This is a genomic window from Bordetella tumulicola, assembly GCF_054779135.1.
Genome location: NZ_BAAGYU010000007.1, coordinates 690019 through 745685, shown reverse-complemented (window position 1 = coordinate 745685; position 55667 = coordinate 690019). Strand labels below are relative to the sequence as shown.

Here is a 55667-nt window from a genome sequence, read left to right as displayed (position 1 = left end):
TCAAACAGCACCTGGCCGGCGCTAGGCTCGGCTAAGCGCGTCAAACAACGGATAAGCGTGGACTTACCTGAACCACTCAAGCCCATGATGACCAGAATCTCGCCTTCATAGACATCAAAACTGACATCGCGTACCGCCGCGATCAACCCCGCGGATGCTAAATCGGCATTGCTGGGGTTGTGCTGATGTTTGTCGAGAAAACCGTGGGCACCTTTACCAAACAGTTGCCATAGATTTTTGCAAGATATTTTTATCGAATCGCTCATAGCGTGATCTGCCGAGTAAATGCGCAAGAAGCGCAGTCACCTTCCGACAGCATCAGCGGCGTCAGCAAATCAGAGCTGATTCAGAACAAAGAACTACGCAGTGTCGGAAGGTTCGAAATTGAGCCAGGACGGCGCGCCGCACGGTGCGCCGTCAACCACAAATGGCGCGTGGCCACGTAACCATGACCACGCGCCGTCGGGTGCTATTTAGCGCAAGCGGGCATCCAGGCGGCTATCTGGTCCGGGTGCTTTTCAATCCACGCGGTGGCCGCGGCGTCATGCGACAAACCGTCAACGTCCGCCAATGCAGCGGCCTGATCGATCATCGGTCCGGTGAAGTTGATATTCTTGATCAACTGGCCGGCGCAAGCCCATTTTTCCTCAAAGCCTGACCAAGCGGCCTTTTTCAGATAGCCACCCTTGGGCGACCCGCAATCGTAGGTCTTGTCGGGATTGCTGCCCCACTTCGGATCTTCGGTGCAGGCTTTTTCGTGTTCGGGAAATTCGACGAACTTCCCGGGAAATGCAGCCCCCACCCAGTTGGGCGACCAGTTGAACAGCACAATCGGCTCTTTACGCGAGGCGGCTGATTTCAATTCGCCAAACAACGCGGCGGTAGAGCCCGCATTGACCACGGTGAAGTTCAGATCCAAGGCTTCGATTTTTTCTTTGTCGTGCTTGATCCAATCAACCGGGCCTGCCAGGTAACGTCCTTTAGGGGCCGTCTCGGGTGTCGCGAATTTGGCGGCGCACGCATTCAGTGCCTTCCAATCCGGCAAACCGGGACAGATTTCTTCCATGTAGTCGGGGTACCACCAGTCTTCCCGCGTCGTGGCGGTGTGACTGCCCAAGTCGACCATGCGACCCGCCTTCACCTCTTTCATGAAGCTGTCGTTCATCGTGCCTTCCCAGACTTCCATCTGTAAATCCAGATCGCCCAGGCCCATGGCCGCAAACTGTCCCTGGCTGTCGGAGGGCACAATTTTGGTTTCGTAGCCGACTTTTTCAAGCAATTGTTGCGCGACGCGAGCGAGCACCTTTTGGCTCGACCAATTGTTGTCCACGATCTTGATCGGGTCGCTGGATTCGGGCGTGAACGCATAGGCGGGCACACTGATCGCAACGCCGGTCAGCAGCATTCCGAGGCCAAATTGGTTGAGTTTTTTCAAGGGAACTTCCTCCACGTTTGAGAGAGCAACGGATCACTCGTCTCAGATTTCGATTAATAGGCCAACCTCGCAATGCGCGATCGGCCCACTCGTCAGAAACGCAACTGCTTTTGCTGTCGTGCGAAAGCAAAAGCAAGAAACCAAGCCATGGCTCGGTTAACGCGCACAATAGAGCACGCGCTGGCAAGCGTGTTGCCAACGCAGTAAAACCAAACAGTTCAAAATGCCAGATTTACTTCAGACAAATCGAATGGGAATTACTATTTCCAGCGCTACCCACCGCATGACTGCGTTATCGCCTTACGCGAATTCGGCCGTCGTGCATGACATCCGGGTATGTGGATGATTTGAAAACAACAAAGGTGCCGCGTACGCGACATTTGGTCGGTCAACAAAGACCGTTTGGCCGGTCACAACCTAGTTGACCACAATGTGGTTGACCGAAATTACGACCGTGTTATTGCATGAACCTATGCATGATACTAGAAATAAGCACTTTATGCATATTAGTCCCGGGATTGGCTGCTAGTTCGAGCCTCGAACGACTGGATTTTGAGGTTATGCCTGGGTGCGACGATACCTATCTGGTTCCAAATAAAAACGCGACAAATACAGCCACTTATGGGGCATTCGCGATAATTTCTATATAATTGCCAAATTATAACAATTATAGTCAATTTATTGCAATATTAAATTACCACGATCTGAGATCGTATTGAAACAGGATGAAAACATGAGCACCCATAAGCCGACACGCATCGCCCTTCACCATCGGGCCAGCGGACCTCGTAGACCAACGGTACGCACGCCCACCGCGCGAGGTGGCCTGTGGTGCATGCAACCCATTCCTCGATCGGCGCTTGATGATCCCCGATTGCCGATGCCCGATATCCGCGGACCGAACCCCGCGGACCCGCGACCAATCATGCCGGATATGTTGCCACCGATGCCTGATTTCTGGCCGCGAATTCCCGTTAACCAGCCGCCGCGATAAGCCAACGCGACAAACCTTTACCTACGCCAGATATTGCTGGAACCACGCCATGGTCCGTTCCCAGGCAAGCTTGGCCGCCGCCTCGTCGTAACGTGGCGTTGAGTCATTGTGAAAGCCATGGTTGGTGCCGGGGTAGGTATGGGCCTCGTAGGTCGTACCCGCGGCCTTCAGGGCCGCCTCATAGGCGGGCCAGGTGCCGTTGACGTTGGGATCGGTTTCGGCAAAATGAAACTGCAATGGCGCCTTGATGCGCGAGACGTCCTCGGGCTTGGCCTGCCGCCCATAGAACGGTACGGCGGCGGCCAGCTCGGGATAGGCCACCGAGGCCGCATTCGCCACCCCACCCCCGTAGCAAAAGCCGGTGATCCCGACTTTTTCAGTCGTCAGGTCACTGGCGCGCACATACTCGATCGCCGCAAAGAAATCGTTCATCAATTTCTGGGGATCAATGTTTGCCTGCAGTTCGCGGCCTTTGTCGTCGTTGCCGGGATAGCCACCTACCGAGCTCAGTCCGTCCGGCGCCAGTGCCACGTATCCGCCCTTGGCGACACGTCGCGCGACGTCTTCGATATAGGGATTCAGGCCGCGGTTTTCATGCACCACCACGATGCCGGGCACTTTGCCACTGGCGGCCTTGGGGCGCACGAGATAGCCGCGCACTTCGCCATGGCCATTCGGTGACGGATACTCGATGTATTCGGCAATGATCTCGGGATCGGTGAACGGCACCTGTTGTGCCAGGGCGTAGTCCGGGCTCAACGATGACAATATCGTTGCGGCCGTCAGGCCCCCGACCGTATACATGGCGGCGCGGTCGAGAAAATCGCGCCGGCTGATCCGGCCATGGACATAACCGTCGTAAAGCTCAAGCAATTCAGGGGAAAAATCGCGGGCGGTAAGGCGGGTCATTGGGATCTCCGAGGTCGTGGTGTTGTACCGAGACATCTTGTACCGGGCCACCGTACGCGAGCCGTACGGCATCCTGATGACTAGCTGCGATTAATCATACCCTCGATGCCGTTACCGCGACCAAAAATCCACGTCAACCGAGGAACTACCTGGACCGAAAATCCACGGTCTGTGGACGGCCCTCAAGCATCAACGACGCCGTCGCCGGCGGCGTGCTCGCCACGCGTTTCCCGCCGCGCCACACATGCAGGCGTGTCGCGCGCAGGCGTATGGCTTCCACGGGGCTGCCGGCCTGCAACAGCACCATATCCGCGCGTTTGCCGACATCGATGCCCGTCTCATCCAGGCCCAGGATTTTGGCGGGTGCCGTCGTCACGGCCTCGAAACAGGCGTTCATGGCGTCCTGCCCCGTCATCTGCGCCACGTGCAGCCCCATGTGGGCGACTTCGAGCATATCGCCGGACCCCAAGCTATACCAGGGGTCCATCACGCAGTCCTGGCCAAAGGCGACGGTCACGCCGGCTTCGAGCAGTTCGGGCACACGCGTCATGCCGCGACGCTTGGGATAGGTGTCGTGACGGCCCTGGATCGTGATGTTGATCAGCGGGTTGGAGATCGCCGACACGCCGGCCTCGCGGATGAGCGGGATCAGCTTGGATACGTAGTAGTTGTCCATCGAATGCATTGATGTCAGGTGTGAACCATTCACCCTGCCCTGCAGCCCCAGGCGCTGCGTTTGGTAGGCCAGTGTCTCGATGTGGCGCGACATGGGATCGTCGGTTTCATCGCAATGCATGTCCACGCGCAGACCGCGCTCGGCAGCGATCTCGCACAGCAGCCGCACGGATTCGGCGCCATCGGCCATGGTCCGTTCAAAGTGCGGAATACCGCCCACGACATCCAGCCCCATATCCAGCGCCCGTGTCAGATTGTCCATGGCTCCCGGCGAACGCAACAGGCCGTCTTGCGGGAAGGCCACCAGTTGCAGGTCCAGATACGGTTTCACCCGCTCGCGCACATGCAACAACGCCTCGGTCGCCAACAGGCGCGAATCACAGACATCTACATGCGAGCGGATTGCCAGCAAACCATTGGCCACCGCCCAATCGCAATACGCCAAGGCCCGTTCCACCAACGCCTCTTGCGTGAGCAAGGGCTTTAGTTCGCCCCACAGCGCAATGCCCTCTAACAAGGTGCCGGATTGATTCACGCGCGGCAGCCCGTAGGACAAGGTCGAATCCATATGGAAGTGCGGGTCAATAAAGGGCGCACTGAGCAACTGCCCTTGCGCATCAACGACCTCGCCGGCCGATGCCTGCAGCGCAGGCTGGATCGCCACAATACGGCCGTCCTGCACGCCGACATCGACGCCGGTTTGGCCATTGGCCAGGTTGCAGTTCTTGATAATCAGATCGAGCATGTCAAAACCTTTTTAAATCGTCTTGGTGGCGGGACACCGGCTGGGTGCTCAACGCTCGCCCTTGCGGTAGGGTTTCATCAGCGCCTGGGGATATGCGGCGCGGCGCGCCATCAGAACCAGCGCCAAAATCGATAAGAGATACGGCAGCATCAAATAGACTTGATAGGGTAATTCCGGCAGACCAGGCAGATGGGTGCCGCCCTGCTGCAGGCGCAACTGCAACGCATCAAAGAACGCAAAAATCAAGGCACCCAATAGGGCCTTGCCCGGCCGCCACGAGGCGAACACTACCAACGCCACGCATACCCAACCGCGACCGTTCACCATATTAAAAAAGAATGCGTTAAAGGCCGCCAGCGTCAAAAAACTGCCGGCTACGCCCATCAGCGCCGAGCCCGCGACAATCGCACCCATGCGCAGTTTGGTCACAGACAGACCCTGCCCTTCGGCCGCGGCAGGGTTCTCTCCCACCATGCGTATCGCCAGGCCCAGCGGCGTCCGGTTCAGTACCCAGGCGATCACGGGCACCGCGATCAGTGCGATCAAGGTCATCACAGTCTGACCCGCCAGAATGGGTCCAATCACCGGAATCCCCGAGAAAAACGTCATCTCGGGAAACGGCGTGATGGTCGGCGGCGTGGTCACGCTCGGGAACGTGACCCGATACGCGAAATAGCTCACGCTGGTGGCCAGCAGGGTCACCCCCAGGCCGGACACGTGCTGAGACAAACCAAGCGGTACGGTCAACACGGCATGCAATAGCCCGAAAACCATGCCCGCCAGTGCGGCGGCCAACACGCCGACATACAACGGCGCGCCCAGATACACCACCAGCCATCCAGTGAAAGCCCCAGCCGCCATGATGCCTTCGATGCCCAGGTTCAACACCCCGGCCCGCTCACACAGCAAGACGCCCAAGGTCCCCAGGATCAGCGGCGTCGCCAAACGCAGTACCGCGACCCAGAAGGCGCTCGAGCTCAGTAAATCCATCCATTCCATGCTCGTCTCCTTCAGGCCTGCTTGCGGCGCAGCCGATATTGCGCAAACAAGGTGGCCACCAGCATGGACAACAACGACGCGGCCACGATGACGTCGGCAATATAGTTCGGTACGGCAATCGCCCGACTCATGCTGTCGGCGCCCACCAGCATGCCCGCCACAAAGATGCTCGCGACGACCACGCCCAGGGGATGCAAGCCCGCCAGCATGGCGACCACCACGCCGGTATAGCCATAGCCCGGCGACATATCCAGCGTCACATAGCTGGTGCGCCCCGCGACCTCAATCGCGCCGGCCAGGCCGGCCAATGCGCCTGACAGCATCGCCGTACCCAGCATGACGCGCGTCACCGGCAGTCCCAAAAAGCGCGAGGCGTGCGCATTCGCTCCCACCGCTCGCATCTGCAGGCCAAACACGGTATAGCGATTGATCAGCCACAGGGCCACAGCCAGGCCCAGTGCCCAGAGCAGGCCCGTATGCGTCCGGGTCTTGGCGATCAGTTTGGAAAACTCCAGATCGGGATTGAGGGCCACGGATTGCGGCCAGCCCATTGCCATCGGGTCCTTCATCGCGCCATCCAGCATCATGGACACAAACAGCAGCACAATAAAGTTGCCCAGCAGCGTGGTCACTACCTCGTCCACCCCAAGACGGGTTTTGAGTATTGCGGGAATCAACAGCAGCAGTGCGCCTGCCAACGCGGCGGCGATCATCATGCAGGCAAATAGCACGGGTACTGGCAAATCAAAGCCGCTGCCACCATGCATGCCGCCTACGGCGACGGCGGCCAGCGCGCCGAAATACAACTGTCCTTCGGCGCCGATATTGTAAAAACGCGCCCGAAAAGCCACTGCACACGCCAGCCCGGTCAGCATCAGGGGAGTGGCGCGCATCAAGGTTTCCGAGAAGGCAAAGCGCGAGCCGAATGCACCTTCGAACAGCAAGGCATAGGTGCGCCCCACCGGCGCACCGGCCCACGCGACCAGCAGCGCACAGATCAACAGCGTGAACGCAATCGCGGCCAATGGTGCCACCAGCAGGGCCGTGCGGCTGGGCTCTGTACGTCGTTCCAGATAAAAATTCATAGGTCAGTAACTCGCCGTCAGACAGGCACAGTGCCGGTCATGGCCAAGCCTACGGAGGCAGGCGTCCACGCCCCCACGGGCTTGACCGCGATGATTTTTCCGCCGCACATGACTGCGATGCGATCGGCCAGCGCAAAAATTTCTTCGAGATCTTCGGACACCAGCAAGATGCCCGCCCCTCGCTCACGGGCCGCTAGCAATTGCTCGCGCACATAAGCGACAGCCCCAATGTCCAGGCCCCAGGTCGGCTGATCCGCCACGATCAAGCGCGGCTGACGCGCCAGCGTGCGACCGAGGATCAACTTTTGCATATTGCCGCCCGACAAGCTCCGCGTGCGCACCTCGAGCGAGGCTGCCCGCACATCGAAGCGCTCGCTCAACTCGCGGGCATAAGCACGGCCCGCTTGGGCACGTACGACGCCCAACCGCGTAAAACGCTTGTCGTCCAGATCTTCAATAATCGCGTTTTCCCATAGGGGACTATCCCCGATCACCCCTTCGTGGTGCCGATCTTCAGGGATCCGCCCGACGCCGGCCGTCGTCCAACCCGCGGGCGTACGCGGCGCCATCGCGTGCGCCGGCCCCAGGCGGATCGTGCCGTCATCGGGCTGGCGCAAGCCATTGAGCACCGAGACCAATGCCTGCTGGCCATTACCGGCTACGCCGGCCACCGCCACGATCTCATGGGTATGCACGGTCAGATCAGCACTGTCGAGCAACGGCGCGCCGCCCGCGCTATTGCGCACCGTGACCTGCGACAGTGTGACTACCGGCGCCGCCTGCGTACGCGGCTCGGCGTTGTGTGCGCGCGGCATGACGACCTTGCGCCCGACCATCAGCTCGGCCAGTTCCGACGCGTTGGTCGACGCCGTATCGCGCTCGGCGACCAACTGGCCTTGCCGCAACACCGCGACGCGCTGCGACACGGCCATGACCTCGTCCAGTTTGTGCGAAATGAAAATGACGGCGAGCCCCTCGGCCACAAAACCGCGCAACGTCGCAAACAAGCCCTCGACCTCTTGCGGGGTCAACACGGCAGTGGGCTCGTCAAGGATGAGAATGCGCGCGCCGCGATACAGTGCTTTGAGAATCTCGACACGCTGCTTTTCGCCGACGGACAGCGTACCCACCGGCGCATCGGGGTCGACGCCCAGGCCAAACCGCTGGCCCAGCTCGACCAGACGCTGCCGCGCCCGCGCACGGCCCGAGGCCAGCGTCCATAACGATTGCGTGCCGACCATGACGTTATCGAGCACGCTCATGTTGTCCGCCAGCGTGAAATGCTGATGGACCATGCCCACACCCGCGGCCAGCGCGGCATCCGGCCGACCTGGCGGTAATACCTGGCCATAGACCGTAATGCGGCCAGCATCAGCGATGTAATGCCCAAACAGAATGGACACCAGCGTCGACTTGCCCGCGCCGTTTTCCCCCAGCAGGGCGAGAACCTCACCCTGTTTCAAGCTCAGCGAAACCGCATCGTTCGCGGTCAAGCTGCCAAAGCGCTTCGTAATGCCCTCAAGTCGCAGGGCCAGGGTATCCGTCATTTCGCGCTGGACTTGGGTTCGCTGTTGTCCACCTTGACGACAAAGCTACCCTCGAGAATAGCCTTTTGCTTAGCCTCGACCTTGCTCATCAGATCGGCGGGTACTTTCTTCTCAAATGTACCCAGCGGCGCCAGCGCCGAACCCTTGAACTTCATCAATGAATATTGACCGTAGTCCTCGCCCTCGAACTTGCCTGCCTTGACTTGGGCCAGCGCGTGGTCGATGGTGGGCTCCATATTCCACAGGGCCGACGCCACGACCGTCTCCGGATACTGCGGTTGCGTATCCACGACGTTGCCGATGGCCAGCTTGCCGCGTTCCTTGGCGGCGTCCGACACGCCGAAGCGCTCCGCATACAGTACGTCCGCACCATTGTCGATCATGGCGAAGGCGGCTTCCTTGGCCTTTGGGGGATCAAACCAGGAGCCGATGAACGACACCGTGAAGCTCACCTGAGGATTGATCTCCTTGGCCCCGTCCATGAAAGCATGCATCAAGCGGTTGACTTCGGGGATCGGATAACCGCCGACCAGGCCGATCTTGCCCGATTGACTGACACCAGCGGCAATCATGCCGGTCAGGTAGGCAGGCTCTTGGATGTAGTTGTCGAACACCGAGAAATTTGGTTTTTGGGGTTTGCCCGAGGAACCCATCAGGAAGGCTGTCTCGGGATAATCTTTGGCCACCTTGCGGGCAGCGGACTCGACGGCAAAGGCCTCGCCCAAGATCAGCTTGTTGCCCTGCTCCGCGTACTGGCGCACCACGCGTTCATAGTCGGCATTACTGACGTTTTCCGAAAACACGTATTCGATTTCGCCCCTTTCCTTGGCGGCGTTCAAAGCCTTGTGAATGCGCGACACCCACTGCTGCTCTACCGGGACCGTGTACACCGCTGCGACCTTGATCTTGGCCGCCGTGTCCTGAGCCTGTACCAGACCGGACATCAGGAACACGCCAGCGGTGGCCAAGCCCAGCTTCAGCACACCGCGACGGGCAAATGCAGGCACGGACGGAAGGGTTTCAAGCATCATGATTCAGGCTCCCAAGCGGAATGAAAAGTAAACGTCGACGTTCGCCTCAGAGTCCCCCAGACGCGAACTCGCGCCATGTGCACAAGATAGGAAGGGGCTGATCTAGTGAAACATCTGACGTAATGGACCCAATGGTTGGGTTTACGGTCGCCTGGAAAGAAGCAAAATATGTGCCGGCGGCAGAAAATGCATGCCGCTTAGCTCGCCCGTCGCGATGAGTCATAAAACCAAACCGGACGAGATTGTAGACATTTTCTTGAGCGTAGACCGCCTTAGCCTGGGGCATGAACCCAAAAACACGGTCGATAAATGCATTATTTCAGTGCATAAGCACAATAATGGTGCGCAAAATAACAACCTGAGAACTTGTGCCGCCATACCCAGGCGGTCAAGCAACGAACCGTCGACGGGTCGCTATTTCAGTCGCGCCTGCGCCATCATCAATCGATCCAGGGCATTGCCAAACGTACGCCGATCCGCCTGACTAAATGCCGCTGGCCCGCCCGTATCAATGCCGGCACTGCGGAGTTCTTCCATCATGTCTCGCACCGACAACCGCTCTCGGATGGTGTCCTCGGTATACCGCTCACCGCGAGGGTTGAGCACCAGGGCGCCTTTTTCGAGCGCCTGGGCGGCCAAAGGAATATCCCCCGTAATCACCAGATCACCCTTTGACGCGTGCTGGACGATATAGTCGTCCGCGACGTCAAAGCCCCGCGGCACCTGCACGGCACGTATCAAAGGTGACGGTGGCGTATGCAGCATCTGATTCGCCACCAGCGTCAACGAACGCTGCCACCGTTGTGCTGCGCGATACAGGATTTCCTTGATCACGACAGGACAAGCGTCGGCGTCCACCCAAATATGCATAACGTCAGGCTTTCAGGGCGTCGGTCAACAGCGTATTGATGAGATCGTTGACGCTGACCTCATCGAATTCGGCCTTGGCGCGCAAGGCGTCGATCACGGGCTGACGCAGTTTGACCGGAAATGACACCAGACCGGCGGCCTGATCCAGACGACGTTGCTCGCGACGATCCAGCGCCGGCGCTGCCCCCGCGGCATAACGGCCGGACGGAATAGAGGCATTCAATTTCCCCATCAACTTCAGGGCTTTATTTTTTTCGAGATCGGTCTTTTTCATAAAAATCCAGAGATATACGCCCACGTATGCCACAAAGGTGGCGCCCCCTTATGGGGCTTCCTTGCCGCGGGGCAATCCTCCGGCAAAAAACGCGATTTACCCATCGGCAAATTCGACAGGTCGCATCTTAGAGCATACGGCGAGCACGTGCCCTCGGATTCGCATCAGCTCGGTATCTACGAATAGACCAGGTATAGGGCAATCGCCACACTATTGCCATCGATCAGCAATCGCTCCTCATAATTGCTCACCTTGAAAGAACGTAGCCACAAGGCTACACTAAGTGTATCCGGCTGAATACTGGTAGGTGAGCATTCTTCGCTTGCCTATGAAACAAGTACACAGCACCAAAAGATACGATGAGTTCGAGGAAAACCTTAAGGATCTCGTTGCTCGTGCACGAATACAGGCTCGGATTAAACGGCTCTCACTTGGCAATCCCGGATCTCATCGCAACCTGCAAAAAGGCGTATCCGAACTGAAGATCGATGTTGGGCCGGGATATCGGGTTTATTACACTGAAATGCAGCATGGAACGATCGTGCTACTGCTGGCAGGAGGCGATAAATCAACACAGAAGGCAGACATAAAGGCGGCTTATCAAATGAATGATCAATTGCCATGAGCCTCAACACGCTTCAAGAACTCGGGCAGGAAAGTGCTATATCGGTCTCGCCACGCAACGCTCCCAAAGGAGCTTCTATGAAAAAATTGACAACACGAGAATATGACATCGCCGAGCGACTTCGTACGCCCGAGGAGATGGTGCTGTATCTCAATGCCTGCATTGCCGAAAGTGATGGGGATGCGGCCTTTATCGCCAAAGCCCTCGGTGACATTGCACGAGCACAAGGAATGACCAAAGTCGCAAAGCAGGCAGGCCTATCTAGAGAAAGCTTGTACAAATCACTGTCAGGTGTACGCGAACCCGAGTTCTCAACGATTTTGAAAGTGACACGTGCTCTCGGATTACGGCTGCACGCCTCCATCTGACAGCCACAGAGTGGTAGGCGGCGAGCGCAGTAATTACTTCAACTGACTGACATGCGCAGCCACCACCCGCCATCCCTGCGGCGTACGCACCCACGTCTGGCTTTGACGCCCGGTCCCGGCCACACCCTCTCGTCGAAATTCCCGATTGCAGGTCGCAAAATCCCGACCATAGGTGGTGATCACGGTTTTCAGCACCTCTCGATCCAAGCCCTGCGAGGGCCGAGCGGTACGAAAGGCCTGGATCTCTTCATAACCATATAGGTTCTCTCCTGCGCCATAGCGCAGGGTATGGGGGCTGTCCCAGAACAGTTCATCGAGGACCGCGACATCGTTACTCGTCAGGGCCTTTTCGTAGCGATCGAACTGCTCGCGGACCTCGGCCACCACATCGGGCAAGTTGATCTCAATCACCGCCGCACCTCACGTTGGAATATTTCTAGGCTGCGCTTCTTAGTTTCGATGAAACTCGGTTGCGACAGTGTCTAGGATACGCGGCCGCGCATACGCATTCGGAATTGATTGCTCTACCGCACTGAAGGGTGCATGAACAATCTGCCCCTTGTTCAGTAATCAAATGCAATATCTCTCGCCATTGGCGTCAGGGTTTCTCCTAGGGCCAGGATGTAAAGAATGTAAACTACGGAATAAGACTTATTCTTGGTCAATGGATGACCCGATCACTATTACGCCGTTGTCGCGAAGGAACCCGATGCATTTCTCCGATCCCCGCCCCGTCCGTCGCCTGCCACGCTTTGCCGCAGCCTTGCTGGCGGGTCTGACGATCAGCCCCGTCACGTGGGCGGCCGAACGCACAATGCAAACGGCATTCGGCGAGGTCAAGATCGAAGGCGTACCCACCCGTGTCGTCACGCTGGGCGAAAACGCCTTGGATGCTACGGCGACATTGGGTATCAAGCCGGTAGGCGCCCTGGCGAGCCGTGGTGGCACCGATATACCGACCTATTTAAAAGCCAAGACGGGCCCACTGGCGCTGGTGGGGACGGTGCGTGAACCCAGTCTCGAAGCCATCCTGGCGCAACAGCCCGACATCATTTTGGCGGCCCCCGGCTTGACCAAGGAGATGTACGCGAAACTCAGCCTGATCGCTCCCACCGTCGTGCCCGCAGGTAGCTCGTTTGATCCCTGGGAAGACACCCTGCGCGAGTACGCCAAGGCGTTAGACAAATCCGACGACGCCGAAAAACGCATTAGCGAAGTCGACACGCGCGTTGAGGAACTAAGCAAGCGGATGCCCGCCAACACCACCGTGTCCGTGCTGCGCTGGAATCCGCAAGGTCCCCAGATGATGTCGAGCCATTTGTTCGTGGGCAGCCTGCTGCAGGATCTGGGCCTGCGACCCAACCCGCTGGCGGCCAGCATCAAAGATCGCCCACATAGCGACATCCTCAGCCTGGAGAACCTGAACAAGGCCGACGCCGACTGGATATTCCTGGCCACGCTCAATCCGGATGGCAAGAAAGCGCTCGATGAGGCCCGCACTCAACCCGCGTTCACGCGCTTGAAAGCCGCGCAGGACGACCAAGTGGTCAGCGTGGACGGCCAAATCTGGAGCAGCAGCTCGGGCTATCTGGCCGCGATGCAGATCCTCGACGACGTGGAGAAGTCGTTAGCGAAGTAACGGCGCGAGAATGGCCTTCCGACAATCCTTTATGCCCGTCAAGGCACTGGGTCTTTCCGCCCTGTGTCTTCTGTTTTTGTGCCTGCTCAGTTTGCTGATCGGCGCGGGTGATGTTAGCCCCGCAGAAAGCTTGCGGGCACTACTGGGCGGCGGTAATGACAACGCGCGTTTCACCCTATTTGAACTCCGCTGGGCCCGCACCGAATTGGCGTTGCTGGTCGGCGTGGCATTAGGGGTCGCCGGACTGCTCATGCAAGCCGTCGCCCGCAATCCGCTGGCGGAACCAGGCCTGCTGGGCGTCAGCGCCGGATCATCGTTTGCGGTCGTGGTGGCGATACTGCTGGGCGCCTCGACCGCAAGTCTCTATCTGTCGGCGGCGTTCATCGGCGCGATCCTTGGCTGCGCGCTGGTCATGCTGGTATTGCGCATGCGTGGTGTAGGAGACGACCCGGTACGCCTTGTCCTGGCGGGTGCGGCGTTCACCGGTCTGCTGCAAGCAGGCAGCAGCATGATCCTGCTTTCCGATCAGCGCACGGCCGACGAAATTCGTTTCTGGGTGGTGGGCAGTCTGGCGGGACGCCCCCCGGAAACGTTTTTCTGGACGCTGCCGGGCCTCATCCTGGGCGGATTGATTGCGCTGCCCCTGGTGCGTCCCCTCGCCGCCCTGGCGCTGGGAGAACAGGTGGCCAAAGGGTTGGGCCACCATCCCCATGGCGTGCGCCTGGCTACATTATTGTCAGTCGCCTTGTTGGTGGGTGCGGCCAATGCTGCCGCCGGGCCCATTGCCTTTCTGGGCCTGATCGTGCCGTATATTGCGCGCCGTTTTGTGGGCACGGATATCCGCAAGCTGCTGGGTCTATGTGTGCTGTTGGGCCCCTGTGTCTTGTTGCTGGCCGATATTGTGTCGCGCCTGGTCGTGCGCCCCTACGAATTACCGGTTGGGGTGGTGACCGCCTTTATCGGCGCGCCTATTCTTATCGCGGTAGTGCGTACCCATCGCCTGCCCAGTTTGTGATTGCCGATGTCCAACGCCGCCACTCTGCACCGTCCCCATGGCTACTTCGTATTGCGCACAGGCGGACTGTCGCTACTGTTGCATCGGCGTGCGACCTGGGTCTTTATCGCGTTGTTGGCCGCGCTGGTCGCGATCTGCGTATTTTGTCTTAGCGCAGGCGGGCCCAAGCCCTTGCCGTTTGCGGACACCTTGGCGACCGTGCTCGGCGGCGGCACGCCGATGCAACGCCTGCTGGTCATGGAGTTGCGCTTGCCGCGCATTCTGGCCGGCCTCTTTAGCGGCGCAGCGCTGGGGGCCGCCGGTTGCCTGATGCAAACACTGGCCCGCAATCGCCTGGCCACTCCCGGCATCATCGGTATCGACAATGGCGCGACGGCATTTGCCGTCGCGTCTATCGTCGGCGTCGCCACCAGCATGGCGCCTTCGACATTGGCCTTGTCGGGCGCCGCGACGGCCGCCGCCATGACGTTTATTCTGGCAGCGGGTGCCGGCGCGCGAGGTTATCGCTTTATCGTGGTCGGCATCGCCGTCGGTGCCCTGTTTGGCGCACTCACGAATTTGATGCTCGCTCGCGCGGCGATCGATGCCGCGAATGCCGCGTATCCCTGGACGGTGGGCAGCCTTAACGCTCGACCCAAAGCCACCGTCCTGCTGTTGGGTTATTCCCTGCCCCTTTTGTTGTTTGTCGGTCTGCTATTAACGCGTGGCCTGGCCACCATGCGCTTTACCGACAGTGTCGCGATCGGCCTGGGCGTACGCTTGCAAGCCATGAGGATCGGCACGCTTATTGTGACCGTATGCCTCACCGCCCTGGCCGTCGCCGTCTGCGGTCCAGTCGGCCTGGTCGCACTGATCGCTCCCGAAGTCGCTCGCTACCTGGGCGGGCAGCACGGTGTCCCCATGCTGAGCGCCGCCCTGGTTGGCGCCATCTTGACCGTCTTTGCCGATTGGGTTGGCCGTACCGTTCTGGCGCCCACCGAGATTCCCGTGGGGATTGTGATGGCCATCATTGGTGGCCCGTACCTGCTGTGGATCATCCTGCGCCCATCGGCTCAAAAAGGCCCCTGACCTTATTGTCCACCTCGCTTATGTCCACCCCGATTTCTTCCCTGCTGTACCAGTCCGCCGGCACCGCGGCCACCCTCGAAACCCAAGCCTTGCGCATGGGCTACGGCCAGCGACTCATCATTGAATCACTGGATCTGATGATCCCCACAGGCCGTGTCACCGCCATCGTCGGACCCAATGGCTGCGGCAAATCGACCTTGTTGGCTGGGCTGGCGCGCCTGCAAAAAAGCCAGGGAGGCAGCGTATTGCTCAACGGTAAGGCGATCAACACGATGCCCAGCCGCGAGGTCGCGCGCCTGTTGGCGCTATTACCCCAAGATGCGAGCGCTCCCGACGGGCTGACGGTCGCTGAGCTCATCCGCTTTGGACGCCAGCCTCACCAAGGCTTGCTGCGCCAATGGAGCGACCGCGATCAGGCCGTGATCCAGGCCGCGCTCGACGTCGCCGACCTGAACAGCTTGGCAGACCGCCCCTTGGAATCCATGTCAGGCGGTCAACGCCAACGCGCTTGGATCGCGATGGCGATTGCGCAAGACACTCCACTGCTGCTGCTGGATGAACCGACCTCCGCCTTGGATCTGGGTCACCAGATCGAGGTCTTCGAACTGATTCGCCAACTGGCCCGCGTCGGTAAGACCGTCGTCATGGTGGTGCATGACCTGTCCAGCGCGTGCCGTTACGCCGACCACGTCGTCGCCATGAAGCATGGCAAGATCGTCGAGCAAGGGTCTCCTGCGCAAATTGTGACGCCGGAGCTAGTGGCAACCCTTTACGGTGTACGCTGTACGTTGATGCAAGACCCGCATACAGGAACCCCCGTGATCGCAGGAGTCAGTTTGCTCGAAAAGACCTGACTCTTGCACGGCGGGGCACTGGTTCGTTTTGATAAGGAATCACGCTATGAACGCCACTGTTCAACCCGCCCCTACCGTCACACTATTGAATGGCGTCGCAATGCCGCAGTTGGGCTTGGGGACATGGCCCATGGATGACACGCAAGCCGCGCGAGCAGTGGCCAGCGCCCTGGACCTGGGTTACCGCCTGATCGATACTGCGGAAAACTATCGCAACGAAGCCGGCGTAGGCGCCGGCATCCGCCAGTCGGGCGTGAGCCGCGATCAGATCTTCGTCACCACGAAATTCAACCGCGAATGGCATAGCGTCGATGGCGTCAAGCAGGCATGCGAAGCGAGCCTGTCGCGACTTGGAGTGGACTACATTGATCTGCTGTTGATCCATTGGCCCAACCCCGCCCAGGATCGTTACGTCGACGCTTTTCATGGATTGACGCGTTTGCTGGAATCGGGCGTGGTCCGGGCGATCGGTACGTCCAACTTCAAGGTCACCCACTTGCAACGCCTGCTCGATCAAGGGCTGGTGCCTCATGTGAACCAGATTCAACTGGACCCCTACCATTTGCGCGATGATGTGGTCGCCTTGCATAACGCGCACGGCATCGTCACGGAAACCTGGAGCCCACTGGGGCGCGGCGGCGAGATGCTGGCCGATCCGGCGATCACGGCCGTGGCCGAGCGTCACGGCCGCACGCCAGCGCAGGTCGTGCTGCGTTGGCAGACGCAGTCAGGCTATGTGCCCGCACCGAAGTCATCCGACCCCACCCGCCAGGCGCAAAACCTGAACGTGTTTGATTTTGAACTATCGGCCGATGAAATGGCGGCGCTTAACGCGCTGAACCGCCCCGACCCGAAGATGATGGACGCCGACGTGTTTGGGCATTGAAACGGGAGCGAACAGAGGGAATTGCAGTTTCACGAGTTTTAGGGCAATAATTGAGACTAATTCTTATTACAAATTAGTTTTCCCTATAGATAGCCCTGACTGCTCGCATGTCTTCCTCTGAATCGTCACCATCTCTGATGGTTGCCCAGTTGTACGACGCGCATCATGGCTGGCTTTCGAGCTGGCTGCGCAAACGTTTAGGTAACAATGCCGATGCCGCCGATTTGGCGCAGGATGCGTTCGCCGGTATTTTGCTCGCTAGCCGTCGGCAGTCACTGCCCAATCTGCGCGAACCTCGTGCCTATCTGACCACGATCGCCAAACGGCTGGTAGTGGACTTCTACCGGCGCCATGCCCTGGAGCGCGCCTATCTAGAGGCGCTGGCGCTTGTTCCCGCCGAGCATGCACCATCGGAAGAGCAGCGCCTGATTATTTTGCAGAGCTTGCAGGAGATCGACGCGCTACTGGACGCCCTGCCCGCCAAGGTGCGTCAGGCATTTTTGCTCTCACAGCTGGATGGTCTGACGTATGCGCAGATCGCGGCGGAGATGTCTATCGGCGTGCGCTCAGTCAAACGTTATATGGCAGAGGCTTTTCGTCATTGCATCCTGGCCGCCCCATGAGCCTGCAGACGTCGCCCTCCATCGATCCGCAAATCGCCGCCGAAGCAGCCGACTGGCTGGTACTCATGCATTCGGGCAATTGCTCCGTTGCGCAGCAGCACGCCTGTGACCGTTGGCGCCAATCCAGTGCCGAAAATGAGCGCGCATGGCGTCGCGCTCAAGAGGTTTTGTCCAAGCTTGGCGCCTTGCCGCCCGAGTTGAGCCGGGCCGCGTTAAACCGGCCGCAGCGTCATGATCGCCGGGCCGCGATGCGCACCCTGGCGGGGCTGGCCCTCGCGGTACCTTCTGGTTGGCTGGCTTGGCATGTCGCGCCGTGGCAAACCTGGACCGCGGACCAATCCACGGGCGTGGGTGAACAGCGCCGCCTGGATCTGCCGGACGGCAGCCTGTTGACACTGAATACGGCCAGTGCAGTAGATATTGCTTTTACGCCCTCCTCCCGAGAAATCGCACTGCGTACGGGGGAAATTCTGGTCGAAATGACTCACTCCGCCCGATACGACGCGCGACCATTACGGGTACGAACAGACAACGGCATCATCCAGAGCACTCACTCGCGGTTTACGGTACGACAGTTTGCCGATCACTGTGCTGTCGCGGTCATCGAGGGTGGCATAGACATCGAGCCATCATCGGGCAGCAGCGTTCGACTGACCGCGGGTTACGCGACGACGTTCTCCAGTACGGCGGCAAGTATTGCCCACCCGGTGTTGTATCCACCTCAAGCCTGGGCCCAAGGCGTTTTGTATGCGGACGCCATGTCATTGGACGACTTTGCGGCCGAGATCAATCGGTACAGGCCGGGGATTGTGCGATGTGACCCACAGATCGCGCATTTACGCGTTTCTGGCGCCTTTCAACTGAGCCATACAGACACCGCATTGCGTGCCGTCACACACAGCCTACCTGTCCAATTGGTCTATCGGACCCGCTACTGGGTCACTTTGGCCGCCGTTTAATGCCCCCCACCCGATGCGTGATTGGGCATCGCATGGCGACATCGTGAATCAATAATTTTTTACACGCCCGCCTGGCCCTTTTTTTTATCTCATTCGACATACCAGACAGAACCCTATTCGGACCTGCCTGCATGCCTCGCCTACATTTGCCTCTTTGTGGACTACGTCCCGCCCCGACGGGCCTACGACGGATCGTCTTTACCTGCTTCTCCTTTGCGGTGGTGCTGGCCATCGGCTCGCTGCCTAGCCACGTGCAGGCACAAACGACCCAACACGCGCAACGCCAGTTCAATATTCCGGCCGGATCGCTGTCCTCTGTGCTGGCGACCTTTGCGGGTGCAGCGGGAATCAATCTGTCGTTCGACCCCGCGCTGACGGCGGGTCAACAGTCGCCCGGTTTGCAAGGCCACTCGACGATCAGCCAGGGACTGAACACGCTACTGAGCGGCACAGGACTCTTATCGGTACATACCAGCGGCAATGTGTACACCCTGCAGCGGGCCCCCGCTGGCTCGACAGCGACGCTGCCCATCGTAACCGTAGAAGGATTTGAATCTGCGACCGGCCCGGTCATCGGGTTCGCCGCGCGACGCAGCGCTACTGCTACCAAGACCGATACGCCATTGATCGAAGTCCCCCAGACCGTCAATGTCGTGACTCGTGATGAGATGACGGTGCGAGCATCCAACACGGTTGTCGAAGCCCTGTCATACACCCCTGGCCTGTATGCACCTGGCGGCAGCACCGATCTGCGTTACGACAATATTTATCTGCGTGGCGGGTACGCAGCGCGCAACAACCTCGATGGTTCTCGATTGCCATACGGAGCATACAGCTTTGGCATGCTGCAAATTGAACCTTACGGGCTGGAACGGGTGGAAGTCCTAAAAGGACCTTCCTCCGTGCTCTATGGGCAGAACACGCCGGGGGGCCTGATCAATATGGTCAGCAAGCTGCCAACCGAGACGGCACAGCGCGAGATCAGCTTGCAAACGGGCAGTTACGGCCGCGAACAAGCCACGATAGACTTGAGTGGCCCCGTGGACGACGAAGGACAGTGGCGCTACCGCTTTACGGCCTTGCAGCGCAACGCCGCCCAATCGCCGTATTACACCGAAGACGATCGAATATTTGTCGCGCCGGCCCTGACTTGGCAGCCCTCGGCCCGGACCTCTCTGACGCTACTGGGCTTTTATCAAAAGGATCATCAGGTTCCGTTGTACGGCACCCTGCCCGCTGCAGGTACGCTCTATGACAATCCGAATGGCGAAATTTCACGTCACCGATTTGCGGGCGAACCGGATTGGGATCGATATAACCGCGAGCAATACTCGGTTGGATATTTGTTTAGCCACGAACTGAACGACACGTGGACCTTTAAACAAAATCTACGCTATAACCACATGCGAGGCGAAGCCCGCACGATGCCGGGGTACATGCTGGATCCCGTCGACATGCGTACGTGGTCGCGCACCATGGCGCGCGGTCAGGGGACAGGCGCCACGTTTACCTTGGATACACAAGTACTCGCGAGCTTTGATACGGGTTCCGTGCATCACGAAGCGCTGTTCGGCTTTGATTATTTGAACATGCGCGACACCTACTATTTTTCTAACGTCATCGCGGGCGTTCCCTCACTGGATTTGTATGATCCGCACTATGGTCTACCCGCGCCTGGCGTTGACGATCTCATCACGCGCATCGACGCTCGTCAAAAGACCGAGCAATATGGTCTGTACATGCAAGACCAACTGCGTTATGAAAATTGGGTACTGACGCTAGGCGGGCGCTATGACATTGCCGACAGCATCACCCGTAACCTGATGACGTCGCAAAAGGTCTCTCAACGTGATCGTGCCTTTACCGGCCGCGCCGGCTTGACCTATCTGTTCGCCAATGGCCTGGCGCCCTATCTTTCATACTCCACCTCGTTTACCCCCACAGGCGGCACAGACTACAACGGCAACCCGTTCGAAGCCAGTAAAGGAAAACAGGTCGAGGCCGGGTTGAAGTATCAGCCGCCGGGTAGCGACACCATGGTCACGCTGTCGGTCTATCAACTGACGCAGACCAACGTGTTGACTTCCGACACGACGCCGGGACGCCCGCCGGGCTTTCAGACCCAGACCGGTGAAACTCGGGCGCGCGGGATCGAACTGGAGGGCAAAACCACCCTCGCACAAGGCCTGGATGCCGTCGCCTCGTACGCCTATGTGGACTCTGAGATCACGCGCACCGCGAATACCGACATCGTCGACGGCATACCCGAATCGAGGCAAGGAAAACGGCTGTACTACGCCCCCCAACACCAGGCAGCGGCCTGGCTGAACTACACCGTACAAAGCGGTGCCTTGCAGGGTCTGGGCCTGGGTGCGGGCGTGCGTTATATAGGATCGGACTGGGGTGATCCGGCCAATACTTTGCGTATCCCCGCGGTCACTTTGGTGGATGCCGCGATTACTTACGATTTTGGTCGCATGGATCCCTCATTAAAGGGCCTGAATCTAGCGCTTAACGCCAGTAACTTGTTTGACCGTCGATATGTCGGCACGTGCATTACGAATCTATCGTGCTCCTATGGCGCTGGCCGCATGGTCTACGCCACGTTGAGATACCGATGGTGAAACGGCGTGCATCGAAGGGCGAAGTGATATCGCGTCTTGTGGCCGCGGGCCCAGGCGGATATGTTCTGATCTATGTTTTTGCGGGCACAGCTGCATTATTGCCGCTGCACCCCGCTGATGCGCTCTTCTATCCAGGCCTGTTATCTATCGCGTTATACGTGGGGATAGCGCTGTGGGCCTTTGCCGCTCGTAGCCATGCGCGGGTCTGGATGGCGATCGTGGCCGGTTGCGTGGCCTGCCTGGTTGCGCGCGTTGGATTACAGGCATGCTAGGCAGCCTGCGCCAGTCGATGGCTTGGTTGCACAACTGGGCAGGTTTGCTGTTTGGATGGCTGCTGTATGCCGTGTTCATGACCGGCGCACTAAGCGTTGTAGCTGCCGAGATCACGCACTGGATGACACCGGAATTCCTGTCGGTGCGTCCTGCTGATCGCACTCACACTCTGCACATTGCGCAGGACTGGCTCGAAAAACACGCCCCGCCCACGGCCCAAAGCTGGCAGGTCGAATTGCCCTGGGCCCGTCATCCGGCGCTACTAGTGGCCTGGCACCAAGACGGACAAAGCGAAACGGCCTGGCTGGACCCCGCCAGCGGCCAGACTATCTCTCCTCGAGACACAGAAGGTGGCGAGTTTCTGATCGAATTTCACTACAGCCTGCACGCGGGATTGCCAGGCATCTTGTTGGTCGGGCTAGCCAGTATTGTGATGCTGATAGCGCTCTGCAGCGGGCTCATTGTGCACCGTCGTCTGTTCGTCGATTTCTTTACATTTCGGCCCAATGCATCGACCGGACGCGCATGGCTGGATGCGCACAACGTGTTGGGCGTACTGCCCTTGCCGTTTTATTTGATGATTACCATCACGGCGCTGTCGACCTTGTTGCTGACGTACCTGCCCTCCGGTATCAATAGCCGCTACGATGGCAACGCCGCGGCATTTGTGGCGCAGGCCTTTCCGGTTCCTCCACCGCTGCGGGCGAGCTCACAACGTGCGACGACACAGTCATTGGCCACCAGCGTCACTCGTGCCGAAAACTATATCGGACACGATAGGACTGCCAGCGTGTGGGTGCATCAACCCGGTCAGATGAACTCCAGAGTGGATGTCTTGCGCCACTACGATGATCGCTTGATGGCCTTTCCGGATCGAGTCAGCCTCGATGGCCGTACCGGTCAGATACTGCAGATTGCCGACCAATACCGCGCGTCGCTGATCGTGATGCGTGTGATGGGCGGATTGCACTATGGACGTTATGCGGGCGCCGTGCTGCGCGGCTTGTATTTCGTGTTGGGCGTCGCCGGCGCGGCGATGATTGCTACCGGGCTGCTGCTTTTTACCCTACGCCGTACCGTGCGGCCCACCCGATTTGAGCGTGCGGCAAGTCGCATCAACGTCGCGATGATCGCCGGCCCGCTTTACGCGTGCGCGGGCTATTTTTTGGCAAACCGTTTGTGCTGGCCGCAATCGCCTGGCCTGCACGAGCGCGAGGTCACGCTGTTCTTTGCGCTTTGGGCGTTGTCCGCCGCCCACGCGGCCTTCAGGCAACCCAATCGTCTATGGCGCGAGCAATGGTCGGGGTTGACGGCTCTGGTGCTGGCGATACCGCTGATCGATATCGCGACCTTGTTCACACAAGGCCGCCTGCAGGATGCCCTGGTGACGCCAGTGTTTCCCGGAATGTGGATAGGCTGTTTGAGCGTGGCGGCGATTTGCGGTTGGACGGCACAACGCGCAGCAACGTGACCACCGGCCGATTTCCCACCGAAGTACCCGTTGGCAGCGAATCGATGCTGAGCAAAGCTCGGTGCTAAGACTGTTGATCAGCCATCACTCGCAAGGCAATCGTCGCGGCTTTGCTGACATGATCCGCGCATAGTTTCGATGCCCGTGCTGCATCACGACTGCGAATCGCGTCGATAACCGCTTCGAGTTCTTTGACAGTATGCGCCAATCTCCCGGGCTGCCCCATGGAAAATCGGCGCAGCGAGGTAATCCGGTTATTCAGACCGGTCAGCATTTCCTGGACGATCGGATTACCACACGCCTTGAGCAAGACACGATAAAAATCGTTCTTGGCCTTGACGAGTGCCTTTTGATCGTCATTGCCTTGACATGCGGCGATACGCTCTAGGCTGGCTTCGAGGGCGGCGATGTCGCTTTCGGTGGCATGCTGCGCGCAGCCTGCGCCGGCCAGCGCCTCTAGCGCCTGACGCACCGCGTAGATTGCACGCGCCTCTTCCAGCGTGATCTCCGCGACGGCGGGGCCACGATGGGGCACGATCGTGATCAGCGCTTCAGCCTCTAATTTCTGAAGCGCCTCACGCATCAATGAACGACTGACATCAAATAGCTCGCACAACTCGCGTTCGACCAGTTTCTGACCCGGCGCGAACGAGCCATCGATGATGGCGTCCCGCATATGATCAATCACCTGCTTTTTCAGCGAGACATCCACACGTTCAAATTGAATATTCATGGCCCTTGACTCGTTGCCGCGCCGCGTCGCCAACTATGACGATAAGGGCACGTCACAGCGTTGCGAGACATACCGGGCGAGCTCAGTATGATCGGCTCCCTTGCCCAGCGATTCCGACGCCGCGCGCGATATCTTCAGGCAAAGCTGCGAAAACTCAGCGGTATGGTTGTCATCCAATCCCAGAGCGATGCCAAGATCTTTGACCATCAACTCCAGACCAAAGCCGGCATTGTACTTACCCGACAAGACGAACTGCTTAAACTTTTTTTGCGTCGAGTTGTTCATCCCGGTCGAGGCATTCAGCACATCGACCATCATCTCCGGATCGAGCCCAAATCGCTTGCCCATCACCAGGGCCTCCGCACCAATCAAGAACCCGCCCGCCGACACGAGGTTATTGAGCGCCTTCATCGCATGAGCGGTGCCCACGTCACCGGTGCGCACCACGCTGGATCCCATGGCTTTCAGCACGGGCTCTACGGTCGACAGGGCGGCCGAGCTTCCCCCAAACATGATCGACAAGTCACCCGTTTTTGCGCGGCTGACGCCACCCGACACCGGCGCGTCGACCAACTCGACGCCCTGCTTCTCGGCGGCTTGTGCCAACGTGCGCGTCATCGCAGGCGCACCGGAACTCATCTCGACAATGATAGATCCCGGCTTCACGCTGGACAACACGCCATCCGAACCCGTCAAGACCTGCTCGACGATGGCGCTGGTGGGCAACATCGTAATAATGATTGAGGCCTCGCGGGCCACGGCGGCGGGCGTCGCTTGCGCACTGATATTGGCATCGGTCGCCAGTGCGGCGACCGCTTCGGCGTTGGCGTCATAAACCGCGACGCCATACCCGGCCTTTACCAGACAATGCACCATGGGCTTGCCCATGCTGCCCAGGCCAATAAAACCAATTTTCGGTGTTGCCATGTCATGTCTCTCTGTCGATATTCGATAAAACGTCGGCCGCCGGCCCGCTAGGAGGCAGTCCGGCTGTCGGATTTCACTTATTTGTTAATGGGAATATTTGCGTCATGTATCAGTTTTGCGAAGCGGTCCACATCTCTCGTGATCAAGCGCTGCATTTCGTCCGGCCCGCGTCGATCCCCCTTGGGCGCGAGAGCCCCCGCTGCGTTCAGAGACTCCTTGACCTTGGGGTTATCCAGGGCGCCATTTAGCGCGCTGACCAGTTTATCGACGCGATCCTTCGGTGTGCCCTGCGGGGCGGCCACCGCGTTCCAGACGGCCATATCAAACTCTGGCACCCCACCCTCGGCGAACGTGGGCGTGTCCGGCATTTGAGGGATACGCTCGGCGCTCGCCACCGCCAGCGGGATCACACGCCCCCCTTTGCTGGCGGGAATCATCGCTACCGTCTGATCCACCACCATGTCCACCGTGCCGGCCATCAGATCGACCATCGCCGGGCCGGTGCCTCGGTACGGGACCATTTGCGCGCGAGTCTTGGTCAGAAAGAGAAAGTACTCCGCCCCGATATGCCCCGTGCTGCCCGGTCCGCCATTTCCCAGATTGATCGCGGGTTGGGAGCTATCGCGCAGCCGCTTCAATAAGTCCGGCAATCGCTTGATACCGCTGGCTGCGCTGACCGATAACACCATCGGCACTTCCGCCACCAAACCAATCGGTTGCAACTGTGTCTTAGGATCGAATTTCATCGCGGGGTACAAGGTCGGCGCAATCGCAAACGAACCCATATTGCTCAGTATGATCGTATAGCCGTCGTTGGGGGAGCGCAAAAATTTCTGTACCCCCGGCACGCTGCCGACGCCGCCCAGGTTCTCAACAATAACCGTTGTTCCCAGCTCGTTACCCATCGCCTCGGCAACGATGCGGGCTAGGCCATCAGTAGAGCCGCCGGGCGCATAAGGCACGACCATGGTGATCGGCTTATCGGGGTAGGCGTAGGCGCCTGTGCCGAAGGCGACTAACGTCGCCACGATCACGGGGCGAAGAACTTTAAGCATGCGTGTCTCCTCCATCGTCGAATGGATAGGTATTTAGCAGTTCAAGATGCGAAAAAAAAGGCCGGGATGATGTTTTCTTATGCCCAGCCGGATATCGCGGCAGAACCGCTTACTTCTTGTCCTGTGCGGCTTCCTCTTCGTGATATTCCTTGATCGCTTGCGATGCAATCCGGAACGAGTCGATCCCCGCCGGTATCCCGCCATAAATGGCGACGTGCGTTAATGCACCACGGATCTCCGATTCTTTCAGGCCATTGCGCAGCGCGCCCTTCACGTGCAAGGCCAGCTCATGTTGGCGATTCAGCACGCCGATCATGGCCAAGTTCACGAGGCTGCGTTCGCGACGCGTCAGGTCATCATTGGCCCAGCACAAGCCCCAGCATGATGTGGTGGAGATATCTTGCACAATGCGATTGAAATCCGTGGCGTTGGCGATCGACTTGTCCACGTATTCCGCGCCAAGCACTTCACGGCGGACTTTCAGGCCTTTTTCGTACAGTTCGTTGTTCATCGTCTTCCTTAGCGGTGTTGAAGGGGTAAATGACAAAGCAGACTAGCAGGATGCATTCCGCCAAATCGTTGCAGTCAATTTTGATTGATTGTCTGACAATATGGCAATCGTAGGGATTCGCAAAAAAATCGCCTATAAGTATTAACCCTGATATGCGTGCGCTACAATTGTTCTTTAACGGTTGCGGGCATGACGGTCCTGTGCCGATCCACTCCCCCAGAGACTGACTCCATGACCCCCTCCGCGTCCGGAACACGCTCGCCCGGCTTAGTCCTGTTTGCGCTTGCCATCGGCGCATTTGCCATCGGCACAACCGAATTTGCCACCATGAGCCTGTTGCCGTATTTCGCGCAAACGCTCGGTATCGATGCTCCGACGGCCGGCCACGTCATCAGCGCGTATGCACTGGGCGTGGTCGTCGGTGCCCCTTTGATTACGGTCGCGGCGGCCCGTCTGCCACGACGCGCTCTGCTGTTGTGGCTGATGGGCAGTTTTGCGTTGTTCAATGGTTTGTGCGCGTTCGCGCCGACCTACGAATGGATGATCGTGCTGCGCTTTCTCAGCGGTTTGCCGCATGGTGCCTACTTTGGTATTGCCTCGTTAGTCGCCGTGTCGCTGGTCCCCGAAAATCGTCGCACCCAAGCGGTCGGCCGCATGTTTTTGGGATTGACGGTATCCACCATCATCGGGGTCCCGATGGCCAATTGGCTGGGACACGCCGTGGGCTGGCGCTGGGGCTTTGCACTGGTTGCGGCCACGGGCCTGCTCACCGTGCTGCTGATCTCCTTGTTTGCACCCGCTACGCCGGCCGACCCCAAAGCCAGCCCCTTACGCGAACTCAGTGCCTTGCGCCATGCGCAGGTCTGGATGACGCTCGGTATCGGTGCAATCGGTTTTGGGGGCTTGTTTGCCGTCTACACTTATCTGGCCGACATCCTGCTAGAGGTCACCCAAGTCGCGCCGAGCACGCTCCCATTGGTATTAGCCGTGTTCGGCATCGGCATGACCATCGGCAACCTGATCATCCCCAAGTTCGCCGATCGTGCCCTGATGCCCACGGCAGGTGCCATCCTCTTGTTTAGCGCTACGTCACTGGTGATATTCACCTTCAGCATCGACAGTCTATGGACCATCACACCGGCGGTGTTTCTGGTCGGCATCGGTGGCGCGCTGGGCACGGTATTGCAAACCCGCCTGATGGACGTCGCGCAAAACGCCCAGGGCTTGGCCGCGGCACTCAATCATTCGGCGTTCAATACCGCGAATGCGCTAGGCCCCTTGCTGGCCGGATTGGCTCTTTCTCACGGTTATGGATGGCATGCGCCCGGTTGGGTGGGTGCACTGCTGGCATTGGGCGGTTTTGTGTTGTGGGCGATCTCGGTCGCCATGGATAGACAGCGCAATACACTGCAACAAGCCACGTAATCGATACAGGGCGGCCCACGACCCGCTGGTGAAACATCCAACAAAGCCTAGGCAAAACCAACCACATTCCCTATGATCTGACCACGCTGTGGCGGCGCGTCCGCCCCAGTCTGGATCGACTGTTTCGCGTATTGTCATCAACCCAAGGAGTCACGACATGGCAGGTTGGTTTGAACTCAAAAAAGCAAACAACGGGCAATTCTATTTTTCGCTGAAAGCCGGCAACGGGGAAACCATCCTCACCAGCGAGATGTACGTGGCCAAATCATCCGCCACCAGTGGCATTGCCTCGGTGCAAAAGAATAGCGGTGATGGCGCACGATACAAGACCGCGACGTCCTCAAACGGCAAGTTTTATTTCACGCTGCGCGCCGGCAACAATCAGGTGATCGGCAATAGCCAAATGTACAGCACCGAGGCCGCATGCAACGGCGGCATCGAGTCGTCCAAGCAAAACGGCGCTACGCAAGACATCCGCGATAACAGCTAATGTCCTGACATAGCGCGCAACCGGGTACGCCGTGGCGTACCCGCGCTCAATCCTGTGGGGCTAGTGATTTACAAGAACGACTTGCCCTGCTCCAGCACCTGATCGCACGCTTTGCGGGTGATCTCTTCTTTCAAGCCTCCGCCGCTCAGATCCACGGATTGCCCATTGCCGCCCGTCAAAATGCCCTCGGCGCCTTTGGTATAGCTCTCGTCGGATGAGGCTTTTTCAGAGCCACCTAGCTTGCCCATTAATTGGTCCTTCACTGATGAGGCGTCGCCACCGCTGAGGTAGTTGTTTTTCATGCAAAACTCCAGCACGCCCGCCGCATTGCCTGCGGAGCCGGCGCTCACTGAACCGCCGCCCAATGCCGACAGGGCCGAGCTGTCACCGCCACCCAACGCGCCACCCAGCCCTTGCGCCGCGCTACCTGCCGATGATCCGCTTTGCTCTGCCGCGCCACCACCGAGTTGACCTTTGACAGCGTCCATCGATAATTGCGCATGCGCAGCGGTTGCAAAAAACGGGGCAGCAATAATGGCTGCGGCGCCGATAAGATGACGATGACTCAATTCCATTGCATCACTCCAGGCTGAGGAAATCCAACTTATCCTAGCGGTCGCCGGTGTCAAACAACAAGACAAACAACGCAAAGACAACGGCTCGAATGCGACAAATTATGAATACCAGGCGGCGATGCCTCAGGGCGGCGTAACACCCCGATCCGTATTGTCACAGGCCCGACATGTCTGACCTATCGATGGCAGCAGTCCCGCAGTGCCTGCAAGTCGGGTTCTAACCCAATGCCTGGCGCGTGGCCTAGATGGGCCACACCATTTTCCAATACCGACAACGGCTCGCTGAGCATCGACCGCAGCGGGTTGTCGTTCGCATCGATTTCCAGCAATCCGCCGTGATTGAGGCCATCAACGCTGGCCAGAAGATGCGCCGATGCCATGAGCCCCACGCCGGCCCCCAGATAGTGCGGGCAATAACGCAGCCCTGCCGCGCGCACGGCCTGAATCACGGGCAAACATCCCGAAATGCCGCCCCATTTGGCGAGATCGGGCTGGACGACCCGCAGAAATTCCGCATCGATCGCCGACTGGAACATCTCTTGGCCCAGATAGTTTTCCCCTCCGGCCAAAGGCACCGCGGACTGACGCGCCAGCGCTTGCCACTCGGCAAACGGTCGATCGACGCGCAGCGGCTCTTCCAGCCAGGCGATATCCAGCTCGGCCATTGCGGCTGCCATCGTCATCGATGTCGCAAGATCCCAACCCTGATTGGCATCGGTCATGATCGGAACCCCCTGCCCGACGACGTCGCGCGCGCTGCGCAGATTATGCAGATCACGCTCTTGGCCGAAACCGAGCTTGAGCTTGAAAGCGCGATAACCCTCTGCGTGTTTCTTTCGTATCGTGTCCGCCGGATCGTCGGGGTTAATGCCACTGGCATAGACAGGAACCTGATCGTGCTTTCCGCCCAGAAAGGCCCACAGGGGTTGGCCGGCGCGACGGGCACACAAGTCCCATAGCGCCAGGTCCACCCCCGCAATGGCCTGTGCAATCGGGCCCGGCTCGGCAGACTGCAACGCCAAGACAGCGGTCGCCATCGTCAAATGTGCAAAAACCGCCGGGGGATCCTCGTACGCGCGCCCCAACAGCAGGGGTTGCAATACGGTCTCGACCAAGCGCGCGCGGTGCTCTGCCCCGCAAGCGGGAAAATTGCACCATACCTCGCCCCAGCCATGCGCACCATCACGATCCTCGACCCTGACAAAGACCGCCGGGCGGTCGTGCATCGTGCCGAACGATGTGCGTACCGGTTGCTCGATGGGATAGCGCAACACATGCACGCTGAGTTTGGCGGGGTACACGCTGGCGTTGCCCATGACTGACCTCGTGGCGTTAGGGAATCAAGTTCATTTCGACATGAATAAAGTCCCCACGGTATGAGACTTCACTTAAATAGATCACGCGATCATCCTCATCGACGAACACACGTCGCACCTCGGCAATCGGCGTATTGACCGCTATCTGCAGTTGCTGCGCGATCTCGGTGTCGGCCGTGCTGATCGTCAATGCCTGCCGCGCCTGTGCGATCGTCACACTCGGCATGGACACCAATAACGGAATCACGGTTTCGTTGCGAAAGCGCTTGGGATGCCGACGAAAAATGTCTTCGGCCAAATAAATATTGATCACACAATACGGCTGATCGGCGCGCTCATGAATACGCCGCATGAATACATAGCGCTCAGCGGCGATGCCGTCCTTGGGTGTCACAGGGGCGCTATGTATGGCCTCGTCGATCGTGACAATCGTGGGCTTCGTATCGCGATACATATTGGCCAGCTCGGCCAGTGTCGTCTGTACGCGTAGCCAGCGATCATTCGGTGGCTGCCCCGTGACGAACGTGCCGCGCCCCTGTTGTGGCGACACCAATCCCTCGCGCGTCAACACGTCCATCGCTTGACGCACGGTCACGCGGGCTACCCCGAACGCCGCCACCAGCTCGTCCAGTGACGGGACTTTTTGGCCTTGTTCCCATACGCCGCGGCCAATGCGCTGACGCATCAAGTCCGCCAGTTGCAGATAGCGTGGAATGGGGCTGTCGTGAAAGTTGATAGCCATAAACAAATAGCCATATATTGTTTGCTAAACGTATGGTCTACAGTACGATTTGACCTTTAAAAGGTCAAGCGACTTCGCATCTAGACGGAGGAGACATTTTGCGCGATCGTTCATTTGCAAAACGTGTGGCGTTGATTGCCGCGCCGTGGTTGCTGATCATTGCGGCGTGGTATGCCGTGCGTGCCAGCGGGTTGATCAGCCCTGCCCTGGTTCCCAGCCCGCACGAGGTGCTGGCCAGATTCATGGCGCTCATGCAAACACGACTGCCCCACGACATCCTGATGTCCACCCAGCGTGTCGTCGTCGGTGTGGCCTTGGGTATTTTGCTGGCTGTTCCCGTCGGCTTTGTGCTGGGTTGGTACAAAGGGGTGCGCAGCTTTGTCGACCCGGTCATCAATTTTTTTCGGGCGCTGCCACCGATTGCGTTGATTCCGTTGGTGATCGTCTATTTCGGTATTGGCGAGTCAGCCAAGATCGCGATTCTTTTTTATGCGTCATTCTTTGCCGGCGTCATCGTCATGTACGAAGGTATCGCCCAGATCAATCCGATCTTTGTCCGCGTGTCTCGTACCCTGGGCGCGACGGACGGCGAAATCTTTCGCAAGGTGATCGTGCCACTCACGATTCCCCATATGCTGACGGCGTTGCGCGTGGCGCTCGGCGTCGCTTGGGCGACCTTGGTCGCCTCGGAACTCATTGCCGCGCAACAAGGATTGGGCGCGTTAATCCAGGATGCCTCGTCATTCTTTCAGCTCGACATCATTTATGTGGGCATTATTTGCATCGGTTTGATCGCGCTGGTCATGGACCTGATTCTCCGCGCGGTCGCCCGCCGTTTGGTCGCCTGGCAGGAGCGCATCGCATGACCGTTGATACCTCGCCGGTACGTATCCGTTTTTCCGATGTCGCCGTGGACTTCCCCACGGCGGATGGCCCCATGCGCGTTCTGGATGGCATCAACTACGACATTCATCAAGGCGAGTTTGTCTCGGTGATCGGACCGTCGGGTTGTGGCAAAACCACGATGATGAATATGGTGGCAGGCTTTCTGCAGCCCACGCAGGGCGCGGTGCTATTGGATGGCAAGCCCATCACCGGCCCGGGCCCCGATCGGGGCGTGATTTTTCAGGAGTACGGGGTCTTTCCCTGGCTGACGGTCAAAGAGAACATCGCATTCGGCTTGAATTTGCGCGCCAATCGGACCGGCCGCGCGGAACGCGACGACATCACGCAGCGCTATATGACCCTGATGGGGCTGGCAGACTTTGCCCACCATCATCCCAAGCATTTGTCCGGTGGTATGCGGCAACGCCTGGCCCTCGCACGCGCGTATGCCGTCAAGCCGCAGTTTCTGCTGATGGACGAGCCCTTTGGCGCGCTCGACGCGCAAACCCGTTCGGCGATGCAGGACTTGCTGCTGCAAGTGCTAATGGCCGAAAACAAGACCGTGATGCTGATCACGCACTCTGTCGAAGAGGCGATTTATTTATCTTCGCGCATCGTGGTCGTCACGGCCCGGCCGGCACGTATTCGCACCGTCATTGATGTGCCGTTCTCTTATCCTCGCGCAGAGAATCTGCACGAAGATCCGCGTTTTGGCGAACTGCGTTCGCAAATACGCAGCCTGGTGATGCAAGAGTACGCCAGGCAGGCCAGCCAGACGGTACGTCTGGCTGATTAATGCTTCACCTCCATTATCTTGCTCGCTAGAAAGGAGTTCCTCATGATCAACCCGCAGCGCAGAACACTATTGAAAACCGGCGCCCTCGCGGCTGCCATGTCAGGAATCGGCATGCCCCTGTTGGCACGTGCCGCGCAGCCTGTTCGCGTGGGCTATCTGCATACGCCCGCCGTCGACGCGCAGATCTGGACGGGCCTGGAGATCGGTGCTTTTACTGAGCAAGGCCTGGATTTGCAGATGATCAAATTCACCACAGGACTCGAGCTCTTTCAGGCCATGATCGGCGGCAGTCTGGATGTGCTCTCGACCGGAGCGGTCGTATCGAACTTTCCGGCGCGCGGCCAGGGCAAGGTCTTTCTGATCAATAACGTCGAGTACGCCACCGCCCAACTCTGGGTACGGGAGGACTCGGGCATCAAGAGCGCCGCGGATCTCAAAGGCAAAAAAATATCGACGACGACCGGCACCACGGCGCATGTGTTTCTGAACCGTGTCTTGCAGGGTGCCAATCTGGAAGAAGGCAAAGACGTGCAGATCGTCAACCAACGCATGACCGAAGCCGTCACGTCGTTTATCTCGGGCGCCGTACCCGCTGTGGCGCTATGGGTGCCGTTCGATGTCACCATCAAACAAAAAGTCAAAGGCGCACGCATGCTGGTCGATGCCTCGGCGTTTTATCCCGAGGCGGCCATCGTCGGTGGCTGGGCGGCACGCAACGACTATTACGATAAAAACCCGCCATTGATTCAATCGCTGATCAAAGGCTGGGTCAAGGCCAATGATCATCTGCTGTCGCATACCGATGACGCCATCACGGCGCTGCAAAAGAAGCAGTATCCCCAAGTGCCGCTCGCCGATCTGAAAGAGCAATTCAAGGCATCCAAATACTTTACCTCGAGCGAATGGCGTGCCAAGTATGCCGACGGCACCGTGACCAAATGGCTGCAGCAAGTCACCGACTTTTTTGTACAGGCCGCCAACATTTCGAATCCCGTACCGGCCAGCACGTACTTCGATCCCAAGCCCTATATGGACGTGGTTAAAGCCTGAGCCCTTTCCCAATACGCGATGCCTCTCACCTATGACTACATCATCGTGGGCGCCGGCTCTGCCGGCTGCGTCCTGGCCAATCGCCTGAGCGCAGACCCGGCTTGTCGCGTCCTGCTGCTGGAGGCCGGCGGCGCCAACACCGGATTCTGGTTAAAGCTGCCGGTGGGTTATTTTCGGTCCATCTACGACCCACGTTATTCATGGCAATTTGCCGTGGAGCCTCAGGCGGAAACGGGTAATCGACCCATCGTCTGGCCGCGCGGGCGGGTGCTGGGCGGATCCAGTTCCATCAATGGGCTGATCTATATCCGTGGCCAGCATGCCGATTATGACGACTGGGCTCGGCTGGGTGCGACGGGCTGGGGCTATCGCGAGGTACTGCCTATTTTCAAACAATCCGAATGCTATGCCGGCGGTGAAAACGACTACCACGGCGAGCACGGTGAATTGCATGTCTCGAACCTGCGTAACGATCATCCTTTGTGTGACGCCTGGCTACAGGCGGGCGCACAGGCCGGCTATCCCGGTAGCCCGGATTTCAACGGCGCGCAGGACTCGGGACTGGGCAGTTATCAGTTGACCCTGAAAGGTCATTGGCGCGACAGCGCGGCGACGGCCTTTCTGCGCCCTGCCCGCTCACGTCCAAACCTGACCGTGTTGACGGGTGCGCATGTGACCCGTCTGCGGATCGAGCGCGGTGTGTGTCAAGGCGTCAGCTGGCTACACGATGGCAGGACGATGCAGGCCGACACCACGGGTGAAGTGATTCTGTCCGCGGGCGCCCTTCAATCGCCCCAGTTGCTGCAACTGTCTGGCGTAGGCCCCGCCGAGTTGCTCCGCAAACACGACATTCCTGTTCACGTCGACGCCCCGGAGGTCGGCCGCAATCTGCAAGACCACTACCAGGCGCGCGTGATTGTCAAGGTCAAAAACAAGCTGTCGCTCAACGACGAGGTGCGTAATCCGCTCAAGCTCGCGCGCATGGGAGCCCGGTGGCTGTTCGAAAAATCAGGTCCGCTCACGGTCGGCGCCGGCCAAGTCGGCGGCATGGTGTGCACCGAGCACGCCCGCGATGGGCGCGCCGACATCCTGTTTAATGTCATGCCGCTCTCGGTCGACAAACCGGGCGATCCACTACATGGATTCTCGGGATTTTCGGCGTCGGCCACGCAGTGCCGGCCGGACTCTCGCGGCACCGTCGAGATCCGTTCGACCGATCCCCTGGCGCCGCCGCGCATCGTCTCCAACTACCTGACTGAGCCACACGATATCAAAGTGCTGGTTGCAGGATTGCGCATGCTGCGCGATATTTATCATCAACCTGCCTTTCGTGAATTTGTGACGGGCGACGAGTACATGCCCGGGTCCATCGTGCAAAACGATCATGACCTGGCCCAATTCGCGCGCCAGCGGGGTGGCACGGTGTTCCATGTGTCGGGGACATGCCGCATGGGCAGCGATGCGGCGGCCGTCGTGGATCCCGCCTTACGCGTGCAGGGTGTCGACCGCCTGCGCGTCATCGATGCATCGGTGATGCCGGCCATGGTCTCGGCCAACACGAACGCGGCGGCCATCTTGATTGGCGAAAAAGGTGCGCAATTGATTCGACAGCGCGCTTAGGTCATTCAATATTTAGTTTAGGTGATTCAATATTTAGCTTAGACCATTCAATATTTATATTAATTCATGTTTTTTATGACTGGATTGGCAAAGATACTCGAAACAGGAGTGGTTCTATCCCTATACTAGACTGAAGTTGCGGATCCGTTCGGTACACCGCCCCCATCCAGTATCAGGAGACTATCCATGTCCATCACAGGTGACATGCTCATCGGCGCCGGCGCCGTGCGCGGCACACAGGGCGCCCAGCGCGCGTTTGACCCCGCCCGAAACGAACCCATCGAACCTGAATTCGGTCTGGGCGGCAAGGACGATGTCGATCGCGCTTGCGCGCTCGCGGCGGCTGCGTTCGATCCCTATCGCGCCGCACCGCTGAGCCAGCGCGCGGATTTCCTGGAAAGCATTGCCGATAACATCATGGCCGTGGGCGATGAGTTGATTGCGCGCGGTATGGCCGAAACCGGCCTGCCCGAGGCTCGCCTGCAAGGTGAACGCGGTCGCACCGTCGGCCAGTTGCGCTTGTTCGCGAAAGTGGTGCGTGATGGTTTGTTCTTGAACGCCACCATTGACCCGGCGCAACCCGAGCGCAAACCGATGCCACGCTCGGATCTGCGCTTGGCGCGCGTACCGCTGGGTCCGGTCGCCGTGTTTGGCGCCAGCAATTTCCCGCTGGCATTCTCCGTCGCGGGCGGCGACACGGCATCCGCACTGGCAGCCGGCTGCCCCGTCGTGGTCAAGGCGCACAGCGGTCACCCCGGCCTGTCCGAGCTAGTCGGCCGTGCTATCCAGAAAGCCGTCAAAGACAATAACCTGCCCGAGGGCGTGTTCTCGCTGCTGTTTGGCGCGGGCCGCACCTTGGGTGATGCATTAGTCGCGCATCCCGCCATCAAGGCGGTTGGCTTTACCGGCTCGCGCCAAGGCGGACTGGCGCTGGTTCGCACTGCCAATGGTCGCCCCGAGCCGATCCCGGTTTATGCCGAGATGAGCAGCATCAACCCGGTATTCCTGTTTCCAGGCGCCCTGTCTGCACGTGCGGAAGGCATTGCACAAGGCTTCGCGGCCTCGCTCACGGGAAGCGTCGGCCAACTCTGCACCAACCCCGGTCTGCTGATCGCGATCGATGGTCCGGATCTCAAGCGCTTTGAGGCTGCCGTCACCGAGGCCCTGCAACAAGCTCCCGCCGGTACCATGCTCACGCCCGGTATTGCCGATGCGTATCAGTCTGGTGTCGCACAACTGCGCAACCTCGACGGCGTGGATTGCGTTGCCCAAGGGCAAAGCAATGAAGGACGGCCCAATAGCGCACAAGCCGTGCTGTATCGCACGGATGCCCAGCGTTTCCTGCAAGACAAGGCCCTCGAAAGCGAAGTCTTCGGTCCCGCCTCGCTGCTGATTCGCGTACGCGACGTGGCCGAAATGCGCGAGGTGGCCGAGCATCTCGAAGGCCAGCTCACCAGCACGCTACAAATCGAGGCCAGCGATGTCGAGGCCGCACGCAGCCTCGTACCCGTACTGGAACGCAAGGCCGGCCGTATCCTGGCCAACGGGTTCCCGACGGGCGTAGAGGTCACGTATGCCATGGTTCACGGCGGTCCGTTCCCGTCTACGTCGAACACGATGTACACGTCAGTCGGCGCCACGGCCATTGATCGTTTCTTGCGTCCGGTGTGCTATCAGGACCTGCCCGATGCCCTGCTGCCCGAAGCCATCCAACAGGCAAACCCGCTGGGCCTGTGGCGTCTGGTCGACGGCACGCCGCAACAACCGTAAGCACAACGAGCGCGGCTAGCGAAATCAGGCGCTAATACGGCCGACGAAGCGTCGACAACGGGGCGAAGATGGCATTGGCTGTCTTCGCCCCGTTTGTCGTCTCTTTGCCGTCCTTGTGCCCTTTCTTTGTCGCCCTGCTGTCTCTCTTTGTCCTCAGGCTGCGCTTAACTTGCTTTCAGGCCTAGCCTTCAGAGACACGCCATCCTCGCTATCGTCCACCCGATCACGCTCCGCCACGCGATCCAGGAACGCGTCGACGGCGGGGTTATCTGATTGCTGACGCCAGGCCAAATAAATATCGGCGTACAAATTTTTCTGTGCAATGGGACGAAACTCTACGCCATCGAAATGCAGCTCGCGTGCCGAGTCTGGCACGATACCGTAGCCCAACCCCGCGCGAACCAGCGCAACCAGGGTGTGTGTCTGACTGGCTCGTTGAACATAACGCGGCGCCACATTCGCCAAGCCGAACGCTCCGACAATCCGATCATGAAAATACCGGCTGTCGCCCGGCGAATATAAGATCAGCGGCTGGTGATGCAATGCCCGTAGCGGCACCGACTCCATTTCCGACAGGGGCGACCCCTGCGGCAACGCCAGGACGAGCGCCTCACGCTCCATCAAGCGTTTTTCCAGACCTTGGTGCGGCGGCACATGTCGAGTCAAAGCCACGTCGAGCTCACCCGCGAGCAACTGCCGGCCCAAGTCGCTGGACACCATTTCGCGCAACTCGATTGTGACGTCCGGCAAGACCGTCTGAGCGCGCATCAACAAGGCCGGCATCAACCGATAGGCCGCCACTGCGGTGTATCCCAGCGTCAATTGCCCGGCCTCGCCGTGCGCTGCCCGCTGCGCCGCCAAGGCCGCCCGTGCCGAGAAGTCGAGCAGGTGACGGGCATCGCGCAGCAGACGCTGTCCTGCCGATGTGAGCTTGACGCTGCGGCTATGCCGTTCCAGCAGCATCACCCCGAGGTGCTGTTCCAGCATTTGAATCTGCCGACTCAGTGGCGGTTGCGTCATCCGCAAGCGCGCCGCTGCCCGACCAAAGTGCAATTCCTCAGCCACTGCAACAAAACACTCTAATTGACGCAGCTCCATTACACCCCCTATTAATTCAATATAGGTATTAGACCATGTTATTTGTAGCTCAATAGGTATTGAATGCCTATCGAAATCTATAATTTTCAGACATTGTGGAGACAGACATGAAAACGAAACGAAAACCCCTGCTGCGTACCAAAATTGCGAGTGTCATGGCCCTGGCGATAGCGGCATGCATGCCCATGGCCGGCCATGCCGCGGCGGACTATCCCAGCCGGCCCGTTTCGCTGGTTGTACCGTTCTCGCCGGGCGGCGGCACTGACATCTCGGCACGCATTCTGTCCGAGCGCCTGGCCCAGGTACTGGGCCAAACGGTGGTCGTGGATAACAAGGCCGGTGCGGGCGGCCAAATCGCTGCCGACCTTGTATCGCGCGCAGACCCCGACGGCTACACCTTGTTGTTCGCCAATTCCGGCATGCTGGCCATCAACCCCTGGATTTATAAGCTCAAGACCGACCCTGCCACCGCCTTTGCGCCGGTGTCGTTGTTCTCGGACTTGCCCTTTGTGCTGGTCGTGCCGCCATCGCTCAACGTCAAGACGGCGAAAGATCTGGTCGCACTGGCCAAAGCCAAACCCGGCGAACATACTTTTGCGAGCTCGGGCACCGGCGGCGCACCGCATCTGACCGCGGAAATTTTCCAATTGGCGACCGGCACTGAACTCTTGCACATTCCCTACAAAGGCGGCGGTCCCGCCATGGCCGACTTGATGGGCGGCCGTGTCGACATGCTATTTGCATCGGTGCTCGAAACGAATTCATTCGTCCAGGCCGGCAAGCTACGGGCGCTGGCCGTCACCGGCAAAGAACGCTCGCCCGCGATGCCGGATGTCCCCACCATTGACGAAGCCGGTATCAAGAACGCCCAGGGCGGCTCCTGGACGGCCGTGCTCGTGCCCGTGGGCACGCCACAGCCAATCATCGACAAACTGTCGCAAGCGATTCGTGAGGTCGCCAACGAAGACGCTATCAAGGAAAAACTATTGGCTCAAGGCGCCGGCGCACACGGCTCTACACCCGAAGAGTTGGCGCAACTCGCCGCGACGGAACGCGCGCGCTATGGCGAGATCATCAAGGCGCGTGGCCTGCAGGCGCAATAGCGCTTTTCCCTTGCGCGATCGCTAGCGCGGACCTTACCTCTATGCTGGATATTTTTTATGACTGATACCGTCGCCACGGATTCCATCGACCTATTGATGGTCGGGCCTATGCCTGCCTCCATCACGGCGCACGCCGAGCGCCATTACCGTTTGCATCGCTGGTGGGAACTCAAAGACCAAGCCGCGTTTTTGCAAACACAAGGGAAATCCGTGCAGGGTATCGTTACCAGCGGGCGCCACGGCGCATCGCGCGAACTCATCGAAAGCCTGCCCAATCTGAAAGCCATCATCAGCCAGGGGGTGGGCGTCGACACCATCAACCTCGATGCCGCCAAGGCGCGCAATATCGTCGTCACGAATACGCCCAATGTGCTCAATGCCTGCGTCGCGGATACAGCACTCGCGCTCATCCTGAACGTGTCTCGTCGCTTTTGCGAAGCAGACCGCTTCGTGCGCGATGGCCGCTGGCCAAACGCATCCTTTCCGTTGACGATCAAACCCAGCGGCAAGCGCTGCGGTATCGTCGGCTTGGGCAATATCGGCTTGCAAGTCGCCAAGCGCGCCGAAGCGTTCGACATGAGCATCGCGTATTACAACCGCCGCCCGCGCAACGATGTGCCGGATCACTATCGCTATTACGACGATCTGATCTCGTTGGCGCAAGACAGCGATTTTCTCGTGATCGTCGTGCCGGGCGGGGGGCAGACGCGTCACCTGATCAACGAGGCCGTCCTCAATGCCCTGGGCGCGAATGGCTATCTGATCAACGTCGCACGTGGTTCGGTCGTGGATGAACCCGCGTTAGTGCAGGCTCTACAAGATGGACGCATCGCCGGTGCGGGACTGGATGTGTTCGAGCACGAGCCCCAAGTGCCGCCAGCACTGCTGGAAATGGATCAAGTGGTCGTTTTTCCGCATCTCGCGAGCGGCACTCAAGAAACGCGACAAGCCATGGCGGACTTAACGTTGAGCAATCTAGAGGGTTGGTTCAAACGACGTCAGGTGCTGACGCCTGTCACCTGATGGCGTGTGCTTGCCACGGGCTTGGCGGCATTTCGAATTTTCATTAAGGACTGTCGCCATCGCTGCACGCTGCGGTTTTCGACGCACAATCAGGACCGGATCACACTACGAAACGCAGCGCAAAGCGCATCGAGCGCTTCATGCGCTCGACCACGATGGACCCTGGTGTGCAGCAAGACAGGTAATCGGGCTAGCTCAGGCAGTCCAAGCTTGGCGCCTACGTCCACCGCGCCAAAGGGCAACATCCGCGGTGCCAATGCTGCAATTCCCACTCCTGCCATTACGGCCGCGGCGACTGCGGTCACCCCGCCCCCAACAAAAACCTCTCGCCACGGTATCCCTGCGTCATCAAGCAGCCTCCCCGCCATCGCACGTACCCCACAAGGCTCGGCAAGCGTGGCCAGTGGCAATGGCTCGTTAGCGCGACGCTGCCAATTTGGCGAGGCGAACCACCCGAATGACTCTTGCGCCAGGACCTTCCCGTCGCTGCGATCAGCGTGCTGACGAACGAAGACCGTATCCAACTCTCGGCGATCAAAGCTTTGAAGTAGATCCCCTGATGACCCAATTCGAATCTCGATCAGCAGTTCGGGATCTTGCGCATTCATGCGGGCGATCAATGCCGGGAGTTCAGGCCCCGCAACATGATCGCTGATGCCGATTGTGAGACGTTGCCGCGCCCCGGTGAATGCCGAGAGCGCGCGATCATGTGCCTCCAATAGCTCGCGTGCGAGTTCAAGAAAAGTCGCCCCCTGCGCCGAAATCTCCACGTATCGTGGTGTGCGCTCAACGAGTCGAAATCCAAGCATTTCTTCGAGGCGCTTCAGCTTCAAGCTCATCGCGGCCTGAGTCGTCCTAAGGGCCTCTGCTGCGCGCGTAAAACTGCCGAGCTCGACGATGCGGATGAAGGCCCTAACCGCATCCAAGTCCAGGGATTGTCTAGTCATTTAAATTTCTTATTATTGAAATAAGTATAAATAACATAAAAGAATGAATAATGGTAAGCAATTCCCCCACGTGAGACCCATGGAGAAAACGCACCATGCCACTCGTTAATATTTCCCTACGCACCGGCAAAACCGCAGCCTACAAACAAGCGATCTTTGACAACGTCTACCTCGCACTGCGCGAAACGTTCAACGTTCCCGAGAACGACCAATTCATGCTCCTGACGGAACATGACGCGGCGAGTTTTTGCTACAACGCGTCTTACATGAACGTCGCCCGAAGCGACGAACTGGTGTTCATCCAACTCACCGTGAGCAACACCCGCGACCTGGAGCAAAAAAAGGCCCTGTTCCACCGGATTGCCCAACGACTTGGAGATAACCCGGGGATCCGACCGGATGACGTGTTTATCAATCTGGTTGAGGTCCCCAAAGAGAATTGGTCTTTTGGTCATGGACTCGCGCAATACGCGTGAAAACGACCCCAGAAACCATGCCTGCGAAGCGAGGATCGTTTCGCAGGCAACGAGACTAGTACAGTTGCGGGACGATCATGCTCTGCGGCACGGGATGGCGAATGTAATCTTCATTGCGCACGCGTGCCGGCAAGACGACTTCGGAGCGCTCTACCTCTTCGTAGGGGAACTGCGACAGCAAATGATGGATGCAATTCAGCCGCGCCTGCTTTTTCATATCGGCAGGCACCACCCACCATGGGGCCTCGGCAATATGCGTATGGTCCAGCATGGTTTCCTTGACTCGCGTGTAGTCTTCCCAGCGGCGGCGCGACTCCAGATCCATGGGGCTGAGCTTCCATTGCTTTAACGGGTCATGAATACGACCCAAAAAGCGCAAATGCTGCTCGTCGTCCGTGATAGAGAACCAGTACTTGATGACCTTGATGCCCGAGCGCACCAGCATGCGCTCGAATTCGGGCGCCGACCGAAAGAACTCGTCGTATTCCTCGTCGGTGCAAAATCCCATCACGCGCTCTACCCCGGCGCGGTTGTACCAACTGCGATCGAACAACACCAGTTCCCCCGCCGCGGGCAAGTGTGCCACGTAGCGTTGGAAATACCATTGCGTGCGTTCACGATCGTTGGGCGCGGGTAGCGCCACCACCCGACAGACACGAGGGTTCAGGCGCTGCGTAATCCGCTTGATCACGCCGCCCTTGCCTGCCGCGTCTCGCCCTTCAAAAATAATGACCGCCTTTTGCTTGGTCGCCGCGACCCAGTTCTGCAACTTGACCAGTTCGCCCTGCAGGCGAAATAGTTCACGGAAATACGATATGCGCTGCGCATGGCTCTCTTGCCGTGCCACCGCGTCACCTTCGGCGTTCAAATCATAGGTGCGATCCTCGATTTCCAGTTCCAGCTCTTCATCCAGGCTGTCGAGCAAATCGTTTTCGATACGGCGTCGCAATTCTTCACGATCATCAAGATTCATAGCACGCTCCTTACGCGTTTTTGACAGCGTAGCCAGTTCAGATGAACAATTCTTGACACTGGCCGATCAACCATCTGGTAATGCCAGTGCATACCCCCATGCTCGCAGCTTATCTTGCCGCGTCATGGCCGCATGGGCCGGGCTCGTGGATGGCAGATCAACATACCGCAGATCGCGCGTCGTCAGCGTGGGCAGCACATGCCGCCGGTACATGGCGGCCGCTTTCGCGCCGTTAAAACAGATACGTACAATGGAGGGATGGTTATCCAGAAAGGCCTGAAAATCATTCGGTACGATGCTGGTGATATCAATGCTGGCGTCCAGGCTGCCCGGGCGCACACAGGCCTGCAGCACATCCCACAGCGCAATTCTCGAGGCCATCAATGCCGCACATCGCGCCTCGTAGCTCGCCTGGACCTCAAAACCGCAAACCTCAGCGGCAATCGGCCAAAAAGCGTTGCGCGGATGCGCGTAATACTGCTGCTGCCGCAACGAGGCCACACCGGGCATTGAACCCAATACCAGGATGCGCGCGTCAGGCGCTGTCAGCGGGGCGAAGCCGACCACACGAAGGGAAACTGACATGGGGAAAATCGCTTTCATCCATCGCCAACGATGCGTCGGCGATCCACCGTCCACAATATCAAACGCGGTCATCAGATTCAGTCAGAATCTGATGACCGCGTCGCGGCCTTCCGGCCGTTTACATCGAGCGCAACCGGGCGGGCGTCAGGCCGCCAGGCGATTTTCGATCGACGACTTCACCTTGGGCAATTCGCTGGGCAAACCCTGGGCCAACTGCTGGAACAGGGTGTCGTGCAGGGCGAGTTCGTCCTGCCACGACGCCACATCTACCGAGATCACTTGCTGGAACTGATCGGGGCTGAACTCCAGGCCGGTCCAATCAATGTCCTGATAGGTGGGCGAAACCCCGAATACCTGCTCGGCGCCGCCGGCCGATCCGTCGATACGGCCCAGCATCCATTTCAGGACACGCATATTGTCACCAAAACCGGGCCACACGAATTTGCCGTCCGGTCCTTTGCGGAACCAGTTCACGCAATAAATATGCGGCAACACGGCACCCGCGTCCTGCAGGCGCTTGCCCAACTTGAGCCAATGGCCGAAATAATCGCTCATGTTGTAGCCGCAGAACGGCAACATGGCGAACGGATCGCGACGCACGACGCCCTGCTGGCCTGCCGCCGCGGCAGTGGTCTCGGAGCCCATGGTCGCCGCCATGTACACACCTTCGACCCAATTGCGGGCTTCGGTGACCAACGGCACGGTCGTCGAACGACGCCCGCCGAAGATGAATGCGTCAATGACTACCCCGTCTGGGTTTTCCCATTCGGGATCAATGGACGGGCATTGTGAGGCCGGCGCGGTAAAGCGTGCGTTCGGGTGTGCCGCCTTGCGGCCGGTTTCCTTGGCGATCTGCGGCGTCCAGTCCCGTCCCTGCCAATCGATCAGGTGGTCCGGCGGTGTATCCGTCATGCCTTCCCACCAAACGTCGCCATCATCGGTCAAGGCGACGTTGGTGAAAATGACGTTGGACTTCAGCGTGGCCATCGCATTGAAGTTGGTTTTTTCGCTGGTGCCAGGAGCCACTCCGAAATAACCCGCTTCGGGGTTGATGGCTCGCAGACGTCCGTCGGCACCCGGCTTGATCCAGGCGATGTCGTCGCCCACGGTCGAGACCTTCCAGCCGTCCATGCCCTCGGGCGGGATCAACATTGCAAAGTTGGTCTTGCCACATGCCGACGGAAAAGCCGCCGCCACGTGATATTTTTTCCCCTTGGGCGAGGTCACGCCCAAAATCAGCATGTGCTCGGCCAACCACCCCTGGTCGCGGCCCATCGTCGATGCGATTCGCAAGGCAAAGCATTTCTTGCCCAACAACGCGTTGCCGCCGTAGCCGGAGCCAAAGCTCCAGATCTCACGCGTTTCCGGGTAATGCACAATGTACTTCGTCGGGTTGCACGGCCAGGAGACATCGGCCTCACCCTCGGCCAGCGGCTTGCCCACGCTATGCACGCACGGCACAAACTCACCATCGGTGCCCAGCACGTCAAACACAGCACGACCCATCCGGGTCATGATGCGCATATTCACCACCACATACGGGCTGTCGGAAAGCTCAATGCCGATGTGCGCGATATCCGAGCCCAACGGACCCATCGAGAATGGCACCACGTACAGGGTGCGGCCTCGCATCGCGCCGTCAAACAAGCCGTCCAGCGTCACACGCATTTCGGCGGGATCGGCCCAATTGTTGGTCGGCCCGGCATCTTCAGGACGCTCGGAGCAAATAAAGGTGCGGTCTTCGACACGCGCTACATCAGAGGGGTCGGAGCAGCCGAGATAAGAATTAGGCCGTTTCGCGGCGTTCAGGCGTTTCAGCGTCCCGGCTTGCACCATCTGCTCGCACAAGCGGTCGTACTCGTCTTGGGAACCATCACACCAGACCACATTGTCTGGTTTCGTCAGCGCGGCCACACGTGCCACCCACTCGACCAGCCCCTGGTGCTTGACGTATTCGGGAACGTTAAGCGAAGCGATTCCTCCGTCGAACGGCTTATTCATCAGGCCCATCTCCTAAATGTAAACGGCGATGCGGGTCCCGCTGGGACCCGCATTTCATAAATGTTTTCTAAACGCAGTCATATTACTTGCATGCATTGCCAACGCAGCGATTCCAGGCGTCGGGAATGCAACATCGTATTTCTGTAGCGTCCCCAATAACTGATCGGCGCTCGCGCAAGCACTGACGCGGCCTCGCGGCGTAGTGAGGGTACTCCATTCATCACACAACGGGTCACTCAGCAGGGTAAACCCCAAGAAAGCGATATGATGGGGGCCGAATCGTACTGGCGCACTCTCCATGCAGCAAATCGAACTCAACGACAGTACCGCCGACCGCTATTTGCTGGACGCGCCAGGCTCGTCACTACTGGCCTTCCATAGCCGCACGTGCGCAACCTGCAAGGTCGCTCGCGAGCAACTGCCCAACCTGGACTTGCCGGTCGATCGTCTGTGTTGGATTGATGCGGGTGATAACGGCGGCTTAGTCGAGCGCTACGAGGTCTTTCACTTACCTGCCTTGTTTCTGACGCGCGACGGGGCTTATTACGGCCAGGTCAATGCCTCGCTGGCCGAATGGGATTTACGTCAGCAAATCAGCCTGGCACTCGATAGCTATCCCGCCGAGCTGCCCTAGGGCGCCGGTCCGTAGCACGAACGATCAGCCAGGCCGGACCGCGGCGATCAAATCCGAAAGACGACGGCGCTGCCGGCCAGCCTCATCGAAATTGTGTGGCGCCAACCACTGCGTCATCGCCTCGCGGACGGCCGGCCACTCGCCGTCCACGATCGAGAACCACGCCGTGTCGCGATTGCGCCCCTTGTACACCACCGCCTGGCGAAAGATCCCTTCGAACTGAAATCCCAGGCGCAACGCGGCAGCCCGTGACGGGCCATTCAAACTATCGCACTTCCATTCATAGCGGCGATACCCCAATTGATCAAACGCACGGCACATCAAGAGATACTGGGCTTCGGTCGCTGCCGGGGTGCGCTTCAACAAATCTGAATAGGCCACATTGCCGACCTCCATCACCCCGTTGGCCGGATCAATACGCATGGAAGACAAAGTACCCACCGCCTGCCCGCTAGCCAGATCGATCACCGCGAAGTGCTGTGGGTCCTCAGAGGCCTGCATCGCGCGCGCATGCGTCAGGTAGCTGGCCTCGTCGGGAAACGGGCCGGCGAACATGTACGTCCAATCGGCATCCTCCGGCGTCTGGCGAAAGGCGGCGTACAACGCCGCGCCATGACGTTCGACGTCGACCGGCTCCAGCCGGCAGTAATGACCAACCATGGGTTCGCGTGCGGGCCGCGGACGCGCGACCCAGTTCGGTACAGGCTCCCCCACGGGGCGTTCGGACACAGCACTCGTCGACATCACAAAGATCCTTTTGATCTACCCAATCAATCCACTCAATAACAGCATTGCCAATAGCAGCCAGAACAGGCCCGACACGATGGAGCGGCCAATGAAGGCTTTTATCGCAGCCCAGAACAACAGCAGGCCCAGAATCAACAACGCAAAATTGAACACCGACGGACTCATACCCAAGGCGCCCGCCAATCCCGAAAAAAAATCGCCGATCGCCGAACCGAATCCGCCAAACACATAACGGATGCCGGACACGATGGCACGGATTACTTCGCCAAGTATGGCGCCTACCGAACCGAAGAAACTATTTTCTGTCTGCATGCATTCTCATCACAGGGTCACCCCGAACGCAGCCTCAACCGGCACTGCCACCGCCAGAATGTATCTCAACTATGACCGCCGTGCCTATGGAATAACTGGCCAGGTCGCAGGATACCCGCCGATTTGCGGTTTAACATTAGCCCTTTCATCCCGTTCTTTTCAGAAAGACTCGTAACAAGGAAAAATGATGGCTTTCGATTTTGACTTATACGTCATAGGCGCAGGTTCAGGCGGTGTGCGCGCAGCACGCTTTGCCGCCGGATTCGGCGCCCGCGTAGCAGTTGCGGAAAGCCGCTATCTGGGCGGCACCTGCGTCAACGTCGGATGCGTGCCGAAAAAACTGCTGGTCTACGGGGCACATTTTCACGAGGACTTCGAGCAAGCGTCCGGCTTTGGCTGGACAGTGGGCGCGCCCGGCTTTGACTGGCCAACCCTGATCGGCAACAAAAACCGTGAGATCGAACGCCTGAACGGGATTTATCGCAATTTGCTGGTCAACAGTGGCGTCACCTTGCACGAGGGGCATGCCCGTCTGGTGGATCCTCATACCGTCGAGATCAATGGCGAACGCCACACCGCCGAACACATCCTGGTTGCGACCGGTGGGTGGCCGCAGATCCCCGATCTCCCGGGCAAAGAGCACGCGATCACCTCGAACGAGGCGTTTTTTCTGAAGGCATTGCCACGTCGGATCGTGGTGGTGGGCGGTGGCTATATTGCCGTCGAATTTGCCTCCATATTCAATGGTTTGGGTGCCCAAACTACCCAGCTATACCGGCGCGAGCTATTCCTGCGCGGGTTCGATGGCAGTGTGCGCGAGCACCTGCGCGACGAGTTGATAAAAAAGGGCGTGGACCTGCGCTTTAATGCCGATATCGCCCGCATTGACAAGCGCGACGACGGTACGCTGGTGGCCACCCTCAAGAATGGCGATCTCATCGAAACCGACTGCGTGTTTTACGCCACCGGCCGCCGCCCCATGCTCGATAACCTGGGGCTCGAAAATACGGCTGTGACGCTCGATGACAACGGCTTTATCGCGGTCAACGACGAATACCAGACCAGCGAGCCGTCCATTTTGGCCATCGGCGATGTGATTGGTCGCGTACCGCTCACCCCCGTCGCGCTGGCCGAAGGCATGGCCGTGGCGCGCCGCCTGTTCAAGCCCACGGAATACCACAAGGTCGATTACAACCTGATCCCCACGGCCGTCTTCAGCCTGCCCAATATCGGCACGGTTGGTCTGACCACCGAGGCCGCGATCGAAGCCGGCTATCGCGTCAAGCGTTTCGAGAGCCGCTTTCGTCCCATGAAGCTCACGCTGACCGACATCCAGGAAAAGACGCTCATGAAACTGGTCGTGGATGCCGACACTGACCGTGTACTCGGCTGCCATATGGTGGGGCCCGACGCCGGCGAAATTATGCAAGGCCTGGCGGTCGCGCTCAAAGCCGGCGCCACCAAGCAGGTGTTTGACGAAACCATCGGCATCCATCCGACGGCTGCCGAAGAGTTCGTCACCCTGCGTACGCCCGTTCAGGCGTGATTTCGAATGCGATAATCGCGCAGCCCCGCCACCTGAGACTGTTATGACCCCCAGCAACACCCCACTATACGACCGTGACGCCGGCGAGCCCGGCGCCACCCAAGACACCACTCGTATCAATGACGTGCGGATCGATGCCGTACGCCCGCTGATTTCGCCAGCCCTGCTGCAGGACGAATTGCCTATCCCCGATTCGACGCTGGCCTTGGTCGAAGACGCGCGCGTGCGCATTGCCGATGTGCTTCATGGTCGCGATGACCGGCTCGTCGTCGTCGTAGGCCCCTGTTCCATCCACGATCACGACCAGGCCCTGGAGTACGCCCGCCATTTGAAAGAAACTGCACAGTCGCTCAGCGACGATCTGCTGATCGTCATGCGCGTGTACTTCGAAAAACCGCGCACCACCGTGGGCTGGAAGGGGTATATCAACGACCCCCGCCTGGACGGCAGTTTCCGCATCAACGAAGGCCTGCGCCGCGCACGCGAATTGCTGCTGGAAATTGGCGCGCTGGGCCTGCCCATCGGCACCGAGTTTCTCGATCTGCTCAGCCCGCAGTACATTGCGGATCTGGTCGCCTGGGGCGCCATTGGCGCGCGCACCACAGAAAGCCCCAGTCATCGTCAATTGGCCTCGGGCTTGAGCTGCCCGCTGGGCTTTAAAAATGGCACGGATGGGAGCATGCAGGTCGCCGCCGATGCCATCGTCGCGGCCAGCGCCAAGCACGCCTTCATGGGTATGACCAAGATGGGAGTAGCCGCGATTTTTGAAACGCGCGGTAATGACGACACCCATGTCATCTTGCGCGGTGGCAAACAAGGCCCCAACTATGATGCGGCCAATGTTCAGGCCAGTTGCGCTGCCCTCAAATCAGCCGGACAGCGCGAACAAGTCATGATCGACTGCTCGCACGCGAACTCCAACAAATCGCACGAGCGTCAGATCGATGTCGCGCGTGATATCGGAACTCAGCTCGCTAATGGCGATCAGCGCATCATCGGCGTCATGATTGAAAGCCACCTGGAAGCCGGCCGACAGGACCTGAAGCCCGGCGTAACGTTGCGTCACGGCGTGTCCATTACCGATGCCTGCCTGAGCTGGGCGCAAACGGAGCCCGTGCTCGTCGGTCTGGCCGAGGCCGTGCGCCAACGTCGCGCACGCCAAGCCGTCTGATCGGGATGCAACGCTGCGTAACTCTCCGCAACATCCCGCCCGGCCACTCGTCGGACAATTGAACCTATCGGCGGGCAAGCTGGCCTATTATGGAGGTCTATTCCGTACGAAGGAGCCCTCATGATTCGCAAGCTGACCCCCATTATCCTCGCTGCCATCCTGACTGCCTGCGCGTCGCCCGGTACACAACAGGCTCCCGCCGATACCACGACGTCCGGTGGTGGCAGCATGTCCTCGGGCAGCACTCAGCCCGGCACCTGCGACGCCCAAGCCGTGCAGAACTTGGTGGGTCAACAGTACACGGAGTCCCTCGATAGCGATATCCAGTCGGGCGCCGGCGCCAATCAAATACGCGTATTGAAGCCTGGTCAGGTCATGACCATGGAATACAACCCCGCCCGCGTAAACGTCATCATCGAAGACAACGGCGCGATCAGCGCCATACGCTGCGGCTGAGTTTCGTCCGAATTCAAGCGCAAGAGTCGGAGTGCCCCCGGGCACTCCGCTGTCTATCCTTCGGGTATAGACAGCACGCACTGGCCACGCCATGAATCTGGATTTATTCGCCCCTGACGACATTCCCCTGCTCGACGTCCCACTGGGACCGCGAGCCGTGGTCCTGCGCGGCCTGGCATTGCCCTATGTCGAGGCATTGCTACCCGACCTGGATCGCATCTTCACGGCAGCACCACCGCGCCACATGGTGACACCGGGTGGATTCCGGATGTCCGTCGCCCTCACCAACTGCGGCGCGCTGGGCTGGACCACGGATCGACGCGGATACCGCTATAGCGATACCGATCCCCAGACCGGCCAATGCTGGCCCGCCCTGCCCGACACCTTCTTGTCTCTTGCTCGGTCAGCGGCGGACGCGGCCGGTTTTTCGGATTTTCAACCGGATGCCTGCCTGATCAACCGCTATGTACCTGGCGCTGGTGTGAGCTTGCACCAAGACAAAAATGAACGAAATTTCGATGCACCGATTGTGTCCGTATCAATGGGCATCCCCGCCGTCTTCCTGTTCGGCGGCCTGCAGCGCAGCGACCGTGCGCAACGCGTCTTGCTGCAGCACGGTGACGTTGCAGTATGGGGGGGACCGGACCGGCTACGCTATCACGCCGTCTCGCCCCTGAAAGATGCCACGCACCCATTATTCGGGGCCGCACGCATCAACCTGACGTTCCGCCAAGCTGGCTAGGCACCGTTCATCCGACCGTGGCCTCACTGCACCCTTGCCTATTTATCGTTGCGCGCCTCGGCCAAGGCGACGGTCAGATGCATGACTTTTTTCTTCAAGCCATCGCGCTCTTCGGTCAGCGACGCTACCAGACGCCGCAGGCGGGCAACCTCGGCGGGATAATCCTCAATCGCCTCAATGGGCGGCTCAGCCTCGGCGCCCTCGGCCACATTCGACGCGTCGTCCCCCGCTGGCGACTTTGCTTGCGCCTTGGCCTCGCGCGCCTGACGGGCCAACTCCCTTAGTGCCTTGCGGCCCTCGGCGGCGGCCGCGACCTGCTGCTCCGCCGGCATCGCTGCGACTGCGGCGGCGGCATTAATCGAAATATCCCCCGACCGCACGGCGCGCACCAGCTCCGGCGCGGCGGCCTTGTGGATTTTCTCGATCTGGCCCAGCGTATTGCTGCTTAGCCTGGCCGCACGGGCCAATGCCTGACGATTGGGGATGACCACCGGCTGCGCGGGTGCGGGCCCGTCGCTCGCCTGATCCGTCTCGGCCTGCTGTGCCTGACGAGCTTGCAATGCCTGCTGCCGCTGCTGCAGGATTTCCTTTTTTCGCAACGCCAGCACGCCCCGCTGGAAATCCGACACGCTGCGGCGGCCGAGGTGATTTTCAATCATCCACAGCCGTACATCATCCATCGAGGTAAAACGGGTATTTTGAATCGTCTTGAACTCAATGCCATGTTTGGTGCATAACGCATAGCGATTATGCCCATCCACCAGGACATCCCCCCACAGCACCAGCGCATCGCGGCACCCTTCGGCCAGCAGGCTGTGCTCTAGTGCCTCGTATTCCTCCGCACTCAGGGGGTCAATATAGGTTCGTAATTCTTCGTTAATCTGGATAGTCATCGTGACGATCATTTGTCGGTCAACTGCGCGACCGCTATTAGAACACCGAGCGCCTGCTCACGCTGCGCCCGGACCATATGTCAACAAGTGTTAATAACGCCCACATGACGCGGCCCGGTGGTACGCTTTCCGTACCTTTACCCAGGAAGAACACACCATGAACTCCCCTGCTACCCTTTCCGACGAATTGCTGGCGCAGCTGCAAGGCGGACCGATGCAGCAAATCTCTCAACAACTGGGCACCGATACCGCCCAGACGCAGGATGCCGTCAGTGCAGCCATCCCGATGCTGTTGGGCACGCTGGGCCAAAACGCATCACAGCCCCAAGGCGCTCAAGCTTTATTCGGCGCCCTCGAGCGTGATCATGCTGGTGGTGGCGCCGACCTGGGCGGCCTGCTGGGTTCATTGCTGGGCGGCGGCGCGGGCGCAGGCGCCAATGCCGCGCAAGTTGACGGTGCCAGCATTCTGGGCAACATCTTTGGCGGTAACCAACAACGCGCCGAAGAAAATCTAGGCCAGGCCACCGGCCTGGGCGGCGGCAACGCCTCGAACCTGCTGCAGATCCTCGCCCCTATCGTCATGGCCTTCTTGGCCAAGCGCATGCAGGGCAACAACATGGATGCCGGCAGCCTCGGCTCCGAGCTGGGCCAGGAACGTGATGCCGTTCAACAGCAAGGCGGCCTGGGTGGCGGCCTGCTGGGCTCGATGCTGGATCAGGACGGCGACGGTCAAGTCGGCCTGGGCGATCTGCTGAAGATGGGCGGCGGACTGTTCGGCAAGCGTTAACTCCGCACGACACGCAGACTATGCCGTGGCCGCCCGCGGCGTAGTCTGTGACGATTGGCCTGCCACCAGAGCCTGCGCCAGCGTCTCAAATATCGCCTGCGGGCCGATCAGCTCCGCAATCATGGCCTTGCGCAACTTGCCTTGCACCCGCGGATTCGCCTCGGCCAGCAACACGCGTACACCGCGGGCACGCAGACGCACGATGACGTCCTCCAGGACCTGCAATCCAGTCACATCCACAAACGGTACCCGACGCAAGCAAATGACGAGTACTCTGGGTTCCGTTTTGCTAAACGCCAGCGTCTGCTCGAAATTCTCCACCGCCGCAAAAAACAGCGGCCCCTCGACGATATAGACCATCACATCGTCGGGCAGATCGTCCATACTGTGCGTCGTCAATTCACGCCGCAGTTCATCGTGACCCATTTGCCGCACCCCCACGCTGGATGCCATGCGACGCAGAAAATGCAGTGTCGCCAGAATCACGCCGATATTCACCGCCACGACCAGATCGGCAAACACCGTCAAGGCAAAGGTCACCAGCAAAATCACCACGTCGGCACGCGGGGCGCGTCGCAGCATTTTGACGACGTGCCGTAAATCACTCATGTTCCAGGCGACCATAAACAGAATAGCCGCCAAGGCCGCCAACGGCACATTCTCCGCTAATGGCGCCAGCACCACGATGATGGCAATCAGTGTGACGGCATGCATGATACCGGCCAGCGGGCTGGTTCCCCCGTTACGAATATTCGTCGCCGTCCGGGCGATCGCACCCGTGGCCGCAATGCCGCCAAACAGCGGCGCGGCGATATTCGCAATCCCCTGGCCGATCAATTCCTGATTAGAGTTGTGGCGAGTCCCCGCCATACTATCGGCGACCACCGCCGACAGGAGCGATTCGATCGCACCCAGCATGGCAATCGCAAAGGCGGGGCCGATCAACTCGATCACCCTGGACAGGGTCACCTCCGGCCATTCCCAGGTCGGCAGCCCCTGAGGTACCCCGCCAAATGCCGAACCGATCGTCGCCACGCCGTCAAAACCGAACACTGCCTGCAGCGTCGTGGCCACGATCAGGGCAATCATTGGGGCAGGCACGCGTTTCAGATAGGCAATCTTGGTAGACACGATCAACAACGCCAGACTCAGCACGGCAAGCGCCGTCGTCGCCACATGCAAGTTCGGAAAGGCCTGCAGTAATTGCCAAAATTTCTCGTGAAAGTGTGTCCCGGTAACGTTGGACAGTCCAAAGAAGTCTTTCCACTGCCCGACCCAGATAATGACGCCGATACCGGCCGTAAAACCCACAATCACAGGTGCGGGGATGAACTTGATCACCGCTCCCATGCGTGCCACACCCAACAACATCAGGATCACGCCCGCCATCATGGTCGCAATCTGTAGCCCGCCCACGCCATGCTCGGCGACGATCGCCGCCAGAATCACGATGAATGCACCCGTTGGGCCGGCGATCTGCAGTCGACTGCCCCCAAAGATAGACACCGCCAAGCCCGCCACAATCGCGGTATACAGACCTTGTTCCGGCTTTACCCCTGAGGCAATGGCAAATGCCATCGCCAACGGCAAGGCCACCACCCCCACAATCACCCCTGACACAATATTCGGCAGCCAATGCTGACGTTGAAACAGACCCGCCCTGTAAGCTTCACGCAACGCAATCACGTCGTCCATCCTTGGATACGAATATGCCGCCCGGCCCGGGCTTCAGTACAGAATGTCACAGTCTACCGCTACGCAGCACTGAATTCTCCCGGATAGACTTCAGCTTTCTACTCGCCCCGGAGATTTCCATGTCTTATATGCTGCTTATTGTCGAACCCATCGGCCAACGCGCGCAGCGTACACCCGAGGCGGGCCAGGCCGCCTACGACAGCATGCTGCAATACGCCGCCGATCTGAAATCCCGCGGTTTGCTGCAAGACGCACAATCCCTCAAATCGGAAACCGACGGCGTCAAACTACAGGTCCGTGACGGCCGGCAACGCCTGCTGGACGGCCCGTATGCCGAAGCCAAAGAAATGATCGGCGGTTTTTTTCTGCTGAATTGCGAGACGCGCGAACAGGCCGTCGCCATCGCGGCCGAATGCCCCGCTGCCCAGTGGTGCACGGTCGAAATACGCGAACTCGGTCCCTGCTTTGCCTAGGCCGGCGGGCATCACATTGTCATATATCGGGTTTTCCCTATTAATTCCATTTTGATGTCGTTCTTGAGAAGGTTGCTTCGTCGTAGACATAACAGCCGCCCTTGATGGGCAGTTGCCCTGAACCCTACTTTACGAGCCATCCATCATGCATAAACAAATCTTCGTGAATCTGGCCGTGGTTGATCTACCCGCCGCCATGGATTTTTTCCGGAAACTGGGGTTGGACTTCAATCTCCAGTTCACCGATAAAAATGCCGCTTGCCTGGTGCTCGGCGAAAACCTGTACGCCATGCTCCTCACGCGGGAATATTTCAAGACCTTTGTCAACAAACCCCTGTGCGACCCCAAGGAAAGTACCGAGGTCCTTGTGTGCCTGTCTTGCGAAAGCCGCGCCGAGGTTGACGATCTGGTGGCACGCGCCGTTGCGGCAGGCGGTACCGTGCCGCGAGAGGCCCAAGACTATGGCTTCATGTATGGGCATGCTTTCGAAGACCTGGACGGCCATATCTGGGAACTCATGTACATGGATCCCAACGCCGAAATGCCGACCGAATGACATCACGTGACGCCGTCCACCAGGCTATCGAAACCGTCTGGCGCAGCGAGTCCGCCAAGGTCATCGCCAGTGTCGCGCGCGTCGTGCGTGACATTGGCCTGGCCGAAGAACTGGCACAAGACGCGCTGGTCGCGGCACTCGAACATTGGCCTCGCGACGGCATTCCGCACAAACCAGGCGCCTGGCTGATGACCACGGCTAAAAACCGCGCCCTTGACCGGTTACGGCAACATGCGCTGCACGAACGCAAACATGAGCAATTGGGTTATGAAATGGATGCCTTGCAAACCCATGTCGAACCCGATTTTGTCGACGCGCTGGACGACGCTCGGCAAGACGAGATCGGCAACGATCTGCTGCGGCTGATATTTACGGCATGCCACCCCATGCTATCGGCCGAAGCGCGGGTGGCGCTGACGCTGCGTCTGCTGGGCGGCTTGCGCACCGACGAAATCGCGCGCGCCTTCCTGGTGCCCGAAGCCACAATCGCCCAACGTATCGTTCGTGCCAAGCGTGTGCTGCGTGACGCTCGGATCCCATTCGAGGTCCCCCGAGGCCAGGCACTCACCGCGCGCTTGGCCTCAG

Annotated in this window: 57 protein-coding genes and 1 pseudogene (2 of these 58 only partly in view); 31 read left to right on the top strand and 27 right to left on the bottom strand. The window is 59.3% G+C overall.

What is annotated here, in order from left to right; genetic code table 11:
- From ACYVDM_RS11835 to ACYVDM_RS11790, 10 genes are all read right to left on the bottom strand, one after another.
- Positions 1 to 266: the beginning of a quaternary amine ABC transporter ATP-binding protein gene (locus tag ACYVDM_RS11835; protein ID WP_415785588.1), read on the bottom strand. 763 nt of this gene lie to the left of the window's left edge; the window shows 266 of its 1029 coding nt (coding positions 1-266); its start codon is at positions 264 to 266; the stop codon falls past the left edge of the window.
- A 203-nt stretch (positions 267 to 469) separates the two neighbouring features.
- On the bottom strand, positions 470 to 1435 hold the full coding sequence (locus ACYVDM_RS11830) for an ABC transporter substrate-binding protein (RefSeq protein ID WP_415785590.1): 966 nt from the start codon (positions 1433 to 1435) through the stop codon (positions 470 to 472).
- A 1015-nt stretch (positions 1436 to 2450) separates the two neighbouring features.
- Positions 2451 to 3338 (bottom strand): YghX family hydrolase, encoded by an 888-nt coding sequence (gene yghX, locus ACYVDM_RS11825; protein ID WP_415785592.1) that lies wholly within the window; start codon positions 3336 to 3338, stop codon positions 2451 to 2453.
- Positions 3339 to 3483: 145 nt separating this feature from the next.
- The gene (locus ACYVDM_RS11820; RefSeq protein WP_415785594.1) at positions 3484 to 4758 is read right to left on the bottom strand and encodes an amidohydrolase family protein; all 1275 of its coding nucleotides are present in this window, start codon (positions 4756 to 4758) and stop codon (positions 3484 to 3486) included.
- A gap of 48 nt (positions 4759 to 4806) precedes the next feature.
- Positions 4807 to 5757 (bottom strand): ABC transporter permease, encoded by a 951-nt coding sequence (locus ACYVDM_RS11815; protein WP_415785596.1) that lies wholly within the window; start codon positions 5755 to 5757, stop codon positions 4807 to 4809.
- An 11-nt stretch (positions 5758 to 5768) separates the two neighbouring features.
- Positions 5769 to 6842, bottom strand: coding sequence for an ABC transporter permease (locus tag ACYVDM_RS11810; protein WP_415785598.1), 1074 nt, complete (start codon positions 6840 to 6842; stop codon positions 5769 to 5771).
- Between the two features lie 17 nt (positions 6843 to 6859).
- Positions 6860 to 8389, bottom strand: coding sequence for an ABC transporter ATP-binding protein (locus ACYVDM_RS11805; protein ID WP_415785600.1), 1530 nt, complete (start codon positions 8387 to 8389; stop codon positions 6860 to 6862).
- On the bottom strand, positions 8386 to 9420 hold the full coding sequence (locus ACYVDM_RS11800) for a BMP family protein (protein WP_415785602.1): 1035 nt from the start codon (positions 9418 to 9420) through the stop codon (positions 8386 to 8388). Before ACYVDM_RS11800 ends, ACYVDM_RS11805 begins: the two co-directional genes overlap by 4 nt.
- Before the next feature lie 414 nt (positions 9421 to 9834).
- Positions 9835 to 10290, bottom strand: a complete 456-nt coding sequence (locus ACYVDM_RS11795) for a YaiI/YqxD family protein (protein WP_415785604.1) — start codon at positions 10288 to 10290, stop codon at positions 9835 to 9837.
- Positions 10291 to 10294: 4 nt separating this feature from the next.
- A complete protein-coding gene (locus ACYVDM_RS11790) occupies positions 10295 to 10564 on the bottom strand; it encodes a hypothetical protein (protein WP_415785606.1) in 270 nt (89 codons plus the stop codon).
- Positions 10565 to 10892: 328 nt separating this feature from the next.
- Here ACYVDM_RS11790 and ACYVDM_RS11785 point away from each other — a divergent pair, with 328 nt between their 5' ends.
- Together ACYVDM_RS11785 and ACYVDM_RS11780 are read left to right on the top strand one after the other, a co-directional pair.
- A complete protein-coding gene (locus tag ACYVDM_RS11785) occupies positions 10893 to 11189 on the top strand; it encodes a type II toxin-antitoxin system RelE/ParE family toxin (protein WP_415785608.1) in 297 nt (98 codons plus the stop codon).
- A gap of 77 nt (positions 11190 to 11266) precedes the next feature.
- Positions 11267 to 11557 carry an addiction module antidote protein gene (locus ACYVDM_RS11780; RefSeq protein ID WP_415787021.1) on the top strand — a complete coding sequence of 97 codons (291 nt, stop codon included), beginning with the start codon at positions 11267 to 11269 and terminating at the stop codon, positions 11555 to 11557.
- A 33-nt stretch (positions 11558 to 11590) separates the two neighbouring features.
- Here ACYVDM_RS11780 and hpxZ read toward each other — a convergent pair whose 3' ends face one another.
- Entirely contained in the window at positions 11591 to 11965 is a 375-nt protein-coding gene (gene hpxZ / locus ACYVDM_RS11775) for an oxalurate catabolism protein HpxZ (RefSeq protein ID WP_415787023.1), read from the bottom strand.
- Between the two features lie 301 nt (positions 11966 to 12266).
- Between hpxZ and ACYVDM_RS11770 the strand changes: the two genes are divergently transcribed.
- The 10 genes from ACYVDM_RS11770 (at position 12267) to ACYVDM_RS11725 (ending at position 22969) form a co-directional block, all read left to right on the top strand.
- The gene (locus ACYVDM_RS11770; protein ID WP_415785610.1) at positions 12267 to 13196 is read left to right on the top strand and encodes an ABC transporter substrate-binding protein; all 930 of its coding nucleotides are present in this window, start codon (positions 12267 to 12269) and stop codon (positions 13194 to 13196) included.
- A gap of 10 nt (positions 13197 to 13206) precedes the next feature.
- Positions 13207 to 14211, top strand: a complete 1005-nt coding sequence (locus tag ACYVDM_RS11765) for a FecCD family ABC transporter permease (protein ID WP_415785612.1) — start codon at positions 13207 to 13209, stop codon at positions 14209 to 14211.
- Positions 14212 to 14217: 6 nt separating this feature from the next.
- Positions 14218 to 15279 carry a FecCD family ABC transporter permease gene (locus tag ACYVDM_RS11760; RefSeq protein ID WP_460475390.1) on the top strand — a complete coding sequence of 354 codons (1062 nt, stop codon included), beginning with the start codon at positions 14218 to 14220 and terminating at the stop codon, positions 15277 to 15279.
- A 20-nt stretch (positions 15280 to 15299) separates the two neighbouring features.
- Positions 15300 to 16133 carry an ABC transporter ATP-binding protein gene (locus tag ACYVDM_RS11755; protein WP_415785616.1) on the top strand — a complete coding sequence of 278 codons (834 nt, stop codon included), beginning with the start codon at positions 15300 to 15302 and terminating at the stop codon, positions 16131 to 16133.
- 46 nt (positions 16134 to 16179) lie between these two features.
- Entirely contained in the window at positions 16180 to 17019 is an 840-nt protein-coding gene (locus tag ACYVDM_RS11750) for an aldo/keto reductase (RefSeq protein WP_415785618.1), read from the top strand.
- Between the two features lie 107 nt (positions 17020 to 17126).
- Positions 17127 to 17642, top strand: coding sequence for a sigma-70 family RNA polymerase sigma factor (locus ACYVDM_RS11745; protein ID WP_415785620.1), 516 nt, complete (start codon positions 17127 to 17129; stop codon positions 17640 to 17642).
- Positions 17639 to 18601, top strand: a complete 963-nt coding sequence (locus ACYVDM_RS11740; RefSeq protein WP_415785622.1) for a FecR domain-containing protein — start codon at positions 17639 to 17641, stop codon at positions 18599 to 18601. The genes ACYVDM_RS11745 and ACYVDM_RS11740 overlap by 4 nt, the downstream gene beginning before the upstream one ends.
- Positions 18602 to 18732: 131 nt before the next feature.
- The gene (locus ACYVDM_RS11735; RefSeq protein WP_415785624.1) at positions 18733 to 21225 is read left to right on the top strand and encodes a TonB-dependent siderophore receptor; all 2493 of its coding nucleotides are present in this window, start codon (positions 18733 to 18735) and stop codon (positions 21223 to 21225) included.
- On the top strand, positions 21219 to 21497 hold the full coding sequence (locus ACYVDM_RS11730) for an iron transporter (protein WP_460475389.1): 279 nt from the start codon (positions 21219 to 21221) through the stop codon (positions 21495 to 21497). The genes ACYVDM_RS11735 and ACYVDM_RS11730 overlap by 7 nt, the downstream gene beginning before the upstream one ends.
- On the top strand, positions 21491 to 22969 hold the full coding sequence (locus tag ACYVDM_RS11725) for a PepSY-associated TM helix domain-containing protein (RefSeq protein ID WP_415785626.1): 1479 nt from the start codon (positions 21491 to 21493) through the stop codon (positions 22967 to 22969). Before ACYVDM_RS11730 ends, ACYVDM_RS11725 begins: the two co-directional genes overlap by 7 nt.
- 64 nt (positions 22970 to 23033) lie before the next feature.
- On the opposite strand, the gene ACYVDM_RS11720 is transcribed toward ACYVDM_RS11725, so the two are convergent.
- The 4 genes from ACYVDM_RS11720 to ACYVDM_RS11705 all read right to left on the bottom strand — a co-directional run bounded on the left by ACYVDM_RS11720 (position 23034) and on the right by ACYVDM_RS11705 (position 26195).
- Entirely contained in the window at positions 23034 to 23702 is a 669-nt protein-coding gene (locus ACYVDM_RS11720) for a GntR family transcriptional regulator (protein WP_415785628.1), read from the bottom strand.
- A gap of 33 nt (positions 23703 to 23735) precedes the next feature.
- Positions 23736 to 24629, bottom strand: coding sequence for an NAD(P)-dependent oxidoreductase (locus ACYVDM_RS11715; RefSeq protein ID WP_415785630.1), 894 nt, complete (start codon positions 24627 to 24629; stop codon positions 23736 to 23738).
- A gap of 77 nt (positions 24630 to 24706) precedes the next feature.
- Positions 24707 to 25684, bottom strand: coding sequence for a Bug family tripartite tricarboxylate transporter substrate binding protein (locus ACYVDM_RS11710; RefSeq protein ID WP_415785632.1), 978 nt, complete (start codon positions 25682 to 25684; stop codon positions 24707 to 24709).
- Positions 25685 to 25793: 109 nt separating this feature from the next.
- Positions 25794 to 26195, bottom strand: coding sequence for a carboxymuconolactone decarboxylase family protein (locus ACYVDM_RS11705; protein WP_415785634.1), 402 nt, complete (start codon positions 26193 to 26195; stop codon positions 25794 to 25796).
- A gap of 231 nt (positions 26196 to 26426) precedes the next feature.
- Between ACYVDM_RS11705 and ACYVDM_RS11700 the strand changes: the two genes are divergently transcribed.
- Together ACYVDM_RS11700 and ACYVDM_RS11695 are read left to right on the top strand one after the other, a co-directional pair.
- Positions 26427 to 27620, top strand: coding sequence for an MFS transporter (locus tag ACYVDM_RS11700; protein ID WP_415785636.1), 1194 nt, complete (start codon positions 26427 to 26429; stop codon positions 27618 to 27620).
- A gap of 157 nt (positions 27621 to 27777) precedes the next feature.
- On the top strand, positions 27778 to 28110 hold the full coding sequence (locus ACYVDM_RS11695) for a YegP family protein (RefSeq protein WP_415785638.1): 333 nt from the start codon (positions 27778 to 27780) through the stop codon (positions 28108 to 28110).
- A 68-nt stretch (positions 28111 to 28178) separates the two neighbouring features.
- On the opposite strand, the gene ACYVDM_RS11690 is transcribed toward ACYVDM_RS11695, so the two are convergent.
- From ACYVDM_RS11690 to ACYVDM_RS11680, 3 genes are all read right to left on the bottom strand, one after another.
- The gene (locus tag ACYVDM_RS11690) at positions 28179 to 28685 is read right to left on the bottom strand and encodes a YjjA family protein (RefSeq protein ID WP_415785640.1); all 507 of its coding nucleotides are present in this window, start codon (positions 28683 to 28685) and stop codon (positions 28179 to 28181) included.
- A gap of 176 nt (positions 28686 to 28861) precedes the next feature.
- The gene (locus tag ACYVDM_RS11685) at positions 28862 to 30001 is read right to left on the bottom strand and encodes a mandelate racemase/muconate lactonizing enzyme family protein (RefSeq protein ID WP_415785642.1); all 1140 of its coding nucleotides are present in this window, start codon (positions 29999 to 30001) and stop codon (positions 28862 to 28864) included.
- 16 nt (positions 30002 to 30017) lie between these two features.
- Positions 30018 to 30743: a GntR family transcriptional regulator gene (locus tag ACYVDM_RS11680; protein ID WP_415785644.1), complete on the bottom strand. Its 726-nt coding sequence runs from the start codon at positions 30741 to 30743 to the stop codon at positions 30018 to 30020.
- 98 nt (positions 30744 to 30841) lie between these two features.
- Here ACYVDM_RS11680 and ACYVDM_RS11675 point away from each other — a divergent pair, with 98 nt between their 5' ends.
- From ACYVDM_RS11675 to ACYVDM_RS11655, 5 genes are all read left to right on the top strand, one after another.
- Positions 30842 to 31609, top strand: coding sequence for an ABC transporter permease (locus ACYVDM_RS11675; RefSeq protein WP_415785646.1), 768 nt, complete (start codon positions 30842 to 30844; stop codon positions 31607 to 31609).
- On the top strand, positions 31606 to 32424 hold the full coding sequence (locus tag ACYVDM_RS11670) for an ABC transporter ATP-binding protein (RefSeq protein ID WP_415785648.1): 819 nt from the start codon (positions 31606 to 31608) through the stop codon (positions 32422 to 32424). The genes ACYVDM_RS11675 and ACYVDM_RS11670 overlap by 4 nt, the downstream gene beginning before the upstream one ends.
- A gap of 42 nt (positions 32425 to 32466) precedes the next feature.
- The gene (locus ACYVDM_RS11665) at positions 32467 to 33474 is read left to right on the top strand and encodes an ABC transporter substrate-binding protein (RefSeq protein WP_415785650.1); all 1008 of its coding nucleotides are present in this window, start codon (positions 32467 to 32469) and stop codon (positions 33472 to 33474) included.
- A gap of 18 nt (positions 33475 to 33492) precedes the next feature.
- Positions 33493 to 35094 (top strand): GMC family oxidoreductase, encoded by a 1602-nt coding sequence (locus tag ACYVDM_RS11660; RefSeq protein ID WP_415785652.1) that lies wholly within the window; start codon positions 33493 to 33495, stop codon positions 35092 to 35094.
- 186 nt (positions 35095 to 35280) lie between these two features.
- Positions 35281 to 36864: an aldehyde dehydrogenase (NADP(+)) gene (locus tag ACYVDM_RS11655; RefSeq protein WP_415785654.1), complete on the top strand. Its 1584-nt coding sequence runs from the start codon at positions 35281 to 35283 to the stop codon at positions 36862 to 36864.
- Positions 36865 to 37017: 153 nt separating this feature from the next.
- Here the strand turns inward: ACYVDM_RS11655 and ACYVDM_RS11650 are convergent, their stop codons facing one another.
- Positions 37018 to 37962, bottom strand: a complete 945-nt coding sequence (locus ACYVDM_RS11650) for a LysR family transcriptional regulator (protein WP_415785656.1) — start codon at positions 37960 to 37962, stop codon at positions 37018 to 37020.
- Positions 37963 to 38069: 107 nt separating this feature from the next.
- Between ACYVDM_RS11650 and ACYVDM_RS11645 the strand changes: the two genes are divergently transcribed.
- Positions 38070 to 39065: a Bug family tripartite tricarboxylate transporter substrate binding protein gene (locus tag ACYVDM_RS11645; protein ID WP_415785658.1), complete on the top strand. Its 996-nt coding sequence runs from the start codon at positions 38070 to 38072 to the stop codon at positions 39063 to 39065.
- A gap of 57 nt (positions 39066 to 39122) precedes the next feature.
- Positions 39123 to 40088 carry a 2-hydroxyacid dehydrogenase gene (locus tag ACYVDM_RS11640; RefSeq protein WP_415785660.1) on the top strand — a complete coding sequence of 322 codons (966 nt, stop codon included), beginning with the start codon at positions 39123 to 39125 and terminating at the stop codon, positions 40086 to 40088.
- Positions 40089 to 40177: 89 nt separating this feature from the next.
- On the opposite strand, the gene ACYVDM_RS11635 is transcribed toward ACYVDM_RS11640, so the two are convergent.
- A complete protein-coding gene (locus tag ACYVDM_RS11635) occupies positions 40178 to 41035 on the bottom strand; it encodes a LysR family transcriptional regulator (protein ID WP_415785662.1) in 858 nt (285 codons plus the stop codon).
- Between the two features lie 95 nt (positions 41036 to 41130).
- Here ACYVDM_RS11635 and ACYVDM_RS11630 point away from each other — a divergent pair, with 95 nt between their 5' ends.
- Positions 41131 to 41511 carry a tautomerase family protein gene (locus ACYVDM_RS11630; RefSeq protein ID WP_415785664.1) on the top strand — a complete coding sequence of 127 codons (381 nt, stop codon included), beginning with the start codon at positions 41131 to 41133 and terminating at the stop codon, positions 41509 to 41511.
- Between the two features lie 55 nt (positions 41512 to 41566).
- On the opposite strand, the gene ppk2 is transcribed toward ACYVDM_RS11630, so the two are convergent.
- From ppk2 to ACYVDM_RS11615, 3 genes are all read right to left on the bottom strand, one after another.
- Positions 41567 to 42484 carry a polyphosphate kinase 2 gene (gene ppk2 / locus ACYVDM_RS11625; protein WP_415785666.1) on the bottom strand — a complete coding sequence of 306 codons (918 nt, stop codon included), beginning with the start codon at positions 42482 to 42484 and terminating at the stop codon, positions 41567 to 41569.
- A gap of 66 nt (positions 42485 to 42550) precedes the next feature.
- Positions 42551 to 43069 carry a DNA-deoxyinosine glycosylase gene (locus ACYVDM_RS11620; RefSeq protein ID WP_415785668.1) on the bottom strand — a complete coding sequence of 173 codons (519 nt, stop codon included), beginning with the start codon at positions 43067 to 43069 and terminating at the stop codon, positions 42551 to 42553.
- A 144-nt stretch (positions 43070 to 43213) separates the two neighbouring features.
- Positions 43214 to 45070: a phosphoenolpyruvate carboxykinase (GTP) gene (locus ACYVDM_RS11615; RefSeq protein WP_415785670.1), complete on the bottom strand. Its 1857-nt coding sequence runs from the start codon at positions 45068 to 45070 to the stop codon at positions 43214 to 43216.
- Positions 45071 to 45368: 298 nt separating this feature from the next.
- On the opposite strand from ACYVDM_RS11615, the gene ACYVDM_RS11610 reads away from it, so the two are divergent.
- Entirely contained in the window at positions 45369 to 45704 is a 336-nt protein-coding gene (locus ACYVDM_RS11610) for a thioredoxin domain-containing protein (protein WP_415785672.1), read from the top strand.
- 54 nt (positions 45705 to 45758) lie between these two features.
- Here ACYVDM_RS11610 and ACYVDM_RS11605 read toward each other — a convergent pair.
- Both ACYVDM_RS11605 and ACYVDM_RS11600 read right to left on the bottom strand, forming a co-directional pair.
- Positions 45759 to 46448: pseudogene (locus ACYVDM_RS11605) on the bottom strand (GNAT family N-acetyltransferase); the annotation flags it as partial.
- 18 nt (positions 46449 to 46466) lie between these two features.
- Positions 46467 to 46763 carry a hypothetical protein gene (locus ACYVDM_RS11600; protein WP_415785674.1) on the bottom strand — a complete coding sequence of 99 codons (297 nt, stop codon included), beginning with the start codon at positions 46761 to 46763 and terminating at the stop codon, positions 46467 to 46469.
- Positions 46764 to 46950: 187 nt separating this feature from the next.
- Between ACYVDM_RS11600 and gorA the strand changes: the two genes are divergently transcribed.
- The 4 genes from gorA (at position 46951) to alkB (ending at position 50678) form a co-directional block, all read left to right on the top strand.
- Positions 46951 to 48309 (top strand): glutathione-disulfide reductase, encoded by a 1359-nt coding sequence (gene gorA / locus ACYVDM_RS11595; protein WP_415787025.1) that lies wholly within the window; start codon positions 46951 to 46953, stop codon positions 48307 to 48309.
- A 43-nt stretch (positions 48310 to 48352) separates the two neighbouring features.
- Positions 48353 to 49480 (top strand): 3-deoxy-7-phosphoheptulonate synthase, encoded by a 1128-nt coding sequence (locus ACYVDM_RS11590; protein WP_460475388.1) that lies wholly within the window; start codon positions 48353 to 48355, stop codon positions 49478 to 49480.
- A 120-nt stretch (positions 49481 to 49600) separates the two neighbouring features.
- Entirely contained in the window at positions 49601 to 49936 is a 336-nt protein-coding gene (locus ACYVDM_RS11585; RefSeq protein WP_415785676.1) for an I78 family peptidase inhibitor, read from the top strand.
- A gap of 91 nt (positions 49937 to 50027) precedes the next feature.
- The gene (gene alkB, locus ACYVDM_RS11580; protein ID WP_415785678.1) at positions 50028 to 50678 is read left to right on the top strand and encodes a DNA oxidative demethylase AlkB; all 651 of its coding nucleotides are present in this window, start codon (positions 50028 to 50030) and stop codon (positions 50676 to 50678) included.
- A gap of 38 nt (positions 50679 to 50716) precedes the next feature.
- Here alkB and ACYVDM_RS11575 read toward each other — a convergent pair whose 3' ends face one another.
- The gene (locus ACYVDM_RS11575) at positions 50717 to 51583 is read right to left on the bottom strand and encodes a ParB N-terminal domain-containing protein (RefSeq protein ID WP_415785680.1); all 867 of its coding nucleotides are present in this window, start codon (positions 51581 to 51583) and stop codon (positions 50717 to 50719) included.
- Positions 51584 to 51728: 145 nt separating this feature from the next.
- Here ACYVDM_RS11575 and ACYVDM_RS11570 point away from each other — a divergent pair, with 145 nt between their 5' ends.
- Positions 51729 to 52358: a DUF937 domain-containing protein gene (locus ACYVDM_RS11570; RefSeq protein ID WP_415785682.1), complete on the top strand. Its 630-nt coding sequence runs from the start codon at positions 51729 to 51731 to the stop codon at positions 52356 to 52358.
- Between the two features lie 18 nt (positions 52359 to 52376).
- Here the strand turns inward: ACYVDM_RS11570 and ACYVDM_RS11565 are convergent, their stop codons facing one another.
- Positions 52377 to 54053, bottom strand: a complete 1677-nt coding sequence (locus tag ACYVDM_RS11565) for a SulP family inorganic anion transporter (protein WP_415785684.1) — start codon at positions 54051 to 54053, stop codon at positions 52377 to 52379.
- A 119-nt stretch (positions 54054 to 54172) separates the two neighbouring features.
- Here ACYVDM_RS11565 and ACYVDM_RS11560 point away from each other — a divergent pair, with 119 nt between their 5' ends.
- From ACYVDM_RS11560 to ACYVDM_RS11550, 3 genes are all read left to right on the top strand, one after another.
- Positions 54173 to 54526 (top strand): YciI family protein, encoded by a 354-nt coding sequence (locus ACYVDM_RS11560; protein ID WP_415785686.1) that lies wholly within the window; start codon positions 54173 to 54175, stop codon positions 54524 to 54526.
- Positions 54527 to 54671: 145 nt separating this feature from the next.
- Positions 54672 to 55082 carry a VOC family protein gene (locus ACYVDM_RS11555; RefSeq protein WP_415785688.1) on the top strand — a complete coding sequence of 137 codons (411 nt, stop codon included), beginning with the start codon at positions 54672 to 54674 and terminating at the stop codon, positions 55080 to 55082.
- Positions 55079 to 55667: the 5' portion of an RNA polymerase sigma factor gene (locus ACYVDM_RS11550; RefSeq protein ID WP_415785690.1), read on the top strand. It continues 689 nt past the right edge of the window; only the first 589 of its 1278 coding nucleotides appear in the window; it begins with the start codon at positions 55079 to 55081; its stop codon lies off the right edge, out of view. The genes ACYVDM_RS11555 and ACYVDM_RS11550 overlap by 4 nt, the downstream gene beginning before the upstream one ends.

Excerpts from the sequence above, each read along its gene's own strand:
- ACYVDM_RS11800 (WP_415785602.1), bottom strand. The coding sequence starts at position 9,420 with ATGATGCTTGAAACCCTTCCGTCCGTGCCTGCATTTGCCCGTCGCGGT.
- ACYVDM_RS11810 (WP_415785598.1), bottom strand. The coding sequence starts at position 6,842 with ATGAATTTTTATCTGGAACGACGTACAGAGCCCAGCCGCACGGCCCTG.
- ACYVDM_RS11740 (WP_415785622.1), top strand. The coding sequence starts at position 17,639 with ATGAGCCTGCAGACGTCGCCCTCCATCGATCCGCAAATCGCCGCCGAA.
- ACYVDM_RS11735 (WP_415785624.1), top strand. The coding sequence starts at position 18,733 with ATGCCTCGCCTACATTTGCCTCTTTGTGGACTACGTCCCGCCCCGACG.
- ACYVDM_RS11615 (WP_415785670.1), bottom strand. The coding sequence starts at position 45,070 with ATGAATAAGCCGTTCGACGGAGGAATCGCTTCGCTTAACGTTCCCGAA.
- ppk2 (WP_415785666.1), bottom strand. The coding sequence starts at position 42,484 with ATGAATCTTGATGATCGTGAAGAATTGCGACGCCGTATCGAAAACGAT.
- ACYVDM_RS11815 (WP_415785596.1), bottom strand. The coding sequence starts at position 5,757 with ATGGAATGGATGGATTTACTGAGCTCGAGCGCCTTCTGGGTCGCGGTA.
- ACYVDM_RS11745 (WP_415785620.1), top strand. The coding sequence starts at position 17,127 with ATGTCTTCCTCTGAATCGTCACCATCTCTGATGGTTGCCCAGTTGTAC.
- ACYVDM_RS11700 (WP_415785636.1), top strand. The coding sequence starts at position 26,427 with ATGACCCCCTCCGCGTCCGGAACACGCTCGCCCGGCTTAGTCCTGTTT.
- ACYVDM_RS11670 (WP_415785648.1), top strand. The coding sequence starts at position 31,606 with ATGACCGTTGATACCTCGCCGGTACGTATCCGTTTTTCCGATGTCGCC.
- ACYVDM_RS11760 (WP_460475390.1), top strand. The coding sequence starts at position 14,218 with ATGTCCAACGCCGCCACTCTGCACCGTCCCCATGGCTACTTCGTATTG.
- ACYVDM_RS11750 (WP_415785618.1), top strand. The coding sequence starts at position 16,180 with ATGAACGCCACTGTTCAACCCGCCCCTACCGTCACACTATTGAATGGC.
- ACYVDM_RS11705 (WP_415785634.1), bottom strand. The coding sequence starts at position 26,195 with ATGAACAACGAACTGTACGAAAAAGGCCTGAAAGTCCGCCGTGAAGTG.
- ACYVDM_RS11590 (WP_460475388.1), top strand. The coding sequence starts at position 48,353 with ATGACCCCCAGCAACACCCCACTATACGACCGTGACGCCGGCGAGCCC.
- ACYVDM_RS11820 (WP_415785594.1), bottom strand. The coding sequence starts at position 4,758 with ATGCTCGATCTGATTATCAAGAACTGCAACCTGGCCAATGGCCAAACC.
- ACYVDM_RS11685 (WP_415785642.1), bottom strand. The coding sequence starts at position 30,001 with ATGGGCAACGCCAGCGTGTACCCCGCCAAACTCAGCGTGCATGTGTTG.
- ACYVDM_RS11645 (WP_415785658.1), top strand. The coding sequence starts at position 38,070 with ATGAAAACGAAACGAAAACCCCTGCTGCGTACCAAAATTGCGAGTGTC.
- ACYVDM_RS11630 (WP_415785664.1), top strand. The coding sequence starts at position 41,131 with ATGCCACTCGTTAATATTTCCCTACGCACCGGCAAAACCGCAGCCTAC.
- ACYVDM_RS11665 (WP_415785650.1), top strand. The coding sequence starts at position 32,467 with ATGATCAACCCGCAGCGCAGAACACTATTGAAAACCGGCGCCCTCGCG.
- alkB (WP_415785678.1), top strand. The coding sequence starts at position 50,028 with ATGAATCTGGATTTATTCGCCCCTGACGACATTCCCCTGCTCGACGTC.
- ACYVDM_RS11730 (WP_460475389.1), top strand. The coding sequence starts at position 21,219 with ATGGTGAAACGGCGTGCATCGAAGGGCGAAGTGATATCGCGTCTTGTG.
- ACYVDM_RS11650 (WP_415785656.1), bottom strand. The coding sequence starts at position 37,962 with ATGGAGCTGCGTCAATTAGAGTGTTTTGTTGCAGTGGCTGAGGAATTG.
- ACYVDM_RS11770 (WP_415785610.1), top strand. The coding sequence starts at position 12,267 with ATGCATTTCTCCGATCCCCGCCCCGTCCGTCGCCTGCCACGCTTTGCC.
- ACYVDM_RS11655 (WP_415785654.1), top strand. The coding sequence starts at position 35,281 with ATGTCCATCACAGGTGACATGCTCATCGGCGCCGGCGCCGTGCGCGGC.
- ACYVDM_RS11610 (WP_415785672.1), top strand. The coding sequence starts at position 45,369 with ATGCAGCAAATCGAACTCAACGACAGTACCGCCGACCGCTATTTGCTG.
- ACYVDM_RS11715 (WP_415785630.1), bottom strand. The coding sequence starts at position 24,629 with ATGGCAACACCGAAAATTGGTTTTATTGGCCTGGGCAGCATGGGCAAG.
- ACYVDM_RS11555 (WP_415785688.1), top strand. The coding sequence starts at position 54,672 with ATGCATAAACAAATCTTCGTGAATCTGGCCGTGGTTGATCTACCCGCC.
- ACYVDM_RS11600 (WP_415785674.1), bottom strand. The coding sequence starts at position 46,763 with ATGCAGACAGAAAATAGTTTCTTCGGTTCGGTAGGCGCCATACTTGGC.
- ACYVDM_RS11805 (WP_415785600.1), bottom strand. The coding sequence starts at position 8,389 with ATGACGGATACCCTGGCCCTGCGACTTGAGGGCATTACGAAGCGCTTT.
- ACYVDM_RS11620 (WP_415785668.1), bottom strand. The coding sequence starts at position 43,069 with ATGTCAGTTTCCCTTCGTGTGGTCGGCTTCGCCCCGCTGACAGCGCCT.
- ACYVDM_RS11795 (WP_415785604.1), bottom strand. The coding sequence starts at position 10,290 with ATGCATATTTGGGTGGACGCCGACGCTTGTCCTGTCGTGATCAAGGAA.
- ACYVDM_RS11710 (WP_415785632.1), bottom strand. The coding sequence starts at position 25,684 with ATGCTTAAAGTTCTTCGCCCCGTGATCGTGGCGACGTTAGTCGCCTTC.
- ACYVDM_RS11720 (WP_415785628.1), bottom strand. The coding sequence starts at position 23,702 with ATGAATATTCAATTTGAACGTGTGGATGTCTCGCTGAAAAAGCAGGTG.
- ACYVDM_RS11575 (WP_415785680.1), bottom strand. The coding sequence starts at position 51,583 with ATGATCGTCACGATGACTATCCAGATTAACGAAGAATTACGAACCTAT.
- ACYVDM_RS11755 (WP_415785616.1), top strand. The coding sequence starts at position 15,300 with ATGTCCACCCCGATTTCTTCCCTGCTGTACCAGTCCGCCGGCACCGCG.
- ACYVDM_RS11585 (WP_415785676.1), top strand. The coding sequence starts at position 49,601 with ATGATTCGCAAGCTGACCCCCATTATCCTCGCTGCCATCCTGACTGCC.
- ACYVDM_RS11695 (WP_415785638.1), top strand. The coding sequence starts at position 27,778 with ATGGCAGGTTGGTTTGAACTCAAAAAAGCAAACAACGGGCAATTCTAT.
- ACYVDM_RS11680 (WP_415785644.1), bottom strand. The coding sequence starts at position 30,743 with ATGGCTATCAACTTTCACGACAGCCCCATTCCACGCTATCTGCAACTG.
- yghX (WP_415785592.1), bottom strand. The coding sequence starts at position 3,338 with ATGACCCGCCTTACCGCCCGCGATTTTTCCCCTGAATTGCTTGAGCTT.
- ACYVDM_RS11635 (WP_415785662.1), bottom strand. The coding sequence starts at position 41,035 with ATGACTAGACAATCCCTGGACTTGGATGCGGTTAGGGCCTTCATCCGC.
- ACYVDM_RS11660 (WP_415785652.1), top strand. The coding sequence starts at position 33,493 with ATGCCTCTCACCTATGACTACATCATCGTGGGCGCCGGCTCTGCCGGC.
- ACYVDM_RS11640 (WP_415785660.1), top strand. The coding sequence starts at position 39,123 with ATGACTGATACCGTCGCCACGGATTCCATCGACCTATTGATGGTCGGG.
- gorA (WP_415787025.1), top strand. The coding sequence starts at position 46,951 with ATGGCTTTCGATTTTGACTTATACGTCATAGGCGCAGGTTCAGGCGGT.
- ACYVDM_RS11725 (WP_415785626.1), top strand. The coding sequence starts at position 21,491 with ATGCTAGGCAGCCTGCGCCAGTCGATGGCTTGGTTGCACAACTGGGCA.
- ACYVDM_RS11765 (WP_415785612.1), top strand. The coding sequence starts at position 13,207 with ATGGCCTTCCGACAATCCTTTATGCCCGTCAAGGCACTGGGTCTTTCC.
- ACYVDM_RS11690 (WP_415785640.1), bottom strand. The coding sequence starts at position 28,685 with ATGGAATTGAGTCATCGTCATCTTATCGGCGCCGCAGCCATTATTGCT.
- ACYVDM_RS11560 (WP_415785686.1), top strand. The coding sequence starts at position 54,173 with ATGTCTTATATGCTGCTTATTGTCGAACCCATCGGCCAACGCGCGCAG.
- ACYVDM_RS11785 (WP_415785608.1), top strand. The coding sequence starts at position 10,893 with ATGAAACAAGTACACAGCACCAAAAGATACGATGAGTTCGAGGAAAAC.
- ACYVDM_RS11565 (WP_415785684.1), bottom strand. The coding sequence starts at position 54,053 with ATGGACGACGTGATTGCGTTGCGTGAAGCTTACAGGGCGGGTCTGTTT.
- ACYVDM_RS11780 (WP_415787021.1), top strand. The coding sequence starts at position 11,267 with ATGAAAAAATTGACAACACGAGAATATGACATCGCCGAGCGACTTCGT.
- ACYVDM_RS11790 (WP_415785606.1), bottom strand. The coding sequence starts at position 10,564 with ATGAAAAAGACCGATCTCGAAAAAAATAAAGCCCTGAAGTTGATGGGG.
- ACYVDM_RS11570 (WP_415785682.1), top strand. The coding sequence starts at position 51,729 with ATGAACTCCCCTGCTACCCTTTCCGACGAATTGCTGGCGCAGCTGCAA.